Origin of the sequence: uncultured Cyclobacterium sp., from assembly GCF_963977555.1 — a bacterium.
Lineage (GTDB): Bacteria > Bacteroidota > Bacteroidia > Cytophagales > Cyclobacteriaceae > Cyclobacterium.
Genome location: NZ_CAXBPD010000004.1, coordinates 115,344 through 173,014 on the forward strand (window position 1 = coordinate 115,344; position 57,671 = coordinate 173,014).

At 39.4% G+C, this 57,671-nt stretch carries 43 protein-coding genes and 1 tRNA gene (1 of these 44 only partly in view); 13 read left to right on the forward strand and 31 right to left on the reverse strand.

What is annotated here, in order from left to right; genetic code table 11:
• On the reverse strand, window positions 1-47 hold the 5' portion of the coding sequence (locus AAC073_RS06185) for a hypothetical protein (protein ID WP_339922979.1). The gene continues 1,537 nt to the left of window position 1, outside the view; only the first 47 of its 1,584 coding nucleotides appear in the window; it begins with the start codon at window positions 45-47; its stop codon lies off the left edge, out of view.
• A gap of 139 nt (window positions 48-186) precedes the next feature.
• Between AAC073_RS06185 and AAC073_RS06190 the strand changes: the two genes are divergently transcribed.
• The 4 genes from AAC073_RS06190 (at window position 187) to AAC073_RS06205 (ending at window position 4,000) form a co-directional block, all read left to right on the forward strand.
• A complete protein-coding gene (locus AAC073_RS06190) occupies window positions 187-1,338 on the forward strand; it encodes a 2-isopropylmalate synthase (RefSeq protein WP_339922980.1) in 1,152 nt (383 codons plus the stop codon).
• Window positions 1,339-1,486: 148 nt separating this feature from the next.
• A complete protein-coding gene (locus AAC073_RS06195) occupies window positions 1,487-2,761 on the forward strand; it encodes an amidohydrolase/deacetylase family metallohydrolase (protein ID WP_339922981.1) in 1,275 nt (424 codons plus the stop codon).
• 14 nt (window positions 2,762-2,775) lie between these two features.
• Window positions 2,776-3,804 (forward strand): metallophosphoesterase, encoded by a 1,029-nt coding sequence (locus tag AAC073_RS06200; protein WP_339922982.1) that lies wholly within the window; start codon window positions 2,776-2,778, stop codon window positions 3,802-3,804.
• Between the two features lie 37 nt (window positions 3,805-3,841).
• Window positions 3,842-4,000 (forward strand): hypothetical protein, encoded by a 159-nt coding sequence (locus AAC073_RS06205; protein WP_339922983.1) that lies wholly within the window; start codon window positions 3,842-3,844, stop codon window positions 3,998-4,000.
• A 23-nt stretch (window positions 4,001-4,023) separates the two neighbouring features.
• Here the strand turns inward: AAC073_RS06205 and AAC073_RS06210 are convergent, their stop codons facing one another.
• Window positions 4,024-4,374, reverse strand: a complete 351-nt coding sequence (locus AAC073_RS06210) for a Spx/MgsR family RNA polymerase-binding regulatory protein (RefSeq protein ID WP_339922984.1) — start codon at window positions 4,372-4,374, stop codon at window positions 4,024-4,026.
• A 702-nt stretch (window positions 4,375-5,076) separates the two neighbouring features.
• Between AAC073_RS06210 and AAC073_RS06215 the strand changes: the two genes are divergently transcribed.
• Complete coding sequence (locus AAC073_RS06215) at window positions 5,077-8,196, forward strand: DUF5107 domain-containing protein (protein WP_339922985.1); 3,120 nt, start codon at window positions 5,077-5,079, stop codon at window positions 8,194-8,196.
• A 61-nt stretch (window positions 8,197-8,257) separates the two neighbouring features.
• On the opposite strand, the gene hemL is transcribed toward AAC073_RS06215, so the two are convergent.
• The 9 genes from hemL to AAC073_RS06260 form a co-directional block, all read right to left on the reverse strand.
• Window positions 8,258-9,544 carry a glutamate-1-semialdehyde 2,1-aminomutase gene (hemL, locus tag AAC073_RS06220; RefSeq protein ID WP_339922986.1) on the reverse strand — a complete coding sequence of 429 codons (1,287 nt, stop codon included), beginning with the start codon at window positions 9,542-9,544 and terminating at the stop codon, window positions 8,258-8,260.
• Between the two features lie 4 nt (window positions 9,545-9,548).
• Window positions 9,549-11,213: an ABC transporter substrate-binding protein gene (locus tag AAC073_RS06225; RefSeq protein WP_339922987.1), complete on the reverse strand. Its 1,665-nt coding sequence runs from the start codon at window positions 11,211-11,213 to the stop codon at window positions 9,549-9,551.
• 151 nt (window positions 11,214-11,364) lie between these two features.
• Window positions 11,365-12,894: a glutamine-hydrolyzing GMP synthase gene (gene guaA, locus AAC073_RS06230; RefSeq protein WP_339922988.1), complete on the reverse strand. Its 1,530-nt coding sequence runs from the start codon at window positions 12,892-12,894 to the stop codon at window positions 11,365-11,367.
• An 842-nt stretch (window positions 12,895-13,736) separates the two neighbouring features.
• Entirely contained in the window at window positions 13,737-14,141 is a 405-nt protein-coding gene (locus AAC073_RS06235) for an HIT family protein (protein ID WP_339922989.1), read from the reverse strand.
• Window positions 14,142-14,204: 63 nt separating this feature from the next.
• On the reverse strand, window positions 14,205-14,678 hold the full coding sequence (gene greA / locus AAC073_RS06240; RefSeq protein WP_020893299.1) for a transcription elongation factor GreA: 474 nt from the start codon (window positions 14,676-14,678) through the stop codon (window positions 14,205-14,207).
• 141 nt (window positions 14,679-14,819) lie between these two features.
• Window positions 14,820-15,752 (reverse strand): NAD(P)-dependent oxidoreductase, encoded by a 933-nt coding sequence (locus AAC073_RS06245; RefSeq protein ID WP_339922990.1) that lies wholly within the window; start codon window positions 15,750-15,752, stop codon window positions 14,820-14,822.
• Window positions 15,753-15,759: 7 nt separating this feature from the next.
• Window positions 15,760-17,127, reverse strand: a complete 1,368-nt coding sequence (mgtE, locus tag AAC073_RS06250; RefSeq protein ID WP_339922991.1) for a magnesium transporter — start codon at window positions 17,125-17,127, stop codon at window positions 15,760-15,762.
• Window positions 17,115-17,897 carry a 16S rRNA (adenine(1518)-N(6)/adenine(1519)-N(6))-dimethyltransferase RsmA gene (gene rsmA, locus AAC073_RS06255; protein WP_339922992.1) on the reverse strand — a complete coding sequence of 261 codons (783 nt, stop codon included), beginning with the start codon at window positions 17,895-17,897 and terminating at the stop codon, window positions 17,115-17,117. The genes mgtE and rsmA overlap by 13 nt, the downstream gene beginning before the upstream one ends.
• Window positions 17,898-18,273: 376 nt before the next feature.
• Window positions 18,274-18,792, reverse strand: coding sequence for a septal ring lytic transglycosylase RlpA family protein (locus AAC073_RS06260; protein WP_339922993.1), 519 nt, complete (start codon window positions 18,790-18,792; stop codon window positions 18,274-18,276).
• A gap of 506 nt (window positions 18,793-19,298) precedes the next feature.
• On the opposite strand from AAC073_RS06260, the gene sbcD reads away from it, so the two are divergent.
• Window positions 19,299-20,531 (forward strand): exonuclease subunit SbcD, encoded by a 1,233-nt coding sequence (sbcD, locus tag AAC073_RS06265; protein WP_339922994.1) that lies wholly within the window; start codon window positions 19,299-19,301, stop codon window positions 20,529-20,531.
• A complete protein-coding gene (locus AAC073_RS06270; protein ID WP_339922995.1) occupies window positions 20,528-23,566 on the forward strand; it encodes an SMC family ATPase in 3,039 nt (1,012 codons plus the stop codon). Before sbcD ends, AAC073_RS06270 begins: the two co-directional genes overlap by 4 nt.
• Window positions 23,567-23,626: 60 nt before the next feature.
• On the opposite strand, the gene AAC073_RS06275 is transcribed toward AAC073_RS06270, so the two are convergent.
• From AAC073_RS06275 to AAC073_RS06295, 5 genes are all read right to left on the reverse strand, one after another.
• On the reverse strand, window positions 23,627-24,829 hold the full coding sequence (locus tag AAC073_RS06275; protein WP_339922996.1) for a glycoside hydrolase family 57 protein: 1,203 nt from the start codon (window positions 24,827-24,829) through the stop codon (window positions 23,627-23,629).
• Window positions 24,830-24,832: 3 nt separating this feature from the next.
• A complete protein-coding gene (locus AAC073_RS06280; RefSeq protein ID WP_339922997.1) occupies window positions 24,833-26,113 on the reverse strand; it encodes a glycosyltransferase family 4 protein in 1,281 nt (426 codons plus the stop codon).
• A gap of 10 nt (window positions 26,114-26,123) precedes the next feature.
• The gene (locus AAC073_RS06285) at window positions 26,124-28,040 is read right to left on the reverse strand and encodes an amylo-alpha-1,6-glucosidase (RefSeq protein WP_339922998.1); all 1,917 of its coding nucleotides are present in this window, start codon (window positions 28,038-28,040) and stop codon (window positions 26,124-26,126) included.
• A gap of 568 nt (window positions 28,041-28,608) precedes the next feature.
• Window positions 28,609-28,684 (reverse strand) — tRNA-His (locus tag AAC073_RS06290).
• A gap of 78 nt (window positions 28,685-28,762) precedes the next feature.
• Window positions 28,763-30,106, reverse strand: a complete 1,344-nt coding sequence (locus tag AAC073_RS06295; RefSeq protein WP_339922999.1) for a dihydroorotase — start codon at window positions 30,104-30,106, stop codon at window positions 28,763-28,765.
• A 70-nt stretch (window positions 30,107-30,176) separates the two neighbouring features.
• Between AAC073_RS06295 and AAC073_RS06300 the strand changes: the two genes are divergently transcribed.
• On the forward strand, window positions 30,177-31,532 hold the full coding sequence (locus tag AAC073_RS06300; RefSeq protein ID WP_339923000.1) for a DEAD/DEAH box helicase: 1,356 nt from the start codon (window positions 30,177-30,179) through the stop codon (window positions 31,530-31,532).
• Window positions 31,533-31,603: 71 nt separating this feature from the next.
• Here the strand turns inward: AAC073_RS06300 and AAC073_RS06305 are convergent, their stop codons facing one another.
• Window positions 31,604-32,467 (reverse strand): alpha/beta hydrolase-fold protein, encoded by an 864-nt coding sequence (locus AAC073_RS06305; protein WP_339923001.1) that lies wholly within the window; start codon window positions 32,465-32,467, stop codon window positions 31,604-31,606.
• Between the two features lie 183 nt (window positions 32,468-32,650).
• Between AAC073_RS06305 and AAC073_RS06310 the strand changes: the two genes are divergently transcribed.
• Window positions 32,651-33,607 (forward strand): sugar phosphate isomerase/epimerase family protein, encoded by a 957-nt coding sequence (locus AAC073_RS06310; protein WP_339923002.1) that lies wholly within the window; start codon window positions 32,651-32,653, stop codon window positions 33,605-33,607.
• Window positions 33,608-33,645: 38 nt separating this feature from the next.
• Here the strand turns inward: AAC073_RS06310 and AAC073_RS06315 are convergent, their stop codons facing one another.
• The 3 genes from AAC073_RS06315 to AAC073_RS06325 form a co-directional block, all read right to left on the reverse strand.
• On the reverse strand, window positions 33,646-34,101 hold the full coding sequence (locus tag AAC073_RS06315) for a DinB family protein (RefSeq protein ID WP_339923003.1): 456 nt from the start codon (window positions 34,099-34,101) through the stop codon (window positions 33,646-33,648).
• A gap of 142 nt (window positions 34,102-34,243) precedes the next feature.
• On the reverse strand, window positions 34,244-34,831 hold the full coding sequence (locus AAC073_RS06320; protein WP_339923004.1) for a hypothetical protein: 588 nt from the start codon (window positions 34,829-34,831) through the stop codon (window positions 34,244-34,246).
• Between the two features lie 533 nt (window positions 34,832-35,364).
• Window positions 35,365-36,864 carry a M28 family peptidase gene (locus AAC073_RS06325; protein ID WP_339923005.1) on the reverse strand — a complete coding sequence of 500 codons (1,500 nt, stop codon included), beginning with the start codon at window positions 36,862-36,864 and terminating at the stop codon, window positions 35,365-35,367.
• A gap of 176 nt (window positions 36,865-37,040) precedes the next feature.
• On the opposite strand from AAC073_RS06325, the gene gcvP reads away from it, so the two are divergent.
• Window positions 37,041-39,929 carry an aminomethyl-transferring glycine dehydrogenase gene (gene gcvP, locus AAC073_RS06330; protein ID WP_339923006.1) on the forward strand — a complete coding sequence of 963 codons (2,889 nt, stop codon included), beginning with the start codon at window positions 37,041-37,043 and terminating at the stop codon, window positions 39,927-39,929.
• Between the two features lie 58 nt (window positions 39,930-39,987).
• Here gcvP and fumC read toward each other — a convergent pair whose 3' ends face one another.
• From fumC to AAC073_RS06355, 5 genes are all read right to left on the reverse strand, one after another.
• Entirely contained in the window at window positions 39,988-41,388 is a 1,401-nt protein-coding gene (fumC, locus tag AAC073_RS06335) for a class II fumarate hydratase (protein ID WP_339923007.1), read from the reverse strand.
• A 214-nt stretch (window positions 41,389-41,602) separates the two neighbouring features.
• Window positions 41,603-42,085: a hypothetical protein gene (locus AAC073_RS06340; RefSeq protein ID WP_339923008.1), complete on the reverse strand. Its 483-nt coding sequence runs from the start codon at window positions 42,083-42,085 to the stop codon at window positions 41,603-41,605.
• A 27-nt stretch (window positions 42,086-42,112) separates the two neighbouring features.
• A complete protein-coding gene (locus AAC073_RS06345; protein WP_339923009.1) occupies window positions 42,113-42,493 on the reverse strand; it encodes a RidA family protein in 381 nt (126 codons plus the stop codon).
• Window positions 42,494-42,569: 76 nt separating this feature from the next.
• The gene (locus AAC073_RS06350; RefSeq protein WP_339923010.1) at window positions 42,570-43,259 is read right to left on the reverse strand and encodes a response regulator transcription factor; all 690 of its coding nucleotides are present in this window, start codon (window positions 43,257-43,259) and stop codon (window positions 42,570-42,572) included.
• Window positions 43,256-44,971 (reverse strand): HAMP domain-containing sensor histidine kinase, encoded by a 1,716-nt coding sequence (locus tag AAC073_RS06355; RefSeq protein WP_339923011.1) that lies wholly within the window; start codon window positions 44,969-44,971, stop codon window positions 43,256-43,258. Before AAC073_RS06355 ends, AAC073_RS06350 begins: the two co-directional genes overlap by 4 nt.
• 196 nt (window positions 44,972-45,167) lie before the next feature.
• Between AAC073_RS06355 and lysA the strand changes: the two genes are divergently transcribed.
• Both lysA and AAC073_RS06365 read left to right on the forward strand, forming a co-directional pair.
• Complete coding sequence (gene lysA / locus AAC073_RS06360) at window positions 45,168-46,400, forward strand: diaminopimelate decarboxylase (protein WP_339923012.1); 1,233 nt, start codon at window positions 45,168-45,170, stop codon at window positions 46,398-46,400.
• A gap of 378 nt (window positions 46,401-46,778) precedes the next feature.
• Window positions 46,779-47,018, forward strand: coding sequence for a hypothetical protein (locus AAC073_RS06365; protein WP_339923013.1), 240 nt, complete (start codon window positions 46,779-46,781; stop codon window positions 47,016-47,018).
• 827 nt (window positions 47,019-47,845) lie between these two features.
• On the opposite strand, the gene AAC073_RS06370 is transcribed toward AAC073_RS06365, so the two are convergent.
• The 6 genes from AAC073_RS06370 to htpG form a co-directional block, all read right to left on the reverse strand.
• Complete coding sequence (locus AAC073_RS06370; protein WP_339923014.1) at window positions 47,846-48,427, reverse strand: bifunctional precorrin-2 dehydrogenase/sirohydrochlorin ferrochelatase; 582 nt, start codon at window positions 48,425-48,427, stop codon at window positions 47,846-47,848.
• A 7-nt stretch (window positions 48,428-48,434) separates the two neighbouring features.
• Entirely contained in the window at window positions 48,435-49,211 is a 777-nt protein-coding gene (cobA, locus tag AAC073_RS06375; RefSeq protein ID WP_339923015.1) for a uroporphyrinogen-III C-methyltransferase, read from the reverse strand.
• Window positions 49,208-51,310 carry a nitrite reductase gene (locus AAC073_RS06380; RefSeq protein ID WP_339923016.1) on the reverse strand — a complete coding sequence of 701 codons (2,103 nt, stop codon included), beginning with the start codon at window positions 51,308-51,310 and terminating at the stop codon, window positions 49,208-49,210. Before AAC073_RS06380 ends, cobA begins: the two co-directional genes overlap by 4 nt.
• A gap of 36 nt (window positions 51,311-51,346) precedes the next feature.
• Window positions 51,347-52,072 carry a phosphoadenylyl-sulfate reductase gene (locus tag AAC073_RS06385; RefSeq protein ID WP_339923017.1) on the reverse strand — a complete coding sequence of 242 codons (726 nt, stop codon included), beginning with the start codon at window positions 52,070-52,072 and terminating at the stop codon, window positions 51,347-51,349.
• A gap of 129 nt (window positions 52,073-52,201) precedes the next feature.
• Window positions 52,202-52,618 carry an Rrf2 family transcriptional regulator gene (locus AAC073_RS06390; RefSeq protein ID WP_339923018.1) on the reverse strand — a complete coding sequence of 139 codons (417 nt, stop codon included), beginning with the start codon at window positions 52,616-52,618 and terminating at the stop codon, window positions 52,202-52,204.
• 170 nt (window positions 52,619-52,788) lie between these two features.
• Window positions 52,789-54,672: a molecular chaperone HtpG gene (htpG, locus tag AAC073_RS06395; RefSeq protein ID WP_339923019.1), complete on the reverse strand. Its 1,884-nt coding sequence runs from the start codon at window positions 54,670-54,672 to the stop codon at window positions 52,789-52,791.
• 224 nt (window positions 54,673-54,896) lie between these two features.
• Between htpG and AAC073_RS06400 the strand changes: the two genes are divergently transcribed.
• Window positions 54,897-57,290, forward strand: a complete 2,394-nt coding sequence (locus tag AAC073_RS06400) for a glycoside hydrolase family 95 protein (RefSeq protein WP_339923020.1) — start codon at window positions 54,897-54,899, stop codon at window positions 57,288-57,290.
• Window positions 57,291-57,671: the final 381 nt, after the last annotated feature.

The following is a 57,671-nucleotide window of genomic DNA, read 5'->3' on the forward strand; positions in this document are numbered from 1 at the left end:
CTATTTATCAGGTCAAACAAAAAATCTTTCTTACTATTGGGTATCATAATATAATTACTTTTAAACATCTTATTTACAGCTATTTATTTCACATAAACTACTGTCAGGTGTCGGACATATAAAGTTAATCGAATTTATTGGCTAATTGGAAGGTTCTAATTTAGATTTTATTAAAATATTAAAATTATGGATAAGAATCACGTATTGATCTTTGACACAACCCTACGAGATGGGGAACAAGTGCCCGGATGTAAATTAAACACCCCTCAAAAAATAGAAATAGCACAACAACTAGAGGCTTTAGGTGTAGATGTGATCGAAGCAGGTTTTCCTATTTCTAGTCCCGGAGATTTTAATTCCGTCATCGAAATATCAAAAAACATCACGGAGCCTATTATTTGCGGGCTATCTAGGGGTGTAAAAAAAGACATAGATGTGGCCGCCGAAGCGCTTAGATTTGCACGGCGTGCCAGAATACATACTGGAATAGGCACATCTGACTACCATATCAAACACAAGTTCAACAGCAACAGAGAAAGCATTTTAGAAAGGGCTTCTGATGCGGTGAAGTATGCAAAAAGCTTTGTAGAGGATGTAGAGTTTTACGCTGAAGATGCTGGTAGAACAGACAATGAATACTTGGCAAGGGTTTGTGAAGCAGTCATCAAAGCTGGAGCCACTGTTCTAAACATACCCGACACCACCGGTTATTGTTTACCAGATGAATATGGGGCCAAAATAAAATACTTGGCCGACAATGTAAGGGGAATTGAGAATGTAATCATTTCTGCTCATTGCCATAATGACCTTGGTCTTGCAACTGCCAATTCTATATCTGCCATAATGAATGGTGCCCGCCAAATTGAGTGTACCATCAATGGAATAGGAGAAAGGGCTGGAAACACTTCTTTGGAAGAGGTAACCATGATAATGAAACAACACCCAAGGCTTGATGTCACCAATAATATTAACTCCCGGTTACTTAATCCCATTAGTCGCTTGGTAGCTGATAGAATGGGCATGATGGTACAGCCCAATAAAGCCATTGTTGGCTCCAATGCTTTTGCCCATTCTTCTGGCATCCATCAAGATGGAGTGATTAAAAATAGAGAAACGTATGAGATCATTGATCCGCTAGAAGTAGGAGTGGATGAATCCATGATCGTACTTACCGCAAGATCTGGCAGAGCTGCACTTGCTTATCGGGCGCATAAGGTAGGCCACTCCCTTTCCAAAGTGGAATTGGACAAAGTCTATAATGTTTTCCTAAAACATGCTGATATGAAAAAAGAAATATTGGATGAAGACATTCATCAAATTATTCTAGAAGCTGTATAAAATTAAAAAACTTGATAAAAAAAACGGAGGACTAATATCCTCCGTTTTTTTTTTAATCTCCCCCAAAAGCCGATTAGCAAAATTCGCTTGCTACTACGAAGCTTATGCGCTAAATTATCCCAAGAAATTAAAAAATAATAAATACCGCATGAACAGCATTAAAAAACTTGCTTCTAATTGGCTGAAATTAGCCTTCACATTTATGCTACTAGGGACAGTGTCCCTACAAGGCATTGCTCAACAATATGATCTTTTGATCAAAGGTGGCCATTTGATGGATGCCAAAAACAATATTGATGAGCCTATGGATATTGCCATAATAGGGGATAAAATAGCATTGGTCCAAAAAACAATTGCTGCAGATTTGGCTTCAGAGGTAATCGATGCCTCTGGATTATACGTGAGCCCAGGTTTGGTAGATATTCATACACATAACTTCTACGGTCTTGATCCAAGGGGGCAATACAGTAGCGGCTATAGCGCCATCCATCCTGATGGATACACTTTACCTTTTGGGGTAACCACTGTAGTGGACACAGGCGGATCGGGCTGGAGAAACTTCGTCCAGTTTAAAGAACAAGTTATCGATAGGGTTAGGACAAGGGTTTTGGTAATGCTTAATATCGTAGGTCACGGAATGAAAGGCTCTCTATATGAACAAAACCTAGAAGACATGGATCCTAAAATGACTGCATTGATTGCCAAGCAATTCCCTGATTACATTGTAGGCGTCAAAGTTGCGCATTTTTCAGGTCATCAATGGCAACAAATAGACCGACTGGTAAAAGCTGGTGAAATGGCAGATATCCCAGTGATGGTCGATTTTGGAGGCGCAAACCCTGCCTTGTCTTTGGAGACTCTCTTTATGGAAAAACTTAGACCTGGCGATATCTACACACATATTTTTGGTGGCGGTGGCCCAGGCAGAGAGGCCTTGGTAGATGCAACAGGAGAATTACGCCCCTTTATAAAAGCGGCCCAAGAAAGAGGTATTATTTACGATGTGGGACATGGCGGATCGAGTTTTCAATTCAAACATGCCATTCCTTCGATTCAGCAAGGTATCAAACCAAACACGATTAGTACAGATAGCCATTTGAGTAGTATCATGAGTGGCATGAAAAACATGAACAATGTTATGTCTAAATTCCTTAACATAGGCATGAACTTACAAGAAGTAATTACAGCTTCCACTTGGACACCTGCTCAAGTAATTAAGCGACCAGAATTGGGTCATTTAAGTGAGGGAGCAACTGCTGACATTGCCATCTTTAATGTTCTCGAAGGGGAATTTGGCTTCACTGAGAAAACTGGTATTGGTAAAATGACCGGCAAATACAAAATAGAAAACGAATTGACTGTCCTTTCAGGTAAAGTGGTCTGGGACTTAAATGGCCTAACTGCTCCTATGTGGGATGAATAAAAATTAACCTATTTATGAAAAGACGACATTTCTTCCAAAATGCCGGCGCATTGTCTGCTGGATTGGCCCTGGGCGTGAGCGATGGCCTATTGGCCGCACAACCTAAAGCAGACTTTAAAAAACATCCTTTTATTGTAGGTGTAAATGGTCATAAAATCACCTATAATGTACCCAATCTAAGCCAAAAGGTGAAAATCATGCATGTCACCGACACGCATTTATGGATGGATGACGAAAGGGGTGTTAAGTTCCGAGAGTTTAGCGGAAGAATGGCTAAAGCTTACAATGAGACCAAACATTTTCTCAGTGGTGAACTCACCCATCCGGAGGAAGCATTTGAAGCTACACTAGAAATTGCGAAGCAGGAAAAAGCAGATGCGATCACATTGACTGGCGATTTATTTAGTTTCCCTTCGGAAGCAGCCATAGAATGGGCTTTTGATAAATTGGAAAAAACGGGTATCCCCTACTTCTACTCCAGTGGCAACCACGATTGGCATTATGAGGGAATGAAAGGGAGCCTGCACGAATTGAGGGAAACCTGGATAAACGAACGGTTACTCCCACTGTACAAGGGCAAAAATCCACTCATGTACGCAGTGGATGTGAAGGGTATTAATGTGGTCAATATAGACAACAGTTATTATGAGATCCTTCCTGAGCAACTGGCCTTTTATAAAGCAGAAGCAAAAAAAGGAAAACCCATGCTCTTAATGATGCACATTCCACTTTATGCCCCAGGAAGAACCTTGGGCTATGGCTGTGGTCATCCTGAATACAATGCTCAAACTGACAGGAATTTTGAAATTGAACGAAGGGAGCGTTGGCCAGAAAACGGCCATAATAGCACAACCATGGAATTTCACAAAGTCGTTTTCAACACCGAGAACCTTCTGGGCGTATTTGCAGGACATATTCATCAGCAAACCATTGATTGGGCCAAAGGTATCCCTCAGTTTCTGACCAGTCCAAATGCCTCTGGCGGATATCTGGAAGTAGACTTTTTACCCATGGAGAAATCTGACAAAACGAAATTCTCTTAATACAAAATTAGACAATCTTATTTCGACCTATTAAGCAGTGTCCGAAATAAGATTGTCTTTTATCACCATAGATCATCAAGGCAAACACGCTGCTGGAATTAATGAGGTAAAAGGGCTTTCAGCCTCCCTTGCTCTTACCAGCCTACCTTTCTCCACTCCATGTGTTTCCAAAACCTCAGAAGGACAAATAATATAGTGAATTTATTCTAAATCTGCTTATTAGGCTTTCTCCCGGATCAACTCTTCGTCAAATCCAGCCTGCATGCTTCCATCATCAAACACCAAAATTGGACGTTTTATCATGCTGCTTTTTTCCTGTAATACGGGGATTGCTGTTTCCTTACGCTCCAATTTTGCTTTGGTATCGTCCTCCAGCTTCCTGAAAGTGGTACCTTTTCGATTAACAACCGTATCTAAGCCAAGTACTTCAATAAAGCTTTCTAATAGCTTCGTGTCTGGTTGTTGCTTTTTATAATCAATAAATTCATACTCCTTGCCCAAGTTGTCATACAGGGTAAAGGTTTTCTTCATCGTATTACAATTTTTTATGCCATAAATCTTTACACTCATGCTATTTTTCTATTGGTTCTATTAATTGTTTTTTCGCCATGTTCTTTACAAAACCTGAAGTAATAGGATTGTAAAAAACTCAAATAAAGGTAGCAATAAAGGCTTAATTTGTACCGGAATTAGTCGGAATGTTTACTTTTCTGACCCTAATCATCCGAGTTCAAATATAGAAAATAAGGGTTGTTAGTGTTTATGCGTTGCTAAGCACATGGGCAATTATTCGATTAAGCAAACCATCCCATAATCAACCCAAACCTCATTTTCAGCAAGCCCAAACCTTAAATTAATGGGAGGCAGGGTGATTTAAACGGGATAAATATCGCTCCTATGAAATTGATTAAATTGAAAAGACACCCAAAACCAGGGTATCAACTTTAGCCATCCTCTAAAAAATTGAACCCAAACGAATCACCAGGCAAGGTCTATTGTTAAACTATTTAGAAAGGCTTTTCTTCTTCCACTTTACTCCAAAAGAAACCCTTTGTCAAAAATTGATTGCTTATTAAATTCTATTAAAGAAATTTTACTCAGGAATAAGTAAATGAACTTCACACAAATAGATTAAAAACGTTGAAAATCAACTGAGTACTATATCACACCTAAATACTGCGAAAACCTTTTACACCCGCACACCCCAAAATAGCTATTGTATATCCCCAAAATCAAACAAGATTCTCCTCTTAAAAAAAAGACCTATTTAATATGAAATTAAAGATAGTAGCTCTCCTCACTTTGATGTTGGCCTTCGTGAATTTTGGAAAAGCTCAGGAAGCACATATTTCCCAACAGCAAACCGTTTTTGAGACGTACCCTTTCTCAGATCCTAACCCAATTCCTTCACTTGCGCACAAGCCGGGCATTTATCCTTATTTTAATTTTGACGGCTTCAGTGTAAAGTCTGAAAAGAAGGAATGGAATGTTGTCACCCTTGAAAATGAATACCTCGAAATCACTGTAATGCCAGAAATCGGTGGAAGGATTTGGGGAGCCTTAGAAAAATCAACCGGTGAGGATTTCATTTATGAAAATGAAGTAGTGAAATTTAGAAATATTGCCATGAGGGGGCCCTGGACATCCGGTGGCATTGAGTTTAACTTTGGTATTATTGGCCACTCACCTGCTACAGCCAGCCCAGTGGACTACATGTATTATGAAAATGAAGATGGAAGTATTACCTGCGTAGTGGGTACTATAGATCTTCCCTCAAGAACACAATGGAGGGTCAAAATCAACTTACCAAAAGACAAAGCTTACTTTGAAACAGAGGCCCTTTGGTACAATCCAGAACCCCTGAGACAGCCTTACTACAACTGGATGACAGCAGCCGCCCATGTTGCTAATGATCAGGAATTCTTTTACCCTGGTCACATTGCCTTGCAGCACAGTGGAGAAGTAAAGGACTGGCCAGAGCAAGATGGCATTGCCATAAACCATTACAAGAACAATAATTTTGGAGGTGCCAAATCCCAACATATCGCTGGTTCATTTTTAAATCACTTTGGTGGCTATTTTCATGATCAAGGAATAGGATTTGGGCATTTCTCCACCTACGATGACAGCCCTGGTAAAAAACTATGGTTATGGGCATTGTCTAGAAACGGTGGAATTTGGGAAGACCTATTGACCGATAAAAATGGTCAATACATGGAATTCCAAGCTGGAAGGATGTTGAACCAATTCTCTCCATCAAAAAGTGTGGATACTCCACTCACAAAGGCAGGTTTTGCCCCCTATACAGTCGATCAATGGTCGAACTTTTGGTTTCCAGCCAAACAGATAGGAGGTATAAGTGACGTTTCTAAAATTGGCGTCATCCACATGAAACGAGCCAACAATCTGGTAAAATTGGGCTTCAATCCTTTCCAAAAAGTGGACGGGACATTGGAGGTTAGTGTCAATGGGAAACTTGCTCAAACCTTACCCATTCAGGCAAATCCAATGGACGTAATCACGCATGAGTTTCAATTGGAAGTACCCTTAAAAGAAATGATTGTTTCCTATAAAGGAGAGCAACTGTATAAATGGTCTGATACGGACGACATGAAACTCAGCCGCCCTTTTGATCAAGTGAATGCCCCAGAACTTTCAGAGAATCAAAAATTGTATCTGGAGGCCAGACAACAATACTACAGTAGAGATTATAAAAAGGCAAAAGCCAGCTATGAAACGCTGCTTGAAAATGACCCTGGAAATCAAAAGGGAAGGATAGATTATGCGGAACTGCTATTGCGTTTTACGCAATACGACGAGGCTTTGGAGCACATTTATAAAGCCCTTGCTACCGATTATTTTGACCACCAGGCTAATTTTGTTGCGGGAAGCATTTACCTGGCCAAAGGACAGACAACACAAGCGCTTGAAGCCTTCGGCTGGGCTGCCAGATCTATGGAGTTCAGGTCTTCAGCTTATGCCATCATGTCTGAAATATACCTGTCAGAGGGACTGCTTGGCCAAGCGGAAGATTTTGCTCAAAAAGCACTTCGTAACAATACAAGTAACGTAATGGCACTACAGCCATTGGCTGTAATCCAAAGGCTTAAAGGAAAAAAAGAATCCGCCAAAGCGACATTGGAAAAACTTTGGGAGATTGATCCACTTAATCATTTCATTCGATTTGAGCGCTACCTTATTGAAAAATCTCCGGCTTCATTGACTAAATTTAAGGAAACGATAAACAATGAGTTTCCTTATCAAACTTATTTGGAGTTAGCAGCTGTGTATAAAAAATACAATCAGACAGAAGCTGCCCTTGAGGTTTTGGAAAATAGCCCTTCTCATGCTTTGGTGAATTTATGGCTAGCCTTTCTGGATCCTGCACAAAAAGATGCTCAACTAAAAGAAATGTTGAATCATTCCACAGCATTTGTGCTGCCTTTCAGAAAAGAAACGCTTCCGATGCTAAAATGGGCCCAATCAGAAGTATCTTCCTGGAAGGTCGATTATTATCTTGCGCTCAACCTTTTGGCCATGGAACAGGAGGCTGAAGCCCACCGATTATTAGAAAAAATTGGGCAATCTGCGGATGAAGCCACTTTCTATTTGAGTAGGGCAATGCTTCTGGACACTCAAATGGGAGTAAGTCCCTTGAAAGACTTGGAAAAGTCGCTAGCATTAGACAAAACAGAATGGAGAACTTATTTTCAACTCATAAAGCATCATGTGGCGGCTGGTGACGATCAAAAGGCCATGAAAATTGCCAGAGAGGCTACAAAAGCTTTCTCCGGAAATTATGTCCTTGAGATGGAATTCATCAAACTTCTCAATAAAAATGGTGATTATAAAACTGCCATAAACCTATTGGATAAAATTGAGGTGCTACCACATGAAGGTGCCGGAGGCGGAAGAACACTGTATGAAAATGTGTATCTAAATGCTACACTTCAAGACATTCAGAATAAAAAATGGACTGCGGCAACTAGTAAAATTGAAAAATCAAGAATCTGGCCTGAAAACCTGGGAGTAGGCAAGCCTTATAACCCAAGAGAAATTCTTCAGGATTATTTGGCTGCTATGGTAAATAAAGCGAGAAATAACCAACAGCAATTTTCAAAATACATGGAAGCCGTTATTTCGCAGGCTGACAAGCTAAACATTAATAGCCAGGAGCAGGCACTTGTAATACTGGCCTTGAAAAACACTGGTCATGAAGCTGCTGCAAATGATTTGACAGAAAAAATCAAAAAGGAGGGGTCCCCTTCTGCAGTAACAAAACTTGAGAAGCTACTAGATTACGCTTCAAATAATGGAAAAGTCATATCGGATACCGAGAATGACAATGGAATCGTTCAAAAAATTATTGGAGCTACCCAACCCATCTATTAATAACAAAAAAAGGGGAGCCTTTCGAATATCGAAAGGCTCCCCTTTTTTTTCTTTATTTAATCTATAAACTATTTAAAGTTTGCTCGTTGGCATCTAAGATTTTATCCAGATGTGTTTGCTCCAAAGCAGTGGAAAGGAACAAACTTTCATATTGAGAAGGAGCAAGATAAATACCTTTATCCAACATTCCCCTAAAGTATTTACCGAAAATTTCTATATCACAGGTTTGGGCATCTACAAAATTCTTTACTTTTTGATCGGTAAAGAAAAGGGTGTACATGCTACCCAAATTGTTTATGGTATAAGGAAGTCCCAATCGGTTAAGTATCTCCTTTAATCCATCAACAAGCGTATCACCTGTTTTACTCAACTGGGTATAAACCGATGGGTTTTCATCAAGATATTTCAACATCGTTAGGCCAGCGGCCATGGCTATGGGATTTCCTGAAAGTGTGCCTGCTTGGTAAACAGGTCCTGATGGGGAAACAAAATCCATGATTTCAGCCTTGCCTCCATAAGCACCTACAGGCATGCCTCCACCGATGATCTTACCCATAGTGGTAAGGTCTGGGTTAACATCCATAAGTTGTTGTGCTCCTCCAGAAGAAAGCCTGAAGCCAGTCATCACCTCATCAAATATCAATACGATGCTTTCTTCATCACAAATTTTTCTCAATCCTTGTAGAAAGCCTGATTCAGGTGGCACACAGCCCATATTCCCAGCAACAGGTTCTAGTATAATCGCTGCAATTTCATCTTTATTAGCCGCTACCACTTCTTTGACTTTTTCCAAGTCATTAAAAGGAGCCAGCAAAGTGTCTTTGGCTGTACCTTTGGTAACGCCTGGAGAATTTGGATTACCCATCGTAATGGCGCCAGATCCTGCAGCTATTAAAAAGCTATCACCATGACCATGATAATTTCCTTCAAATTTTAAAAACTTTTCTCTTCCTGTATATCCTCTAGCCAAGCGAACTGCTGACATGGTAGCTTCGGTGCCACTGTTGACCATTCTCACCTTTTCTACCGAAGGGACCATTTTTGTGATCAATTCGGCAATTTCTACTTCCAGGCCTGTCGGTGCGCCAAAGGAGGTACCATTTTCCATGGCTTTAATTACCGCTTCACGCACCAGTGGGTGATTGTGGCCCAGCACCATTGGCCCCCAACTGTTTATGGCTTCTATATATTGGTTCCCATCAACATCATAGATATAAGCACCGTCGGCTTTGGCGATGAATATAGGATCACCTCCAACAGCCTTAAATGCCCTAACAGGTGAATTTACTCCACCAGGTATAAATTTCTTAGCCTTTTCAAAAAGTTGCTTGCTTTTAATTGTCGTCATTTAATTATTCTTCAATAGTCAATACACCCTCTTCCAAACTTAATATTGGAACATAGTTATTAGATTTCACACGAGAGAAATTATATCCAAAGGTCAAATTCCCTTTGATAAAACTTCTTCTGTCAAGATTTTTCTGAAAGTCAAACCCATTTTCTTCATTGATAACCTTTGTTACAAAATCTGCTAATTCATAGCCCATATAGGCGAAGGATGAAGGATAAGCTTTATAAATATCCAAGTAATTACCTCTGAATTCATCGAGTACTTCGCTATTAAAGTCTACCGTATTATTTCCAACGAAATGGAAGTTCTGTGCCTCCATCATGTCGTAATTGGCAAAATCGAAATACAACCAGCTTTCCATCACCACTACTGGCATACCCGCTCCTAAGGACTCTACTAGGCCGAAAGTAGGTGAAGCAATATTAGGATCATCAGAAAAAATAACCATAATATCAGCTGTCGGTCTGCCACCTCCACTTAGTTCAAGGCTTTCGAAAAAGCCATGCATGTCTCTGGTAGTTACTTTCTGATTCTTCACTATTTGAAGCCCGCTATTTCTCGCCATTTCTACAAAAGTAGCGGCTAATAATTCGTCTCTGCTTGTTCCTGAATATGCCAATGCCACTCTTCTCCCTTCAAACTTGCGACAATAGTCCATTACTTTCTGGCTTATTGCCTGAATGGAAGGTCGGAACAAATAGGAATATTGAAACTCCTTCACATTGTCATCCAAATTTGACAAGGGATTAATCTGAGGAATATGCTTTTTTTGTGCGAAGTTTGCAACTATTGCCGTTTCTTCAGGGTAAAGTGGCCCAATAATTATATCTGCTTTATGCAAGAAGGGGTCTTCAAGAATCCCCCTTACTTTGGCATCATTTCTCTCTGTATCAAAAGTTTTAAAATTCAATTTTAAACCCTTGGCTCTTGCTTGTTCAAGTGCAAGTATTAATCCTTGATGCAGCTGCAAAACAAAGTTATTTGAAGTGAGAGACTGTACACCCGATCTCCCTTCATAATTGAAAGGCAGTACTACAGCTATATCCAAAACCTTGTCTTTAACTTCAGAAACGTTATCTCCATCATCATCCCCCATTGAAAAGGTCCTGGTTTTTATCGTCTCATACAGTTGCTTTTCGGTTGATGACATTGCGCTTTGGATCTCCAATCTTTCTTTTAGAGCCATGGCCAGCCCATCGTTATCCGGATAAAGCCCATACTGTACAGCTAGAGAACTTGATGCACTTACCTTCAAAAAATCATAACTTGCCCGATAGCCCTCTTTTTTCAAGGTATCGTCAGTAATTTCATTAATTAACCGAAGGCCATCATTTGGGGCAGACTGTTGAAAATGACACAGTGCTAACAAATAACGCACATCATCTTTTTTATCAAAACCTCTTGTTTCTAGAAGAACATTGAGTGCTTCTTTGGCTAGTTCAAATTGTCTGTTGCCATAAGCTGCTCTTGCAAAATGAAATCTCGCATAATCAGACAATGAACTGTATTTCTCTTTGTCAAGATAGGGCCTTAGCAATTCCATTGCTTCTGGTTGGTTGCCCTGCTCTATTTGCTTTTTAGCTTGCTCAAATTGATCAAAACCCTCTTGCGAAAACAGAGAAGATATTGGAAGAATAAGCAATAGAAAGTATAGTATTATTTTCATGTGGTGAAGAATTCTTTAATGGTGTAATTTCAAACTTCGTACCTTTTTTCACAAAAAACCGTCATCCTACCAAAATTACGAAATTAAATTTTCCTTGAGCATATTTACATAAAAAAGCCTGATAGTTACATCAGGTTTTTCTGTTATTTTTTTATTCCCACTCTATGGTTGCCGGTGGTTTAGAACTGATGTCATACACCACCCGATTGACACCTTTCACTTTATTGATAATGTCATTGGATACCTTTCCTAAGAAATCGTAAGGTAAATGAACCCAATCCGCAGTCATTCCATCTACAGAGGACACTGCTCTTAGCGCCACCACTCTTTCATAAGTTCTTTCATCACCCATCACCCCTACAGATTGCACTGGCAATAACATGGATCCAGCCTGCCATACTTCATCGTATAGGCCTGCATCTTTCAATCCCTGAATGAATATATAATCTACTTCCTGAAGCGTTCGCACCTTTTCTGGAGTAACATCTCCCAAAATTCTAATCCCAAGTCCCGGACCAGGGAAAGGGTGTCTGCCAATGATGGCATCTGAGATCCCTAAGGCTTTACCAACTTCCCTTACACCATCCTTAAAAAGCGTATTTAGTGGCTCCACTACTTTAAGTTTCATGAAATCTGGAAGCCCTCCCACATTGTGGTGGGATTTTATGGTTGCAGATGGACCGTTCACGGATACCGATTCTATCACATCAGGATAAATGGTGCCTTGTCCTAGCCATTTGACGTCTTTGATTTTATGTGCTTCCTCATCAAAAACCTCAATAAATGTTTTACCTATGGCTTTTCTTTTTCCTTCAGGATCAGAGATTCCTGCAAGGGCATCGTAAAATTTTTGCTTGGAATCTACACCAATGACGTTTAGCCCCATTCCTTTGTAAGACTCCAGTACCTCTTCATACTCGTTCTTTCGTAAAAGACCGTTGTCCACAAAGACACAAGTCAATTGATCACCAATTGCTCTGTGGATTAAGGTAGCTGCTACTGATGAATCCACTCCACCAGACAAACCCATTACTACACGGTCTTTGCCTATGCTTTCTTTTAGCGAATCGATGGTGGCATCTATGAATACATCTGAAGTCCAATCCTGTGCACAGTCACAAATCTGAACCACAAAATTTCTCAAGAGATTCTTTCCCTCTGTAGAATGGGTCACTTCCGGATGGAACTGAATACCGTAGGTTTCTTCACCTTGTACTTTATAAGCGGCTATTTTAACCGAGTGCGTACTGGCGATGACATCAAACCCTTCAGGCAATTCCTTGATGGTATCTCCATGAGACATCCACACTTGGGAATCATGTGTCAATTCCCTAAAAAGCTTGGAATGGGTGTCCAAATGGGAAATTTTGGCCCTTCCATATTCTCTAATTTCTGAAGGGGTTACATTTCCACCGTACTTCTGTGCCATTAGCTGTGCGCCATAGCATACGCCTAAAATTGGTAATTTACCGCGAAGTGCATCAATATCCAGATCAGGCGAATCATTGTCTCTAACAGAGCATGGACTGCCTGAAAGTATGATTCCTTTTATGTCTGGGGTGATAGGGGGGATTTTATTGAAGGGGTGAATTTCACAATATACATCCAGTTCCCTAACACGTCTGGCGATTAGCTGCGTGTATTGAGAACCAAAGTCTAGGATTAAAATCTGTTCTGCCATGCGCAAAGTTAATCAGCCCTTGCCAATTCCCGAAATAAAAAGATGAATTTCCAAAATAATATTTGGGGTTAATACTTTAAGAATGATTTCTGAACTTAATCAAACTCACTCTAAAATTCCAGATAAAGGGTTGGAAACCAATTTAAACCGAATGATTTAATAAACATTGATGTGTTGTATGGGACAATAGTATTTTGTTAAACTTTGTTTTTTCCCGAAACCATACCGATTATCACGGATATGCGCATTATTAGAAACTAATTACGGGACCTGTTCAACCCCATACGGGGTTGGAAAGATGATGGTTGATCGGCTGTCCACGGGTTTTCACCCGTGGTTATTGTTGTTGAAGCCCTGTAGGCTTCTTAGGATTCCCAAGGGAAATAAAGCAATAAAAACCCAGCTCCACTCTTCACTTTTCACTAAAGCTAAGCATATTGGTTTAAATAACCGGACCCTGAGCGGATTCGAAAGGGGTAGGTTTGAAGTTCACATTTCCAATTACTTCGACTACGCTCAGCCGCCAGGAGGTTGTTGACCTTTTTTGACCGAATGGATTCCCAATGACGATCCGATTGGAATGACTATAGTAATAAAATGATCAACTTTTCTTAAAAAAACAGACCTGAAGGGTCTGAACTATAATAGCCGTGGGTGGCAACCCACGGGATAGACAAACACACCTACACTCAACACTGAAGGTGTTGAACAGCTTCAAGAGATTCCCTGAGAAGATAAAAAGTGAAAGAACTACAGGGTCGAAGGGGTAGATCTGACGTTCGCATTACCCTAAGGCTTCGGCTCCGCTCAGCCGCCGGATGGGAAGCAAAGGAAAACCCCTGTCAATCAGCTCGATCGAAAGCTTGCTTAATTTTTGAGGCTATATCTTCCATTTCCTCTTTTTCCAATTTAAGTTTCGGCCTGCTAAAATTAATATCATCCATGCTCCTAAGAGGCACCAAATGGATATGCACATGAGGCACCTCCAAGCCTATTACGGCGACACCTATTCGGGTACATTTGATGACCGATTCCTGGGCTTTGGCTACTTTTTTGGCAAAAAGATGGAGGCTGGCGTACAACTCATCTTCCAAATCGTAAATATAATCGACCTCTTGTTTTGGCACCACGAGCAAGTGGCCTTTTACCAAAGGCATGATGTCTAAAAAAGCAATATGATGTTCATCCTCAGCAACGATATTTGCTGGAATTTCTCTGTTGATTATCTTTGTGAAAATAGAAGGCATAATTGGGGAAGTTAATTATTGATCACAAAAAAATCCCGATGCATCGCAACCGGGATTAAAAAATTATAAGCTGATTTCCAAAACTTCAAATTCAACCAAACCTGCAGGGGCTTGAATTTGAGCAATTTCACCAACCTTCTTACCTAAAAGGCCTTTTCCAAAAGGAGATGCCGATGAGATTTTATTGGCTTTCAAGTCTGCCTCTTCTTCAGAAACAAGCATGTAAGAAACAGTCATGCCATTTTTTACATTTTTTATCTTCACTGTGCAAAGAATTCCTACTTTAGAGTTGTCCATTTTGGAGTTGTCCAATACCCTAGCATTACCAACGACATTCTCCAATTTGGCAATCTTCAATTCCAAATGACCCTGTGCATCTTTGGCTGCATCATATTCAGCATTCTCACTTAGGTCACCTTTATCTCTGGCTTCAGCGATTTGCTTGGCAATGTCTGTTCTGCCTTTGGTTTTCAGGAACTGAAGCTCTTCTTTGAGCTTCCGTAACCCTTCTTCGGTATAATATTGTATGCTTCCCATATCAATTAATTGTTAACCTCGTATATAAATAAAATAACGGCCACAACATTGAGACCGTTTCCTTATGCTTCCATTATTTTGTACTGGCAAAGATAAAATAAGAATTCATATTTTACAATTTAACTATCTTTTATTAAGCCTTTAACCATGCCATTGACCCGCTATTTTAGCCACCAACACTTCATTTATTTTGTAGTAAGACTCTTTGGACCACCCTGCTACATGCGGTGAAAAAAGCACCTGTTTAAAGCCAGTTAGTTGCTCAAACGACTTTTTCTCAGCAACAGTTAAGTTCTGGAGTTTTTCTTTTTCCAGCACATCTAAAGCAGCCCCTTTTAGTTTCCCATTCTGGAGTCCTTCATTCAAGGTTTCAAAACTAATGACCTCTCCACGTGCTGTATTGATCAGGTATAATGGTTTGTTAAACCCGTTGATAATTTCGGTAGTGAAAAACCCTTTCGTTTCTTCCGTCAGTGGCACATGAATACTTAAAACATCTGCTTTTTCCTGAATGGTTTCAAAGCTACATTCCTCAACAAATTCATTGCCAAAACCCTTCTTGTATTTGTCATAGGCCAGTACTTTCACACCAAAACCTTTAAGCCGCTGTGCAAAAGCAGCCCCCATGTTCCCAAAACCAAAAACACCTACCGTTTTACCAAAAAGCTCTTCGCCTCTATTCCCTTCTCTGTCCCAAACACCACGCCTTACCTGACTATCAGACTGTACATAATGATTGAACAGAGCCAAAAGCATCCCTAAAGCATGTTCTCCAACTGCATCTCTATTACCTTCCGGGGCAGCATAAAGTGCAATATCATTTTGCTCCAGGTAATCCAAATCAATATTGTCCAGGCCTGCACCCGCTCGTGCAACAAACTTTAAATTAATTCCTTTTACCAGTAAATCCCTATCAATGGGTGTTTTGGAACGAATAACAAGCCCTTGATAATCGGATAATATTTGAAGAATACCCTCTCTATCTATATCTGGCCTATAATGTGCCTCGTACCCCTTTTCTTCCAAGAGCGGGACGATGCTTTCATGCATCTGGTCAATGATTAATATTTTCATGCGTTTATTAAAGATTCAATAACAATGTGGCTACCATAAAATACACGCCTAATCCCAATAGATCATTGGCGGTAGTGATAAAAGGTCCTGAAGCCATCGCCGGATTGATCCCCAATTTATCTAAAACAATAGGGGTAATTGTCCCCATAAAGGAAGCCAACAAAACCACGCTAAATAAGGCGATACTTACAACCAAACCGAACTTGACATCCTTGTCATATAGAAAAACAACTGTCGCCATTACAAACAAAGCCAAAACCAGGCCATTTAAAACCGCAACTAGAAACACTTTGAGCAACCTTTTGGTCAAACTATCTTCAAATACGGATCTATTGGCCAGACTCTGTACGACTAAAGTAGAAGACTGAATGCCTACATTTCCACCAGTTGCGGTGATCAATGGAATAAAAAAAGCCAGCGCCGTTACGGCATTTAGTCCCTCTTCAAAGAAACCTATAAATCCTGCCCCCAACAGTCCTCCTACCATCCCTATTAAAAGCCAAGGCAATCGGGCCCTGGAAAGTCTATAAACGGAATCAGATTCTTCTACATCATCCGAGAAACCAGTCATTGCCTGGATATCTTCCTCCGCCTGTTCTCTTATCAAGTCCAGGATATCATCCACGGTAATTCTTCCAACGAGTTTATTTTTTACGTTCACTACAGGCACAGCTTCCAAGTCATATTTACGCATTATTTCTGCGACTTCTTCTCCCTCCATATAGGTAGGCACTGATATAAGGTTGTCTTCGTAGAGGTCTGCCACTTTCGTATCCGAAGAGGCAAGAATTAACTTTTTCAGGGCTACCCGACCCAGCAATTGTTCCTTATTATCAACGACGTAAATGCTGAAGATCTTTTCTACATTTTCAGCCTGCCTTCTTATTTCATCTATCGTTTGGACCACTGTCCAGTTCAGGTTGGCTTTGATGATCTCTTTGGCCATCAACCCCCCAGCACTGTCTTCATCATAACGAAGAAGCTCAATAATATGGAGGGACTTTTCTTTGGTAGCAAGATGACTAATAACGGCCTCACGATCATTTACGACCAACTGATTCAATACATCTACCGCATCATCGGAATCCATATGATCTATAAGCGTGGCCAGTTCTTCTGGCGGCATCGCCTTGATGACTTTGTACTGGGGATCTTCATCCAGCTCAATCAATATATCCGCGGAAAAATCCGGATCGAGGGCCCTTAATACAAAAAGCGCCTCCATCATGTCCAGCTCATCCAATAAGGCCGCTACATCTGCTTTATTGGCATCTTGCATAGATTCCTGAATGGATACTATGTGCTCGCCGGTAATATTCTCTTTTAGTGCCTCCAGGTATTCCCTGGACAGCTCAAATGCTTTTATTCTTTCCAATCTTCTTCAAGTTTTTGGGTCAATAAAACAAATTCAGGTACCCCAAGCTGTTCGGCTCTCAAGTCTAAAACCGGATCTGCTTTGAATTCCTCAGAGAGTCCCATAGGTTTTAGCGCATTTCTTAGCGTTTTTCTTCTTGTACTAAAGGCTTGTTTAACAAGTCTAAAAAACAGCTTTTCATTACAATCCAACTTTTCCACTCCATTTCGCTTTATGCGTATTACTCCACTGTTGACCTTGGGTGGGGGATCAAAAACTTCAGGTGGCACCGTAAACAAGTATTCCACATCATAATAAGCCTGAAGCAATACACTTAAAATACCATAGGTTTTATTGCCTTTCTTTGAAGTCATCCTTTCCGCTACTTCCTTTTGCAACATACCAACTACTTCAGTTACCAGATGTCTTTTTTCCAACACTTTAAAGAAAATCTGGCTGGATATATTGTAAGGGAAATTCCCTATGATCGCATGGGTACCGGTTAACTTTTCCCTAAAATCAAAATTCAGGAAATCACCTTCCATGATATTAAGCTTGTCTGAACTGTATTTATTATTGAGGAAGGTAATCGACTCTTTGTCTATCTCAATAAGGTTTAAATCCCAGTTTTTTTCAATTAGGAAATCAGTGAGCACACCCATTCCCGGCCCAATCTCCAACACAACATTGTTGTCCATATGGCCAGTAAGCGACACTGCTATCTTCTCTGCTATATCTAAGTCTTTCAGAAAATGCTGACCCAAATGTTTTTTAGCTCTCACTTTGCTCATAATATTGATTTATTTAGGGGGAATTTAAGTCATCAAAAGTAAGCAATATAATGTAATGACATAACATAAAACAAAGGCCTATTTAAATTAAAAAGGGCTATTTTAATGGCTGTTTTAGTATAAAAAAATTAAAATTTCGTTTATAAAACTACTGACTTGAAACAGGTTATCAAGACAACAGATTCAATTCACTATTTCAATAAAAAAGGATAGGGTGAATCTAATTCCGACAATAAAGAATGTGGCAAACGAAAAATCACCTACTGAATTCTCCTGCATAAAAATATTAATCCTGAATTCCCGGGTAATAAGAAAGCATTAAACCTATAGGAATCAAATAGGAAAATATCCTAAAGCCACTTGAGCTAGCATTGAGTCAGAAGGCCTTATTTTCGAGCTTCATCAATTCCTCCTCATCCCTCTGAAAGGCAATTGCAGGCTGGAAACTTCTTAGACGAATGTCTTTCGGAACTTTCTTGTATTGGCCTCGCACCCATTCGACAGCCTGCTCACTCAAAAGTGAAAGCTTGACCTGAACAATGCCATCACTTACCATTTCTAGTTGTTCTGCAACTCCTTTTGAAAGGTCTATTATACGTCTTGAACTCTTGGGCAAACGATCATTGACACGGACGATTGCCTCTAATCCATTTTGTTGGTTTGTTACTTTTAACAAAGTGCCGAAAGGCAGGTGCTTGTGTGCTGCAGTGTATTCCCACATGTCATACACTTCACCATTGGCTGTTTTGCGTTTATGAAACCGTGTTCCATAAAAACTTGCCACTCCTTCTTGAATAATCAATAGTGAATCTGGGGAAGAGAAAGGCGATTGCGCCAATGTAGCACTTTCAAAACCTAAGGTAAGCAATAGGCATATAGCCAAAATTCTTTTCATAATAATTTTACTACATACAATAATTATTCCAATTGGTCCATAGCGTCTGACTTTCAATGTATTCAATGGAATTGTTCATCAAAATCGTAAATTAATATGAAATCCAAACTAAATAAAACCACCTATCAAAGAATTAAACCAATAGGAATACAAGACATGCTAGAGGACCTTCAGACATTGTTGGCAAATCTTGAACAGCAAATTTGAATCCCTTGTACGAACACTACAATTGAACGCAATCCTTTATTTCCTTATAGAATTTACCTCAAAAATAAAGAAATGCGCTTGTCCCCGTCTGTCTTTACCGTAAATTTAACCATGTTTAACTCGGGTTATACAAGGACGGTGATACTAATGGTGGAAGCACCAGAGAATCAGTGGAATTGGCTCCGCCAAGGCTTTGGAGATAAGGAACGGGCGAAAATTTACTGTTATTGACCTGATACCAGCACAAAATTAGATATTTTGGCCTTAATTATCAATATTCATAATAGCTTTTCAAAATAATGCAAATCAAAATATTACATACTGCAGACTGGCATTTAGGAAAAAGGCTTCAAGAAGCCTCAAGATTGGAAGAGCAAAAACTTGTGCTAGAGGAAATCACAGCCATTGCAGATACAGAAGCGGTCGATTTAATTTTGATTGCCGGGGATATTTTCGATGGGTTTAATCCAGGCCATGAAGCCATCGAATTACTTTACAGAACCCTTCGAAAGCTATCTAAAAATGGGCAAAGACCCATTGTCGCCATATCAGGCAACCATGACAGCACCCAGTTTATAGAAGCGCCAGATCCACTGGCAAGAGAAATGGGTATATTTTTTTACAGTAGATACGACACCATTATCCCAACAGGGAAACTTGACAGTGGAATTGAAGTGGTCGCTTCCGACAAGGGATTCGTTTCGCTGAAATTACCACAGTGGGATTTCCCTGTTCGCATCCTATTGGCACCCTATGCCAATGAAGTATCCTTACGCACCTACCTTGGTGAAGGCGATAGAGAAAATGAATTGAGAAATGTATTGCAAGATAAATGGACCGCTCTTGCTGACCAATATTGTGACACCTTAGGTGTAAACTTATTCATAGGTCATTTTTTCTTTGTAAAAGAAGGGGCAAAACCAGAACCGGAACCGGAAAGTGAGCGCCCCATACTGCATGTAGGAGGCACTCAAGCCTTGTATACGTCTAATATACCTCATCAAATCCAATATGCTGCATTGGGCCATTTGCACCGCTACCACGCCACAACCAAAAACCCATTTCCTGTGGTATATTCCAGTTCTCCACTAGCCTATTCATTTAGCGAAGCAGGACAAGAAAAACAAGTGGTGCTTATACAAGGTGAGCCGGGAAAAACAGTAAGTTATAGACCTATCTCACTGAAGCAGGGCAGAAAATTGGAGCGCAAAAAATTCAGCGAACTAACGACAGCTGTGCAATGGCTGAAGGAAAACCCCTATTGCTTTGTGGAGTTGACCTACGAAACAGAGAATTCCATAGATGCGGCCACCAGAAAAAGTATACTCCAAGCGCATGATGGGATCATCAACCTTATTCCTCAAATCAAAAACCTCGATGAGGCGGCAAATAACCAATTGCAGGTAGAAGATTTAGAGAAAGACATGACCAGTTTGTTTAACATGTATTACGAAAGTGAAAAAGGTCAGAAACCTAACGAGGAATTAATGTCCGTTTTTAAAGAGATTCTTAGTCAAGACAAAAATATATGATTCCGTTAAAGCTTACAATACGAGGATTATACTCCTACAAAGAAGAGCAAACCATAGATTTTGAAAAACTTACTGCTGCGGGCATGTTTGGTATTTTTGGTGCAGTTGGCAGTGGTAAATCTTCCATTTTAGAAGCCATTTTGCTGGCTTTGTACGGCAGTACAGAAAGGCTTTCCGACAGAGGAGAAAAGAACAGTATGGTCAACCTTCAGAGCAATCAATTATTGATCAGCTTTGAATTTAGGGCTGGGAAAAATAATAGCCATCATTATTTGGCGAGGTATTCGGTGAAAAGGAATGCCAAAAACTTTGAAGAGATCAAACCTGCTGAACACACTTTTTACATCAAGGAGGGAGAAGAAATTACACCTGTTCATCAAAATGCCGAAGCGATCATCGGCATGAAAAAGGAGCATTTTAAACAAACAGTAATTATCCCCCAAGGTAAATTCAGGGAATTTATAGACCTAACACCTGGCCCAAGAGCAGAAATGATGAAGGAGCTCTTTGGCTTGGAGCGGTTTGACTTGTCTGCTAAAACAGGGAGTCTATTGAAAACGGCGAAAAACGAACTGATTCGATTGGAAACCCAATTGGAAGGATTAGGAGATTCTTCTGAGGAAGTTTTAAAAGAGAAGGCTCAAAAAAGAAAAGACCTCTTAGAAACTGTCAAAAATGCTGAAGAAAGTTTAGAAAAAGCCTACATAAAACTACAGTCACTTGAAGCTATAAAAAAGAAGCACACACAACTACTTGATTTCAAATCACAATGGGCACAACTTCAAACCCGTGAAACTGAGATTGAAGACAAAAAGAAAGAACTGAAAGCCTTCATCCAAGCAAATAGCCACCTACGTCCTATCTGGAATCAGATAAAAGATTGGAAAATGGAATTGGAAAAGGCCACTACTGGACTGGTCAATTGCAATAGGTTTAAGGAGACCTATTCTGAGGATATCCACAAACTAGAAGATCAGGAAAGAGAGCTAAGAAAAAAAGCTGAAAAAAGACCTTTGCGAGAGGCTAAAATCCGGGATCTTAAAATGGTATTGGAGATTCAAGTCATTAAAAAAAGACTTATTGAAGCCCAGAATAAGGTAGCTTCTCTTCAACCAAGAATAAATGAAGACTTGGAAAAGCAAAAGATGCTGGAGAAACAACTTTCTATTCTTGATCATGAATTGGACAATAGTAGGAGTCAAGCAACTAGCACCCAACTGGCAAAGCTTACCGGCGACATCAAGGATTGGAATACTTTCACGGAAAATAAAAGCAACCTAGAGCATGCTTTAGACCAGATCAAATCGGAGATTGAGATCATAAAAGGCAGGGAGGAAAAAATCACCGCTACTGTCCCAGACAAATTCAATGACTTGGAAGGTTGGGCCAGTTGGGAAAACAATAACCTTAAAACAATAGCGACAGCCAAAGAAAAGTTAATCGAAAATAAAGCCTTACAAGCCCATGTTAAAAATTTAAAAGAAGGTGAGCCTTGCCCCCTATGTGGCTCGGTACACCATCCCATACCCCTTTCAACCGATCAGACAGAGAAGCAAGTAGCCGCATACAACCAGCAGCTAAATGATTCCCAGCAGACATTGGAGAAGATCCAGCAACTTTCCCGTCAACTTTATGATCAAAACCTTCAACGGACCAATCAATCAAAGCTTTGCACTGATAAAGAGCATGATTTAAAAACATTAAACCTTCAGTTTTCAAAATTGAAAACCAGCCTGGTAGATGAAGGTGTGAACAATCTTGAAGATTTAAAATTAAAACTTAATAACCTTACTGATCAAATACAAAAAGAAGAGTCCCTTCGTAAAACGGCCAAAGAACATAGAATGCAGCTGGAAAATCTCCGAACACAAATTGAAAATGGTCAGCAGCAATTGAGAGCGGAAGAGCAAAAAACAATAGAACAGAAAAGCACACTTAAAGCAAAGGAAGAAGAAGTAAATGACCCAAATTTCAGCAATGGCTACATGGAATCTTCTACTGAAACCATCCGACAAACAATTAATTCTGTACAAAAAGACATTGAAGATACTGCCAATTTATTGGATGGAAAACAGAAAGTGTTGAAGGAAAAACGCAATGATGCAGCGACCAACTTGGCCAACCTGGAAAATTTCAAAAAGGACAAAGAAGAGGCAGGGCTTAAATTAGAGGGGTTAACCAAAGAATATGGTGAATTAAAAATCAAGTTGGGTCAAACGGATCAAGTTCTGTTGGAAAAACTTTTTAGTAGTAACCTCGACGAAGAAAAATTTGACCGTGAGATTAGAGATTATGAAAAAGAGTGTTCTATTGTAAAGTCTCATTTGGCCGCATTAGAAGCCGAGGAGGGCATTTCAAACTTTGACCAAACTCATTTTGATTCCCTTAAGGAAGACTGTGACACCAAAAAAACCGAACTCGAAAGTGTTAAGAAGGGAAAAATCAATCTGGACCGGGACATTTCAGACCTGCAGGAAAAATTAGAGACAAAAAAAGGCTTGATGAAAGTACTTGATGCCATGGAAAACAGGGCATCCAATTTAAAAGAATTAGAGCAACTCTTTAAAGGCAGTGGGTTTGTGAAATATGTCAGTAGTATTTACCTCAAAGAATTGTGTAACACGGCAAATAAAAGATTTACTCAACTTACCAAAAATAGCCTACGACTAGAGATTGATGCCAACAATACTTTTTGGGTGGTGGACTATTTGAATGAAGGCAAAAAGAGATTATTAAAGACTTTGTCTGGTGGCCAAACTTTTCAGGCATCCTTATGTCTGGCATTGGCATTGGCGGAAAAAGTCAAATCACTTAATCAAGCGGACCAAAGTTTCTTTTTTCTTGATGAAGGCTTTGGTGCATTGGACAAGAAATCACTCCGAATTGTTTTTGAGACTTTAAAAGCACTTCGTCATGAAAATAGAATAGTGGGCATCATAAGCCACGTAGAAGAATTGCAGCAAGAAATAGAAGTTTTCGCCAATATAGTATTGGATCCTGAAAAGGGTAGCCAGGTCTTGTACAGTTTCCAATAAAAGCAAAAAGCATCCCTAAATCCAGGGATGCTTGCAATTGTATTGAAAGGTAAAAATAGCTTATGCCTTGGCTTTTTCTGCTAATTTCAGTCTTAGGATAAAATCACTAAGTACATTCATATAATTTATAAATGCTTCATAGGGACTTTCATAAGGGCTAAAGTAAGCGTGAATGTCTCCGTCGGAGAAAAACTTGGTACACATATAATAGAAGTGGTCACTTGTCTGCAAGTAGCGCCAATCTTTATTAATGTCCTGATCATCCAATCTTTTGACCTGTTTTTCCAACTCAAAAAGCCTATCAAACGCTTCATCCTGAAGGTCATTCCCTAACCATGCGGTAAGGTCGCGCTCTTCATCTGCCCAAGAAATGGGAGTGGGAACATTTATTTGTCCCACAGGAGACGCATTCGCAATCACTTCTGAAGGCGTGGAGAAATTGAAATTTGTTTGGTGTAATATGGCATCAGGAAGTTTTTTCATGAACTCAAAAATTCCTGTTTCCTTCCATTGGTGTTCACCAAAGGTTTCGTAATCCATAAACAGGTTGATGACTTCGTCGTCTTTGGGCACCTGGTTCAGCCAGCCTATAAATTTGTCAGTGGTTAGCGGGTATTCGTTCCATGCTTTTTCTCCAAATCTAAAAGCAATGTCATCACTTAACCTAAAGTTTTTGAGTAACACCTTAAGTTTAGGTTCTTTAGCATTAACATAAACGAAATTAGGACTTTTCCATCCCAGAACATGCTTGGCTCCTTCGGATAATATGCCTTCAAAACCCATTTTTGCCACCATTTCTCCGATATTATCTGAATAAATCAGCTCGGTATTCCTGAAAACTTTAGGTTTGTAACCATTGAAGTGATGCTGAATTTTTTCCTGGTGTAAGCTTACCATGTCCTTAAATTCAGTTTCACTTTTGAGGGCACACAGAGAGTGTCCGTAGGTTTCGTTTAGTAATTCAACATGCCCTGTGGCCACCAATTCCTGGAAGCTATGTAATACTTCCGGCGCATAAGCCTCCATCTGGTCGAGAACAGTCCCAGACAGGGAAAAGCATACCTTAAACTTTCCATCATGTTTCCTGATTAATTCCAACAAAAGTTGGTTCATAGGCAGGTAGCACTTTTTGGCTACCTTATTCATGATGTTTCTGTTCGAGTAGTCATCCCAATAATCATGATCATCCCCTATCTCAAAAAAGCGATAAGGTTTTAATCTAAAGGGTTGGTGTACTTGAAAATAAAAACAAATGGTTCTCATATTCTATTGGTTAACGGTTTGCTTATAAATCCCAATTACCTTTTCGGCAACGTGCTCCCATTTGAGCCTTTTTAGTTCTTCTCTTCCCATTTCTTGAAACATTTTGGAAATTCCATTATAATGCAATAGCGCAAAAATAGCATCCGCCATGGCATCAATGTCCCAAAAATCAACTTTTACAGCATTTTGCAGCACCTCTGCTACTCCCGACTGTTTGGAAATGATCACAGGTGTGCCATGTCTAACGGCTTCCAAGGGTGAAATCCCAAAGGGTTCCGATACTGACGGCATGACGTATACATCGCTTAAGGCAAACATTTTGTCCACATCATCTCCCTTGAGGAATCCAGTAAAATGAAATTTTGTCCCTATCCTCAATTCAGCAACTCTTTGAATCATTCGGTTCAGAAGATCACCTGATCCTGCCATCACAAACCTGACATTTTCATCCTTTTCAATTACTTTTGCTGCGGCCTCCACAAAATACTCAGGTCCTTTCTGGAAGGTTATCCTGCCTAAAAAGGTGACAATTTTTTCAGGCACTTGCTTTACAAAATTTGACTTTATTATACTGGCATCTAAAACGGCATTGTGCACTACAGTCACCTTTTCTTCTGGTATACCATATTTGGTAACAATAGTGTTTTTTGTAAGTTGGCTTACAGCTATAACTTTATCGGCTGCTTCCATTCCCGCCTTTTCAATATCATACACTCTTTGGTTCACGGTTTGGCCTGAGCGATCAAACTCAGTGGCGTGAACGTGGGCTATCATCGGTTTTCCGCTTATCTTCTTGGCCGCAATTCCGGCAGGAAAAGAAAGCCAATCATGGGCGTGTATGAGGTCGAATTTCTTATCCTTGGCAATCTGTGCAGCGACCAAGGCATAACGGGACACTTCCAAAATAAGGTCTTTACCATATTTCCCACTAAAGTTAAATTTGTTAGCCAGCACACCAGATTCAAGTTCATCCTGATCTTTTAACAAACGTTCGGTATGGTTATGATATTCCTCAGGGCTTAAGTAAGGCACCAAAAAAGAGCTTACTTCAAGATAGGTGAGGCTTTTCCAAATGTCCCGAAAGCGGCGTTCGCGATAATCTATTTCAATTTCACTCGCGTTTACAAACTCCGCCAATGGATCTTCATCCCCCCACAACTTTGGAACAACAAAAATCAGGTCTTGTTTGTGGTGTTCCATTCCCTTTACTAGTCCGTAGCAGGCCGTACCTAAGCCACCGGAAATATGAGGAGGAAATTCCCAACCAAACATTAATACTTTCATAGATGGTTCTTTACAAGTTGTTGATTAAATATTTCATCCTTAACAATTCGCCTACACTCCATGCCTGCGATATGGCCCCTTTTGGTCTATGGGGGGGATCTCCTTCATAAATCTCAGCAATAGTTCCTACCCCGTACTGGGTCATCACACCATCAAAGCTACTGATCATATTTTCTACCAGTTTTTTACCCTGCTTGCCATGTAATTTCAGGTACCCTTCAGCAAAATGTCCCAATAACCAAGGCCAGGCAGTGCCTTGATGATAGGCATTGTCTCTTTCATTTTGGTCTCCTTTATAATAGCCCTTGTATCTTGGATCACTAGGTGCTAAAGTTCTAAGACCACGATTGGTAAATAAGTTGGCCTTAACCATCTCCAAAACCTTGTCTTTTTGCTCATTGGACAATGGGCTATAAGGCAATGAAGTAGCAAAAACCATATTTGGCCTTATAGACCAGTCTTTTCCTTCCTCGTCTATTACATCCGCCAGATAGCCTTTCTTTTCAGACCAAAATCCATCCACAAAGGATAAAGCAACTTTATCTGCCAGTTCGAGCACTTCCTCATCCCCTGTCAATTCATGGTAAAAACACAAAGCATTGTACCACAAAGCATTGATTTCCACTGGAGAACCAATCCTAGGAGTGACAGGTCCTTCTTTTGTGACAGCGTCCATCCAAGTTAATCCAACTCCTTCTACTCCTCCACTAATTAGGCCATTTTCCTTTACATGTATTTTAAATACAGTACCCCTCTTAAAGCCGTCTATAATCCCTTTACATTTTTCTATGTATTTGGATTTGATGGTTTCTTTGTCTCCAGTAAAAATAATATATTGTTGTAATGTCCAAAAAAACCACAATGGAGCATCTATGGAATTCATATTGGTCAATACCCCACTGCCTACATTTGGAAACATCGCTCCCTGCAAATCTTTGGACATCGAATCCATTACATCTAGAAATGTTTGTGTATCGCCCATGGTCAAAGTTAAACCAGGCAATGCAATAAAGGTGTCTCTTCCCCACCAACCAAACCAAGGGTACCCTGCCACTACGCGTGTTTCACCGTCACGTCGGCTAATAAACTGCCCGGCAGAATTTTTTAAACAGTTCTCGAAATTATCTCTAGGAATACGTCGATTGATTTCTTCGTTAAATTTGGAATGAAGTTCATCTGTTTCCGCTACTTTCAGTCCTGCAGCAAAAACAATGCTCTCTCCTTTCTCCATCTCAAACTCAAAGTATCCAGGAACATATAAATCTTCCTGATAATCATATCCACGCTCAATCTCTCTTATGTATTCAATATTATAAAACCAATCTGGTACTGGAACGAAGTCATTGGCTTTTGAAATCTGTATGGATAGCGGATCATAGGCATCATAGAGCTTGACCTGTACACCATTCTTTATTTTTTTAGTTTTTTTATTTACGTAAGTATTTGCTTTGGAAAGACCATGGTACCCCCTAAAAGCAAGAAATGGGTTAATCCTTAATATCGTTGGTACAACTGCATCCACCAAAGTATACCTAATCATGACCCTATCCTCAGTGGAGTCTAGAATAATTTCCTTTTCTAAAATCACTCCTCCAACCCTATAAGTTAGCTTAGGGATTGGCTCGGAATCAAAATCTTCAAGGTATTTGTGGCCTCTGGGAGAATAATTACCTGGGTATTTATTGATGCCCAAATTAAAGACAGCATCTTTTTGAACAATCGTTTCGTGCACGTTGGATAGTAACACATGAAGCTGTCCGTCTATTTGAGGTTGTGGGGCAACCAAGAGTCCATGATATTTCCTGGTATTGCAGCCGATAATCGTTGTACTCGTATAGCAACCCAATGGGTTGGATCTTATGATCTCCTTATCCAAAGAGTAATTAAGGTTGATGAGTTGAGTCTTATCGAAGTGTATATAGCTCATTTAAACAAAAGTTTGAGGTTTTTATAAAAATACTTTAATACTTCGTAAAGAAAAATATTTAATATAAAAACTACAGCAAATAAGTAAAATGATAGCGGCAAACTCAATTTTTGAGCAAAAAAAAAGGAACTCAACAAGAGTCCCTTTGGAATTAAATATTTTATATACCTATCAAGCGCTTTCCTTTTGAATTTTTTCAAAATTTCTGATTGATTCCTCAAACTTAATCATATACATCTGAACCTGATTTAGGTTAATGTATCTTATTTTGGGGCTTTTTTTTGAAGGCTGAAGTAACTTAAACATGATCTACTTAATTAAATGAATTCTACAACGGACGCTAATCAAATAACATGCCACTTACTGAAGATAGCATAACCTATGGGCATAGCCAGTTATCAAGCTTATTGAGCACACCCTAACTCACTGCTTTTCAATCATTCAACAAGCAAAAGAGTGGAAACGCAACTCCTTGACATGAATTCACCTTATAGGTTCAAGGCTTTGGACAGTTAAATGTAAAAGCAGTTATAAAAAAAACAACCCTCCCTATTAATAGGGAGGGTTTGGGTGAAAGACCGGGTTCGAACCGGCGACCTCTGGATCCACAAACCAGCGCTCTAACCAGCTGAGCTACAATCACCATTTTTAATCCTTTACTGATTCTTTTATCAGATGGGAATGCAAAGGTAATATGCTTTTTTCAGTCACGCAATACCTAGCTACACATTTCTTGAGAATTTAAGCCTTTCGCCCTTTTTTTCTTCATTAAAGACACCATTCTCATAGGCTAAATGTCCAGACACAATGGTATGCGTTATTTTAGAACGAAACTTTTGACCTTCAAAAGGTGACCACCCACATTTTGAAATTACATTTTCTCTCTTGACCTCCCAAGGATCATCCAAATTTACCAAAACTAGATCAGCAAAATAACCTGCCCTTAAATATCCACGCTTTTCGATTTCAAACAATATGGCAACGTTATGACTCGTTTTCTCCACAATTTGCTCTAAACTAATCTTACCATCATGGTACATTTCAAGTAAGGTTGCTAAGCCATGTTGCAATAGTGGCCCTCCCGAAGGTGCTTTAAGATAGGATTGCTCTTTTTCTTCTATCGTATGTGGAGCATGGTCTGTGGCGATCACATCGATATTCCCTTCCAAGACTCCTTTCAATATGCTCTCTCTATCTTCCACCGTTTTGATCGCTGGGTTCCATTTGATAAAATTCCCTTTTGTGGCATAGTCTTCTTCAGAAAACCACAGGTGGTGAATGCAGGCTTCCGCCGTAATCCTTTTTTCTGACAAGGGTAGGTTTTTATCAAACAAACCAACCTCTTTTCCAGTACTGATGTGCAACACATGTAACTTAGTACCATACATTCGCGCCATATCTACTACAATCTTGGAAGCGTCGTAACAGGCCTCTTCCGAACGGATCTTTGGATGAAGCTTTACAGGAATATTTTCCCCATATTCTTTCTTATAACGCTCTAAGTTTTCCTTGATGATATTGTCATTCTCACTGTGCGTAGCGATCAAAATAGGGCAATCTCTGAATATCGCTTCCAGACTCTTGGGATTGTCTACCAGCATATTGCCTGTAGAGGAGCCTTGAAAGACTTTCACCCCACAGACATTGTTAACATCCACACTTTTTATGGTCTCAATATTTTCATTTGTAGCCCCTAGATAAAAAGAATAATTCGCCAGTGACTTTTGAGCAGCATTGGCATACTTTTCCTCCAGTAGCTCATGGGTGGTGCTTTGAGGAATCGTATTGGGCATTTCCATAAAACTCGTAACACCTCCTGAAACCGCCGTTTTACTTTCAGTGTAGATCTCTGCTTTGTGGGTTAATCCTGGCTCTCTAAAGTGAACTTGGTCATCAATTAAACCTGGTAATAAGTACTTTCCACTGGCATCTATGTCTATATCCGCTTCGTATCCTGACAAATCACCACCAACTGAAAAGATCAACCCCTCCTTTATATATACATCTCCTCTTATAATCTTACCTTCATTTACTATATTTGCATTACGGATTAGTATTCTTTTCATAGCATTTGTTTTTAATGGGTAGGTGCATGGGTCGAAACACCTCTTAATATTTTCCTAAATTTATAAAATCATGTCCGATCAGCTACCATCTTTTGATAATTTTAAGCTCAATAACCAACTTTTAAATGCTGTGAAGGAAATGGGGTATGAAAAACCTTCACCAATTCAGGAAAAAGCAATACCATTGGCGCTGGCTGGTCATGATATTTTGGGAATTGCACAGACAGGCACTGGTAAAACTGCTGCCTATGTTTTGCCCCTACTTTTTAAAGTAAAGTATGCGCAAGGACACCACCCCAGGGCATTGATTATGGCTCCCACCAGGGAGTTGGTTATGCAGATTGAAGAAGCCATTAAGGAGTTTGGTAAATACACTGATCTAAGGTACGTATGCCTTTATGGGGGTCTTGGCCCAAAACCACAGATAGAAAAGCTTCAGGAAGGTGTTGACATAATAATTGCCACCCCAGGCAGGTTCAATGACCTTTACCAAAAAGGAGAAATTTACACCAGGGACATCAAAACGATGGTTTTGGACGAAGCTGATAAAATGCTTGACATGGGCTTTCTTCCACAAATTAAAGCCATCCTTGAAGTCATTCCCGTTAAGCGGCAAAACCTACTTTTCTCTGCCACCTTTAGCCAACGGGTAGAAAACCTATCTTATGATTTTCTGGAATTCCCTGAAAGAGTGGAAGTCGCTCCGCAAGCAACCACTGCGGAAACCATCGCACAATTAAAATATTATGTCCCAAATATTAAAACAAAGTTAAGCCTGCTTGAAAAACTTGTGATGGAGGAGGGTTTTGAAAGAGGAATCATCTTTACCAAATCTCGTATCAATGCTGACACGGTCTATAAATACCTCCAGAATCATCATTCAGGAAGTATCAGGGTGATTCACGCCAACAAAGGTCAGAATACAAGGATCAACAGCATGGATGACTTCAAAAAAGGAGAGGTAAAAATACTGGTAGCTACGGATGTGGCTGCTAGAGGACTCGATGTGAGTATGGTTAGTCATGTAATCAATTTTGATGTGCCATTAATTTACGAAGATTACGTCCATCGAATTGGTCGAACAGGAAGAGCAGAAAATGAGGGCAAAGCAGCAACCTTTATAAATCCTGCTGAAGCGTTTCACTTCGAAAAAATTGAAACAATCATACGAATGATTGTAAATGAGCAGCCAATTCCGGGTGACATCACCCTACATGAAACTCCTTTTGAAGAAAAACAGGCATACGAAAGGGAAATAGATAAACAAAAAAGAGGACACGACCCTGATTTTAAAGGGGCCTTTCATGAAAAGAAGGGGCCTCCAAATGCTTATAAAGAAAAAGAAGAAAAGCGAGGGAATAAAAACAGCAAGGCCAAAAGGAACAGGAATCAAATGAAGAAAAAAAGTAAGCATAAAAACAAATAGGGCGTATAAGTCCTATTTGTTTTTATGCTTACCTCATTATGATAATTCTTTATTCCCTAAGTTCATATCTACTATTGGTGGAATGTTTGGGAAATAAAGCCAAGAACCACTGGAAGTGAATCTCTCCAATAGGTCCAATTATGAGCCCCGTCACGTATTCTAAATTCATGTGGTATCTCCATTTTTTTCATCGCAATATGTACTAGGCTATTTCCTTCATAAAGGAAATCATCATCCCCACAATCAAAAAACCATTTAACTGATTTTATCTCCTCAGGGTCATTTAACTCAAGCTGTCTTAAGGCCTGGTGTTTATCAAAATAGGCCTGTAGCGAAGCCTTATCCTTCACTGAAACCTTATCTTTCGCCATTCTTTCCTTAAAATCCTCAAAACTTGAATTTCTCAAAGAAGCACTCAAAGGACAGGCAGAAGAGAATAAATCTGGTCTATGCATAGCATAGAAATAAGTGCCGCCACCACCCATAGAAAGCCCTGATATAGCCCTGTATTTTTTTTCGCTTTTGATACGGTATTGAGACTCTACGTATGGCATTAATTCTTCGAAGAAAAAATCTTCGTAACGCCAATCATTGGTTAAATCATTAAAATAACCTCTTTTTCCCGTATTTGCATCTGGCATCACGATAATCATGGGAGTAGCTGTACCATCTGCAAATGCCTCATCTGCGATGCGTTGCACTTCCCCAAACTGAACCCATCCAGTTTGATCATCCCCTGCCCCATGCAGCAAATAGAGCACCGGGTAGGACCGTTGCGAATACTCATAACCTGGCGGTAAATAGACAGCAAACTTTCTTTCCATGTTAAGAATTTTACTGTCCATGGTCAAGGCATCAAACACCCTGCTTTGCTGGGCCATCAAGCCTGAAAGGGTCAAGAAAAATAAAGGCAAAAGAATACGGATAATTATCATTGTTCTTATGGTTTATGTTTGGGTAGGGAAAGTAAAGAAATATTCTTAGTTATCCCTTTTTTCAGCACTTATTATCCTATATGTTCGTGAAAATTGCTTTTATTTTTATTAATTATTCAATTACCCACTACCTATTTTTTACTATTTTGTCATAAGAATCCAAACTTACATATACCTTCAGCTATGAAAAGAAGAAAGTTTTTATCCAAAAGCTCACTTGCCCTATTGAGCGCTGGCTTTTTAGGGGCTACTGATTTACCCTTTAGAATAAAACAAGACCGAAAGTTTAAAATAGCCCTAAACCCAGGGATTATAGGAGTCAAAGCAAATCTGCAGCAAACCCTAGATTATGCCATCACTTATGGCTACGAATCCATTAGCCCTTTCGTGGAAGAAGTAATGCAACATTACTCCGAACAAGAATTAGCGGCACTAACAGCAAAAATGGCAACCCATAATATTGGATATGGCTCCACTAATATCCCAGTAGAATATAGAAATGACAAACGCAGGTTTCTGGAGGATTTTAAAATGTTAGAGGGATTTTGCAAGTCTATGGAAATACAAGGCGCAACCCGAATCAATACATGGATCATCTCTTCCCATAAAGACCTCCCGTATAGGGAAAACATGAAACAACATGCTTTTCGACTAGGAGAATGCGCCAAAGTAATGGAAGATCATGGCATCCGCCTCGGTCTGGAATACCTGGGAACGAGACCACTACTCAACCAAAATCGATATCCGTTTGTAGCCAATATGAAAGAAGGTCAGGAGCTGATTAACGCAACTGGCCAAAACAATGTAGGCTTTGTTTTGGACTCTTTTCACTGGTATACTGCCAATGACAGCAAAGAAGACATCCTCCAACTAAAACCTGAGGACATTGTGGTAGTAGACATCAATGATGCTAGAAGTGGATTTACCAGAGAAACCCAAAGGGATGGTAAACGTGAATTACCATTAGCGACAGGTGTAATCGACCTTAAGTCCTTTCTGGAAGGTTTGGTAGAAATTGGTTATGATGGACCTGTCAGAACCGAGCCCTTTAATCAGGCACTCGATGAAATGGAAAATGAGGCTGCATTGAAAAAAAACAAGGCTGCAATCATTAAAGCACTTGCATTAGTGGGCATGTGATAGGCATTTTCAATTCACCTATCAAAAGCCTATTGGATTCAGACAAATTTACGAATACTCATCATATAGCCCAAATGAAGGCCTTCATGGAAATTATTAAAGACAATGGCATCCTCCACAGTGCTTAAGTGAAAGCCGGTTTTTGTAGTTTTTTCATGGAAAGTAATAAATTTACCACTATCGTAATCAGACTCCGTTTGTTCTATTAATCCGATTAACAACGATTTTAATTCTTCCTGTTCTAAAGCTGATACAGGCTCATTGGGCTTGGTCCCTATCCCATACTTTCCAAACATCTCATCTGACACATGTCCCTGCAAACCTGCACCTTTATAAACAAGTCCTTGCTGGGCCACAATTACATGTCCAATATTCCATATAAGGTTGTTATTAAACCCTTGAGGTATTTTATTTAACTGGTCAAGTTTATAGTTTTCCAGAAAATTGAGGTAAATGCCCCTACTGGTCTTCCAGGTTTTAAATGTAGCTTCCATTAGTAATACTAGCGTGTTTAAAAGACCTTATAATTATACGATTAATCAGGCCTTTGTATTCAATAATTATATTTTGACCGGACGAATACAACTATCAGGGTTCAATAGAGAGAATCAAAACTTCTCAAATGCTTCGGATGGATTATTTTTTTGGAGGACTAATCATGATATGGGCACGATGAGTACCAGGATCCATTATCCATGGCATTCCTGGCACGTCAGGTTTTAAAGCCAAACCTGTACTTTCTTCAGTGGCCCAAGGGATATAGACTACGTATCGAAGATAGGTATTGTCAACCTTTCCTTTGGAGCCATCAAAGTCAGCTTTATCAGCTGTCAAAACATAAAGGGCTGCAGGAGCATCAGGCATTTTAAAACGACCACTTTTGGCTTCCTCCTCACGTGTATCAAATATCTGCTTGAAATTTTTACCATCTTTTTTAAGCACTCTGCCTCGTTCCATAAAAGGCTCAAGATCTTCGTGGTAACAAGAAACGCTGAATCCATCTGCCTTGGGATCGTCAGCAATGCATATCATTTCATTACTACCTTCCCTTAAAACCGCCCATTGCCCATTGCTATCATAGCCATAAACTTTGGCCTCTTTCCTAAAATCTTCTGGAGCAGCCAAGACCGCCGTCTTTATTTGAACAGTTTTATCAGGAACTTGCTGAGCATCAACTCGGCCTATCAAAAATAGAATGAAAAGACTAAACAATAATTTTTTCATGGCTAGGACTACTGTAAGGTTAAAGTAATTTTTAATCAATATACTCAATCTTTTGATTTCATTGAAAAATTATCCAGAAAACCTTTCACCCCGAAATAGGCAATAGACAATCTATTGCCTGTTGATCCGCCGCTGCGGAGAAAATCAGCCATTTCGTTGCTGTTTTCAATTTCACCATAGCGATGCTAAGCTAAAATCTGCCTACAGCCTGATGTCATTGCGATTACAACACTTCCCGTAAATACAGGTCAGGGTTTAGCCCTGACTATTGTCAGAGCGGAGAAATCCCGATACTTAATCAAGGTTCATCAGAAGCAATTGATTACCACTATATTAAGGTTCTTTAGCATTTATATTTCGACCCTTTCAATCAATGGGCCATCCAATGAACTGAGAAAAAAATGAATAAGCAAAACCCAGTATAGAAAATTCTACCCCTATTGAATAGACAAGGCTTGAAGGAAATTCAATTATAAAAAAAGGGTTGGAACTATGGTCCAACCCTCTTTTAATTCATATATGTGATTTCTATATTACCTTTCACTTCGGTTATTGATGCGATCCACAGGTGTTCTATTTGCTCTATTGGCCAAATCCCATGCAGTATGAAATATTAACTTGGCCCTCTTTTCCATCAACTCAAATTCAATCTTGTCAACGGTATCTGTTGGCTGGTGGTAATCATCATGTACCCCATTAAAAAAGAAAATCACAGGAATATTATGTTTCGCAAAATTATAATGATCGGAACGGTAGTAAAACCTGTTGGGATCATCCTCAGCGTCATACCTGTAATCCAAAATCAAATCGGTATAAGTGATATTGTTGTATTCATTGACAATTTTGAGTTGAGAAGACAACATTTCAGAACCAATCACATAAATATAATCCTGATTATCTGCATCCTCATATTCGTAATCAATCCTACCGACCATGTCAATATTGATATTATTAACCGTGTTTTCCAAAGGGAAAATGGGGTTTTCCGAATAATACTCAGACCCTAGTAAGCCTTTCTCTTCCCCTGTAACATTTAAAAACAGTACGCTTCTTCTTGGCTTATATCCATCACTTGCTGCTTGAGAAAAAGCTTCCGCTATCTCCATCACCGACACGGTACCAGATCCATCATCATCTGCCCCATTGTTTATTTCACCAGTACTACTCACCCCAACATGATCATAATGAGAGGAAATCACAAGTACCTCTTCTTTTTTATCTGTACCTTCCAGGAAGGCCATTACATTTTCAGTATTTACAATATCTTTCTGTTTTACCACCTGATACACCACTTTTTGAACAGGGATAACTGAAGGATCATTTTTTGCTGCTTCTTTTAATATCTCTACTGCTGTATCGAAGAGCTCTCCCATTTTTATGGAGCTAACCATAAACACTGGCTTTTGCTCGGTAGGCTTATCAAAACCCATTCTACCCTTACCAGACATGCTTTTGTATCTATTAGCCATCCGGTCAAAGTTTGCTTGTCCTTCCATGGTTACGATGATGGCTCCGGCAGCACCTGCTTCCATTACTTTATCTACCGCTTCACCCAGACTTTCGCCAATTGCCCATAAGCCTACTAATTTTCCTTCAATCGCTACCTTTGAAAGGTTTTCCTCAGTCGCCAAGCCTAAAAACACCAATTCTGACTTCCTTTTTTTCTTCATGTCGGCATCACCAACAAAAACAAAGTCCTCGTTCAAGGTTAATTTATTCCTGCCCACCTTAAGAGATATTTCTTTCCAACTAACACTCGACAATTGAAAAGGTTGTAGGTAATTTCCATCAACAGGACCTTTTAAGTCTTTGTCTTTATAAAAATTAACTAGGTATTCAGCTGCTGTTTTTTGCCCCTCTGAACCTGTATCTCTTCCCTTCAATTCATCCGAAGCTAAATAAGTCAAGTGCTTTTTCAAATCCGCACTTTGTATTGTTGAAGCATATTTTAAAGAGAGGTCTTCCTGTCCAAAAGTTGGACAGGAAATAGAGACAATAAGTAAAACTGCAACAAAAGTTAATTTATTTTTCATTTTATATATTTAATTGATTACAAAACAGCATTATTTGCTAAGTCCAAAAAATTCAAAAGGTTAATAAGAAGATATTTAAGCATCAATTCAACACCTAAATCAGCTATTATTTTTACCTTTGCGAATCCTTATAAGGTTTATTGGTCTGGCCAAAATTAATCATATTTTATCTTTTTATGAAAATCAATCTCTCTTCATCCGAAAAATTCAGAAATAGGCATATCTCACCTTCTGAAAATGATCTTCAAGAGATGCTAAAAACCATTGGAGTTGACTCTTTGGAAACACTAATTGATGAGACAATCCCAAAAAACATTCGATTAAAACAGCCCCTACAATTACCCCCTCCACAGTCAGAGAATTTATTCCTTAAAACTTTTAAAGCTACAGTAAGTAAAAACCAAATATTTAAATCCTATATAGGTTTAGGGTATTATGATACTTTAGTACCAGCCGTCATCCAGCGAAACATACTAGAAAATCCAGGATGGTACACTGCCTATACACCTTATCAGGCCGAAATAGCACAGGGTAGGCTAGAAGCTTTGATCAATTTCCAGACCATGGTCAGTGAACTTACTGGAATGGAGTTGGCCAATGCATCGCTACTGGACGAAGGAACTGCCGCAGCGGAAGCCATGGCCATGTTGGCCGCAAGCAAGGGAAGAAGCAAAAAGAAAGCCACTACTTTCTATATAGACGAAAAAGTTTTTGAACAAACAAAAGAGGTGCTAAAGACCCGAGCGGCTCCTATAGGTATCTCCCTAAAAATCGGATCATTGTCTGACCTGGACCTGACCGATCCTGATATATTCGGCGTACTAATACAGTATCCAAATTCCGATGGCGAGGTTATCGATTACAGCGCATTAGTAGCTTCTGCTATTGAAAATGAAATAACCACGGCATTTAGTACAGACCTATTAAGCCTCACCCTGCTCAAGCCTCCAGGGGAGATGGGCGCAGATGTGGTCATAGGAAGCACCCAGCGTTTTGGTGTCCCCATGGGTTTTGGGGGACCTCATGCAGCATTTTTTGCTACCAAGGAGTCCTTCAAAAGACAAATCCCAGGCAGAATAATAGGCGTATCAGTTGACAACTCGGGACGTAACGCGTACAGAATGGCTTTGCAGACGAGGGAACAACATATAAAAAGAGAAAGAGCCACCTCAAACATTTGTACTGCTCAGGTTTTATTGGCCGTGATGGCTGGTATGTACGCAGTGTATCATGGCCCCAAAGGACTAAAAGCCATCGCTTCACGCACGCATGGCTTGGCTGTCATGACAGCTGAATGGCTTAGCAAGCTTGGCTTTGAGCAAATAAACGAAGCCTATTTTGACACCATACGTTTCAAGGTAGACGAAGTGCAGAAAGAAAAAATTCGTGCTTTTGCCCTGTCCAAAAAACTAAATTTCAGATACGAGGAATCCAACATTTTACTAAGCTTTGACCAGGCAAAAACAAGGCAAGATGTTGTTGACATTTTTGAAGTATTTGCGAAATCTACAAATAAACTTCAACCAGAGATTCCTGAAATTCCTAGTCAAATAGCGTCTACCATACCTTCTACTTTAGAACGAGAATCCACTTTTCTTGAACATGAGGTATTCCAAAAATACCATTCAGAGCATGAGATGCTCCGTTATTTAAAAAGGTTGGAGAACAAGGACCTTTCCTTGGTGCATTCCATGATATCATTAGGCTCCTGTACAATGAAGCTTAATGCAACTACAGAGATGATCCCCGTCACTTGGCCAGAAATTGGCCAGTTGCATCCATTTGCGCCTCAAAATCAGGCAGCGGGTTATTATGAGATGTTTCAAGATTTAAGAAATTGGTTAAGCGAAATCACTGGATTTGCGGACACTTCCCTACAACCCAACTCAGGAGCACAAGGTGAATATGCAGGACTAATGGTCATAAGAGCTTACCATCAAAGCAGAGAAGAGGATTTTAGAAACGTAGTATTAATTCCTTCCTCAGCCCACGGTACTAACCCTGCATCAGCAGTGATGGCAGGGATGAAGGTGGTGATCATTCCTTGTGATGAAAAAGGTAATATAGACGTAGACGCGTTTAAAGAAAAGGCAGCCGCCCATAAGGATCAACTTTCGGCCTTAATGGTTACTTACCCTTCTACTCATGGCGTTTTTGAAGAAGCCATACAAGAAATCTGTGAACTTATTCACGAATATGGCGGTCAGGTATACATGGACGGAGCAAACATGAATGCTCAAGTGGGGCTTACAAGTCCAGGAATGATTGGCGCTGATGTCTGTCACTTAAACCTCCATAAGACCTTTTGCATCCCTCATGGGGGAGGTGGACCGGGCATGGGACCTATTTGTGTGGCCAAGCATTTGGTTCCTTTCTTACCTGGAAATCCTCACGTCAAAACTGGAGGAGTAGCAGCCATCACTCCTATTTCATCTGCTCCTTATGGTAGTGCAAGTATATTGCCCATTCCTTACGCCTATATTGCCATGATGGGCGAGGAAGGCTTGGCCAAAGCCACGAGAATCGCCATTCTGAATACCAATTATATTAAATCGCGTTTAGAAGCTGATTATCCTATCTTGTATACGGGCACCAATGGACGGGCAGCTCATGAAATGATCCTAGACTGTAGGGCTTTTAAAGAAGCGAGCATAGAGGTAGTAGACATAGCGAAACGATTAATGGATTATGGCTTTCATGCGCCTACAGTTTCTTTCCCAGTACCGGGAACGCTAATGGTGGAGCCTACTGAATCAGAATCTAAAGAGGAACTGGATAGGTTTTGCGATGCAATGATCTCCATTCGTCAAGAAATCAGAGAAGTTGAAGAAGGTAAAGCAGACAAAGTTTCCAACGTATTAAAAAATGCACCTCACACAGCAGCTGTTGTCATCTCAGACACTTGGGAACTACCTTATAGCAGAGAAAAGGCTGCTTACCCATTGCCTTTTGTCAGGGAGCGTAAGTTTTGGCCATCTGTTGGTAGAATTGATGCTGCCTATGGAGACCGTAACCTGATGTGTAGTTGCATTCCCACATCAGAATTTGCTACTGAAGAAGCATAATCACCAGTGGGATAAAACAAAAAACCCCAATTTGCTGTTGCGAATTGGGGTTTTTCTATCATTTTAAACTTCCTGTCATGTTTTCAGGTCGTACCCATTCGTCAAATTGTTCATTTGTCAACAATTCAAGGTCAAGGGCAGCCTCTCTAAGACTTGTTCCCTCCTTGTGAGCTTTTTTAGCAATTTTAGCAGCATTTTCATAACCGATATGCGGGTTAAGTGCTGTAACGAGCATCAGGCTATTTTCAAGATGTCTTTTTATAAAGGGTATATTAGGTTCAATGCCTACCACGCAATTGTCATTAAATGACACACAGGCATCACCTAAAAGTCTGGCGGAAGTTAGCAAGTTATTCACCATCATTGGCTTGAACACATTGAGTTCAAACTGTCCACTCATGCCACCTACAGAAATGGCTACATCATTCCCTATGACTTGAGCACACACCATGGTCATCGCTTCCACTTGGGTAGGGTTCACTTTTCCCGGCATAATAGAAGAACCTGGTTCATTTTCTGGAATAAGGATTTCACCTATTCCAGACCTAGGACCTGAGGATAACATACGGATATCATTCGCAATTTTCATCAGGCTTACGGCCAGCTGCTTCAAAGCCCCGTGGGTTTCTACAATCGCATCATGTGCCGCCAAAGATTCAAATTTATTAGGGGCAGTTACGAAAGGATTGCCGGAGAAATGAGCAATTTTCTCTGCTACTAACGCTGCATAACCGTTGGGGGTATTCAGCCCTGTACCTACTGCCGTTCCACCAAGTGCCAACTCTGACAAATGCGGAAGGGTATTATCAATCGCCTTCATGGCATGGTCCAACTGTGCCACATAACCTGAAAACTCTTGCCCCAATGTCAATGGGGTTGCATCCATAAAGTGTGTTCTTCCTATTTTAACCACAGTCTTGAATTCATCAGACTTGGCTTTAAGCACATCTCTGAGTTTTTTCACCCCTGTGAGCGTAGTATCTATCACCATTTTATAGGCGGCAATGTGCATTGCAGTAGGAAAAGTATCATTAGAGGACTGAGATTTGTTCACATCGTCATTGGGATGAATTTTCTTTTTTTCATCCTGCAAACTTCCACCCAATAGTACATGTGCACGATAGGCCACTACTTCATTTACGTTCATATTTGACTGTGTGCCTGAACCTGTTTGCCATACCACCAATGGGAATTGGTCATCAAGTTTACCCTCAAGGATTTCATCACATGCTTGACTAATAATGTCCGCTTTGGCTTGATCCAATACGCCCAAATCCGCATTGGTTTGAGCAGCAGATTTTTTCAGAATTGCAAAAGCATGGATGATCTCTAAAGGCATCTGGTGTTTTAACCCACCAATTTTGAAATTATTAACAGATCGTTGGGTTTGGGCACCCCAATATTTATCAGCAGGAACCTCTACCGGCCCCATGGTATCTTTTTCTATCCTGTATTCCATTATGTTGTGTATTGATAATTTATAAATTGACTAATTATTCTGCTAAAATACGACAGGTCAGGCATAATCCATAAAGCAGAAGGAAATTCTTGTTTGATTAGGGCTGATTTAAAGGTCAAGTCTTAAAATTGAATTGCGCAATAAGATTTGAAGTTTAATGTGAGCTTTTAAATTAAGTGATTCTACTAATAATAGTGCTCTTATTTTACCCCAATCAGATTTTCATTAGTTCATGGAAAAGCGTTTTACTTTCCCGTACTTTTCGCTTAAAATGTGTACAGGCAAATCCATAATTCGCAAGCCCCACCGAAAAGCACAAAAGCGCCAATTTCCAATCCTGGACTACTGCAAGAAACAAAACCGTCAACCCAAATGAAACGATGGCCCAAAAACCGAGAAAAAATGACGCTCCAGGAAAAAACGAATAATTCAATGACACTAGGCAGCCTTTAGAAAGCGGTGATATCTCCCCTTTGATTAATGGCAAAAAACTATCTGCCTTGTCAATTTTTTTTGAGATACTGAAGCTATTCTCGCCTATTTTACCATTAAAAAAAACTGATTTATTACTGTTCAAGAATCTTGTTTCATCAAGGAAGTCTACGCTTTTAGTGATCAATTTAAGCCTATACATCACCTCTTTACTTCTAAGGGTACTTACAAATGTCTCGCTATAGTCGGGAACCAGTTTCACCATACTGCAACAAATTAAATAGCTGAGATTTTACAAAACGGCAATACAGGAGATTTCTACCGCTACATCTTTTGGCAAACGGCTTACCTCCACGGTCTCTCTTGCAGGAGGGTTTTCTTTAAAATATTGTCCATAAGCCTCATTAATTGTCGCAAAGTCTCCCATATTTTTAACAAAAATACTGCATTTGACGACATTGGAAAAAGTAAGTCCTGAAGCCCTTAGTATCGCTTCAAGGTTTTTCATAACGGCATGCGTTTCCTCAGTAATATTAGAGGTAAGTAATTCTCCTGAATCTGCATCAAGGGCGATTTGTCCTGAAACAAACAGCATACCGTTGGCTTTTACTGCCTGGCTATAAGGACCAATCGGTGCCGGAGCCTCTAGAGAATTGATTATTTCTTTGGCCATAATATTTTTAGAAATTTAATTGACTACAAATTAAACTTTATTCATTTAAATAATCAATTAACTAAAGAAAAAGCAACTAGTTGGCGACTAATTTGAATCCCTCCCCATGGAGGGTAATGATCTGCACACTGTCATCCGTCTTAAGCAATTTCCTGATTTTACTCAAATAAACGTCCATACTACGGGCATTAAAATAGCTATCATCTCCCCAAATTTGCTTTAAAGCAAAAGAACGGCTCACATTTTCATTCAATGAAGCTGCCAATAAACGAAGTAACTCATTTTCTTTTGAAGTTAGTTTATTGGTCCCCTGTGGTCCTTCCAGAGTTTGTTTGTCATAATGTAGCGTAAAATTTCCAAAAGTGTAAGATTTCAGAACTGTCTTTTCCCCTTTGTTATTCGTTCTCCTTAATATGGCATTAATTCTCAGCAATAACTCCTCCATACTAAAAGGCTTTGTAATATAATCATCTGCTCCAATCCGGAAGCCCTGAATAACATCTTCCTTCATATTTTTAGCTGTAAGGTAAATGATGGGTATATGCTCTTCTACCTTTCTTATCTCCTTACCCAAGGTAAAGCCATCTTTTATAGGCATCATCACGTCCAGCAAACACAACTGATAATAGTTCTTTTTGTATTTGTTCCATCCCTCTTCACCATCCCTACATAAAATGACCTCATAGCCTTTCACGCCTAAGTACTCTTTTAATATATCCCCTAAGTTTGGGTCATCTTCTACCAATAAAATCTTGATCTTGCTCATTTATTTTTGGGTAAGTTTATAGTAAACACGCTTCCTTGACCAGGCTCGCTGTCTAATTTTATAGTTCCTTTGTGCGCTTCCACCATGGTTTTGACATAGGATAGCCCTAAACCAAAACCTTTGACATCATGTAAATTGCCCGTAGGCACCCTATAGAATTTATCAAATATTTTCCTCTGGGCCTCTTTGTTAATACCAATGCCCTCATCTCTTATGGCAATGGTAAAATCAGTCTCGGATTCATTGACACTGATTTTTATTTGAGGAGCACTTTTTGAATACTTGGTTGCATTGTCGAGTAAATTATTAACAATATTATTTAAATGAAAGACATCGGCATCAAGTTGACCCGAAATGAGTGAATACTCACTACTTATGGTTCCACCTCTATTTTCTACTATTAATTCAAAATGATTTTTGGCAGCATCAATAAGTGCCTTTAGGTCCACTCTTTCTAATTTAAGGTTGAAATCCTTCTTTTCTAACGCAGCAGCATGTAGGACTTGCTCAACCTGCTTTCCAAGTCTAATGTTTTCATCCTTGATAATATTCAAATACCGTTTCCGCAGTGATTCTTCCCCAAATAAATCAGGGTCTTGCAGGGCTTCTACCGCCAAACTTACAGTAGAAATTGGCGTTTTAAACTCATGCGTCATATTGTTAATAAAGTCATTCTTTATGTCAGACACCTTTTTCTGACGAATGATAACTTTAATGGCATAAACAAAACAAATAATAATAATGCACATAAATACCAATGAGCTACTCAATGGTAGAAACACCTGTCGTAGTAGATAATTTTGCTTTTTAGGGAAGTAGATCACCAAAAAATTCTCCACTCCAAGTAAATCACTGGGGAAAAGTTCCGCTTTTATTCCATTCTCCTTTAGGAAGTTTAAATCCGATACATTCCCGATCCCTACAATATTATTTCTATTATCAACAATGCCAAGTTCGAATGGTTGGTCAATTTTTCTATTGATCAATTGATCCCTCACTTCATTTTTAACCACTGTTGTATCAAGTCTATTAAGGACATGTTGATTGCCCTGAGCCAGCAATTGATGGATCACCACTTCTACCAATTCGATTTTCATATTGGCCTTAACGATGCTTTCTGCCACATTCCGTGACACATTAAGCTCCTCTATGATATAATTTTGTCTTCTATTGGCATATTGACGCTTGCTTAATCTTTGATCCTGCTCACTTAAAAATTCTAAATGCCGCTCTTTTTCAGCAAGCAGTATGGCCAATTCGTCTGGAGTAAAAAGACTAGAAGCCACTTTTGGAGACATGTTAAAATATTTCTCTATCTGACTAAAACTTTTAAGGTCCCCCTCTCTACTAGCAATTAATTTCCGGAAAGTTGGCGAAATCTGTGGTATAGGTTGATCAAACAGTGAATCCAACACTGAGGGTCTATTAACGGCTACTTTCCTCCTTCTGACTTGGACTTGGATGGGCTCAATGGGTTCCAATAATGCTTTTTGAAAAATGGTATCCCTAGCGAGGGAACTTAAAAGAATATCACTTGCTTCACCTTTCTCTATCCGCTCGGAAGTACTGGACAGTGCTTGAAATACATTTTGCTCAAAACGTTCCTCATTGATTTTAAGCACATTGCGGACCCAATAGAACTGAAAGCTTATCAAGCCTAAACTAGCCAGGGACATTAAAAAGACAATTATCTTTATACTCGTTTTTGACATATTACAAATCTAAAAGATATCACCCTCTAAATCATATCCTTAACTTTATTTAACAAAAACCATACAAAATAAATTTACCTGCTAGCGCTTTAATAACCGCGATAACCTCAGCAAAATTCCTTTTCCTAATGACTTATCTCATTTGAATTTTAACTTTAACATGCTTTATATATCTTTGCCTGCTAAATCAAAAGCGATGGAAATCAAAAATCAACAATATTGCATAGGGGAAATCCCTCTATTGGATATCGCCCAAAAGTACGGAAGTCCTGTATATGTATATGATGGAGCCAAAATTCTTCATCAGGTAGATGCTATAAAACAAGCTTTCTCTGAGGTGAAGCTTAAAATAAAATATGCTACGAAGGCGCTTTCAAACATCAATATCTTAAAATTGATGAAAAAGGCTGGCACGGGTGTGGATGCAGTTTCCGTTGAAGAGATAAACCTTTGTCTGCATGTTGGATTTTCACCAGATGAAATCATGTACACACCTAATTGTGTGGATTTTGATGAAATCAAGCAGGCAGTCGCATTAGGTGTAATGGTCAATATCGACAGTATTCCTATGCTGGAGCATTTTGGAACCGAATATGGGGGAACTGTCCCTATCTGTATTCGATTAAACCCACATATTCTAGCTGGAGGAAATGCTAAAATTTCGGTAGGCCATATCGACAGTAAATTTGGAATTTCAATACTACAATTAAAGCATGTACTCAAAGTCGTTCAGGCTTATGGGCTTAATGTTATTGGTCTTCATGTGCATACTGGATCCGACATATTGGATGCGGACGTTTTCCTTAAGGGAGCTGAGATACTATTTGATGCCGCCAGAGAATTTAAGGATTTATCCTTTCTGGATTTCGGTGGAGGATTTAAAGTAGGGTATAAGGAAGGAGATATCACCACAGACATTCAAGATGTCGGGAAGAAAGTCTCTGTCGCTTTTAAAGAATTTTGTAAGGAATATGGACGGGAGCTAGAAATATGGTTTGAGCCTGGGAAATTCCTGGTAAGCGAATGTGGTTACTTACTCACTAAAGCCAATGTGGTAAAACCTACGCCTGCAACAACCTTTGTGGGAGTGAATTCCGGACTCAATCATTTATTAAGGCCAATGATGTATGACGCTTATCACAGCGTTATAAACATCTCTAAACTTGACGGGCCAGAAAGGGTTTATACCATTGTAGGATATATATGCGAAACAGATACCATAGCAGCTGATCGCAAAATAAAAGAAGTAAAAGAAGGCGATATCATCGCAATAAAAAATGCTGGCGCTTACGGTTACAGCATGTCATCCAATTACAACTCAAGGTTTAGGCCTGCAGAAGTATTAATTATAAATGGCAAAGACCACCTAATTCGAAAGAGGGAAACCATGGACGATATACTTAGGAATCAGGTTTCTATAGATTTTTAAAAAATGGGGCAAAATAATTTTGCCCCATTTTTTTTTTACTTTTTCGTGATTTTTTCCAAAATACTTGATAGTAAATTCATTTTTAAATCCACCAAATAATACTTGGGAAATTCTCAGAATTCCTCCAAATAATTATTCTTTAACACAATTTGCATATACGGAATTTATTCTATTATTTATTAAAATATAACAGATAATAAGGATTTCATTTAACTGTATTCTAATTACATAAAATAATATTCCAAAAATTGAATTGCATTAAATGGCTTCCATAAAACAAAATACACTATTTGAAATAGGTTTTTTGGCAAATTATAGATTACCTGGTATTTTAATAAAAATGAAAATTAAACTTAACTAACTTTTAAATTTTATTTAATGATGGCATCCAAAACAAAGGCAATTATGCAGGTCCATCTGGATCAGCAAAACAATGGGGGAATCGGAGAGGACCTGTTGGAATACGCGGAAACGATGAGCGAAGCATTGGGTATGGATACTAAAAACATCCACAAGGAAATGCAAAATGGAGATTTGAACCATTTAATAGCAACCTTCAATAGGTATTTTGGCGAATACATAGAATTACTGGATTCTGATCATTCCGTTGGATTATAACCTGGTCTAATCTAAGGCATCTCGTCAAAATTACAATAGCAGAAATAATATCACCTTTTGATTTTTTTTTAAAAATCTATACTATAAGTAACAGCAATCACATTGAAATAAATCATTCTTTTAACTGGCCAAATGGCAAAAAAAATCTGTAAACAGCAAAAACATTTTTTTTTAAAATTATTAGTAACAAAAGTCATAAAGTGATTCTATGAAAATTAAATTTCATAAAAGAATTATTTTATGACTTACTTTTTTACTCCCTTTTAAAACCGAATTAGGCAAATCTGAGTTGGAAAAGGATAGACACCTTCTTGCTTAATTCAAAAGATACCGAATTATCCGGAAAGGTTAATATTAGAAATGACTTAGGACTTAAGCAGGGCTATTGATTAAAATTGGTAGATGCTGGGCTTCATTCTGTATAATTAGGTCAATGCTTAAAAGGAAAAGTAAGCCTTACTTCAACTTTTTCACCAGATATCATTCCAGGGTCGCAGTCGAGCAACCGGCTATCCTGAGAACTTTGGAAAATCATTAGATACCAGATTTCGGGTTTCTTTGGTTTTTAGGGCGAAAACAGAATAAAGATGCACCACTGTGTTTTAGAAGATATTGTGGACATAAAAAATTCATATGATTATGGTATAGTAATTAAAAAATATATTATATTTAATTCTACAATTAACCAACAAACCAATGTATAGGAATAACAACAGGCTCTTACAGTCTGACTTAAGACTGAGCGAAGATGAAAAATTAAAATTATTAAAATACTACATCAACGATCTCAAAAACGAACAAATAAAAAGGGGCTAACCGCCCCTTTTTTATTTGTCACTTTTTTTCATCAGCCCGACTGTCAACTTATTTAAAGCATCTACTTTTTCCTCAAAATCACCTTTTAAAGTATCCCGGTATTTGTTAATATTCTCTACCATTTCATTGATATCATCAGGGATTATCTCTTCAAAAAGCTGCCGTAATCTTTTGGCGGTGGTAGGGCTTTTCCCATTGGTGCTTATGCCAATTTTAATATTTCCTTTCGTCACAATGCCTCCTAAATAAAAATCGCAATATTCAGGTGTATCTGCTACATTTACCAACAGATAACGTTCTTTTGCATCGTGGTAAACCTTTTTATTTACTTCTTTGTCATCTGTAGCTGCGATCACCAAGTGTTTTTCATTCAGATAGGATTCATTGTAAGCATTCTGCACCAAATTGATATTGAGATTGGCTTCTGCTATGGTAGAAATATCATCCAAAAACTCCTTGGAAACCACCGTTACTTTAGCATTGGGACTTGATTTCAATAGAAAAGTCAATTTTTCCAACCCAACATTTCCAGCGCCTACCAACAAAGTTTCTAACTGATGTACTTTTAGAAAAACCGGGTACAGTTCATTCATTATCTATTCAATTCAGTTTATTTTCAAAGACTACAGCTTCATAAACGGCTTTCAACTTGGGACTTTCTCGAACCACATCACCTATGATGATAATAGCCGGTGCACCCACTTGGTCCTTTTGGGCTTTCTCCTCTATGTCTGCAATGGTTCCAGCGACGATTTTCTCATCACGCGTAGTTCCACGTTCTATAATGGCTATGGCTTTATCAGAAAAACCTTGCGCTTCATAAATCCTAACAATCTCTTCTAGTTTCCTGGTACCCATAAGCAACACTACTGTAGCTTTGGATTGACTGGCTAATAAAAGATCTCTAGACAATTCACCATTAGAAGTTGTTCCTGTTATCACCCAATAACTTTCAGAGACACCCCTTTTTGTCACAGGAATACCTGCAGCAGCTGGAACGGCCACGGTGGAGGATATACCAGGGACCACCTCTGCCTTTATTCCAAACTGTTGAATATAATCAAGTTCTTCTGCTCCTCTACCAAACACAAATGGATCGCCTCCCTTAAGCCTTACTACATGCCCAAACTTTTTGGCATAGTATACACACATCCTGTTGGTTTCTTCCTGAGGATTTTGACGGCTACCATTTCGTTTACCGACAAATATCTTCAAGGCTTTATCAGGGGCATGATTAAGCAGGGAAGCATCTATTAACGCATCATAAAGGACAACATCTGCCTTATTCAATGCCAAGACGCCTTTTAAGGTTATTAATTCCGGATCACCGGGACCAGCACCTACCAGGGTTACTCTTGGTCTAGTTTCATTCATCATGCATTTACTTCTTTTGCTCTGTATTCGCTGATTGCTTCAAACACCTGTTCGGCAATTTTAAAATAGGCCAAAGCAAATTCTTTTGACGGTTGATTCTCTTTAAGTTGGTAAACCAATTCCGAAAAAGAAGCAGGAAGATTAACTTTATTCGTTTCTGTCAGGTGCTTGTCAAACTCAATTACAAGGTTGGCAAAGCTATTGGTATTGACACCTTCAGCAGTAAGGATTGCTTTCCCAGCATTCATCATACTGGTATAGGTTTGATAAATCCCATCAGACCACTTTTCCGCATTCAAACTGTCCTCTGCATCAGCCAACTTCTCTCTGGCCTCCAATAATAAAGTAGACACCAAATCAATAACCACACCAGCACATTCACCAACGCCTATTGCTTTGACATACGCTTCGTCATTGCCCCAATCTACAAAATCGCTTTCTGTAATATTGTCTGTTCCAGCAAATGGTTTTAATATTTCATAGAAATACATTTGACCCTTGCGCTCATAATAGGCAGCATAGTTTTCTTCTTTTTCTGCCCCAGATTTGAAATCATCAAGAAGGGCTCGTAAAGTCTGTGGCCCTCTTTTACTTGGTACCTTGATTACCTTATCCGCAAATTTTCCTTTTCCATCTCCAAAAGTGGCTCCGCCTAGCAATACCTGTAATGCAGGTAAAACAGCCTTACCCACTTTCATTGACATCCCCTGGAAGCCAATAGAAGCCATATTGTGCTGACCACATGCATTCATACATCCGGAGATCTTAATGTTTAGGTCCTTATTGAGTAAAAATTCAGGATATTCATCTATAATCACTTTCTCCATCACTACTGCTGCGCCAGTACTACTGGCAATACCCAAATTACATGTATCAGTACCTGGGCAAGCGGTAATGTCACCTACGGAATTGTATCCGTAATCTACCATTCCCAACTTTTTAAGTTCTTGGTAAAAGAAAGGAATCAATTCTTCTTTTACATCTCTAATCAAAAGGTTTTGACGGAGCGTGAAACGGATCTCATCACTAGCATATTTTTTAACCAAAGCGGCCAATTGACGGGCTTCTTTTAGATAAAAGTCTCCGAGATGCACTTTGACACCAATAGAAAAATAACCAGCTTGCTTTTGATCCAAAACATTGGTCAATTTCCAACGCCTGTAATCCTCATCTGTAGGAACTGTAAACTCAGGCACCACAGGATCAGGCAATGCATTGGCTGCATCACTGGCTGTTGTATCGATTGGGTAACTTTGAAATGGAAGGGCAAGTTTCTCCTCGTCTACCAACCTCAAGAACTCCTCCACACCAAGATTATTGATGAGGAATTTCATTCTTGCTTTCATCCTTTTGGCCCTCTCCCCATGCCTATCAAAAACCCTTACGACTCCTTCTACAAATGGAATGATTTGATCAGTAGCCAAAAATTCATGAACCACATCAGCATGTCTTGGTTGCGAACCTAATCCGCCTCCTAGAAGCACTTTAAATCCTCTTACTTCTTTGCCATCCACTTGCCTAACCTTAGGGATAAATCCAAGATCATGAAGGTAGGAAAGCGCCGTGTCTTCGTCGCTTGAAGAAAAACTAATTTTAAATTTTCGACCCATTTCCTGACTGATAGGATTCCTCAGCATGTACCTGAAGGTGGCGTCAGCATATGGGGTAACATCAAAAGGTTCCTTGGGGTCAATTCCAGCTGTCTCTGAAGCAGTGACATTCCTTACAGTATTGCCACAGGCCTCTCTAAGGGTGACATCATCCTTGTCCAATTCTGCCCATAATTCCGGGGTGTCGTCAAGACTTACATAGTGGATTTGAATATCCTGCCTTGTGGTAATGTGCAACCTGCCAGTAGAATATTTTTCTGACACATCACAAATCCTGTTCAGTTTCCCAGAAGTCACCCTTCCATAAGGCAACTTAATTCGGATCATCTGAACACCTTCTTGACGCTGTCCGTAAACACCTCTTGCTAAACGAAGACTTCTGAATTTTTCTTCGTCAATTTTCCCGTTGCGAAACAAGGTTATCTTTTTTTCCAGTTCTAGAATTTCTTTTTCTACTACTGGATTTTCTATTTCAGTTCTGAAACTTTGCATCTTAAATATTTTTCAATTTTAGCTGTTACTATTTTGTTAGGATTTGTTGGCTATCACGCCCTGCTCATGCAGTCCACATTCTTTTTGGGAAGATTCCCACCACCACCTTCCAGCACGGGCATCTTCGCCCGGCGTTATGGCGCGTGTACACGGAGCACATCCAATACTAATAAAACCCTTATCATGAAGCGTATTATAAGGTATGCTTTTCTCCTTAATATAAGCCAACATTTCCTCCATTGTCCAATGCAATAAAGGATTGTATTTCAAAATCTGGTTTCCCTCATCCCATTCCAAAATTTGCATATTTTGACGGTTTGAGCTTTGCTCTGATCTAAGACCGGTAATCCAAACCTTTTTGCCGCTCAAGGCACGCTTTAAAGGCTCTACCTTCCTAACGTAGCAACAGGATTTTCTATTCTCTACGGATTGATAAAACCCATTGATTCCATTCTTACTTACAAGCTCTTCTACAGAAGCTGTTTGTGGATAATAAGGCTTAATAGACAAGCCGTATTTTACTATTGTTCTAGACCAAAGGTCATAAGTCTCATAGAATAGCCTTCCGGTATCTAGTGTAAAAACTTCAACAGGCAGCTTACTTGCAGCTATCTTCTGAGTGATTACTTGATCTTCTTGCCCAAAAGAAGTTGAGAAAATAATTTCTCCAGGAAATAGATCAACCAAAAGGCTCATAGCATCCTCCATAGATAGCTTTTCTATCCTTTGGGTAAGCTCTTTAATTTCATTTTCTTGACTCATAATGCTTCATTTTTCTGGGAGTAGCAGTGGGTTAGAAAGCTACCTTTAATCCTGGACTGTAAAGTACAGCCAACAGGAACTACAAAAGTACACAAAACCTACAAATATTATAGAGTAAATGGAAAAAAATTATTCCCTCTCCAAAATATCCTGCAAGGTTTTCATTTCCAGTATTTTAAGAGTCTCGTCTCTCACTTCTGCCATTACCATATTAAGGCCACACTTCTCCTGGCTGGCACATTCCTCACAGGGCTCATAATAATTCAAACTTACACATGGTAATAGGGCAATTGGCCCATCAAGTAAGCGGATAATTTTTGACAATCTAATTTCATTGGGCAATTTGATTAAGTAATAGCCTCCACCTTTACCTTTTTTACTGCCAAGAAAACCTGCTTTTTTCAATTCTAGCAGTATGTTTTCTAAAAATTTATGCGAAATACTATGGTGAGCTGAAATCTCTTGAATAGGCACGGCTCCCTGATCTTTATATTTACCTAAATAGGTCAAAGCATGAAAGGCATATTTTGTTTTTTTAGATAGCATGGGCAATTGTAAAAGTTTTCTTCGAATTAAAGATAATCACTTTCCAACAAAAATTTAATTCCTATAGCAGTTTATGTCCATTCAGGACAAAGTCGGCAACAAATAAAAAAACAAGAGCCTGATTTTCATCAAACTCTTGCTTCATCAATGTATATCTTAATAATCTAAATTTAGATCAAATCAACACTCCTCTTAACAAAGGCTGTTAAGGCTTTTCCTTTTAAAAGTCCCTGAGAAACCAAGGCCAGGTCAAATGCCTGCTTCGCTAGTTTCATTTGAACTTCTTCCTCTTCCGTTTTAAGGATTTTATCAATCAGTGGATGATTGCCATTGATTCCTACTTTATAGTTATCCGGCATCGCTCCGTAGAAGCTCATGCCTCCACCATTTTGCGCCATGTCTTTCATCCTACGCATGAATTCATCCATAGTAATAGTTACTGGCAACTCTTCAGGGCTTGCTCCTTCTATCTCTACAGTATAAGCTTTATTGGCGATTGACTTTTCAAAAACCTCTTTCACCTTATTGGACTGGTCTTCGGACAGTAAGTTTTCATATCCCCCCTCTTTATCAATCAGCTTATCCACTACATCAGCATCTACCCTCTTCATGCTGGCATTTTCCAATTTGCTTTCAAGGTTTTGGATGAAATGACTGTCGATGGGAGAATCCATCAACAATACATCATAGTCCTTTTTATTGGCAGACTGAATGAATGTATCCTGGCTATCAGCATCTGTGGCATATAGATACACTACTTTATCGTCTTTCCCAGTTTGAAATGGTTTTACCTTTTCCTGGTATTCGTCAATAGTAAAATATTCTCCATTGGTATTGGTAAGCAAGACAAAATCCTTGGCTTTTTCATAGAATTTATCTTCAGAGATCATTCCATATTTCACGAATAGGCCAATGTCTTTCCATTTTGATTCATAAACTTTTCTGTCCTTTTTGTAAAGCTCTCCCAGTTTATCCGCCACCTTTTTGGTGATGTAGTTGTTGATTTTCTTAACATTGCTGTCTGCCTGTAAGAAACTTCTTGACACATTAAGCGGTATATCTGGTGAATCAATCACACCATGAAGCAGCATTAAAAATTCAGGAACAATGTCTTTTACTTCATCCGTAATAAATACCTGACGGCTAAAGAGTTTGATTTTGTTTTTTTGAAGTTCAAAATCATTTTTAACCTTTGGGAAGTAAAGCACTCCTGTGAGGTTAAATGGGTAATCCACATTTAGATGAATCCAGAAAAGAGGATCTTCACTCATCGGATAAAGCTCCTTATAGAACTTTAGGTAATCTTCATCTGTAAGTTCACTTGGTGAAAGTGTCCAAATTGGGTTGGTTTCATTTATGAAATTGTCAACCTCAACAGATTTCCATTTCTTTTCACCCTTATCATCTACACCATCTTCAACACTTTCCGTTTTGGTGCCAAATCTAATTGGAACAGGTAAAAACTTGGCATATTTATCAAGTATTCCTTGAAGCTTAAATTTATCAAGAAACTCTTCAGATTCACTGTTAATATTAAGCGTAATCTCAGTACCTCTCTCGGTTCTTTCTCCAGGACCGATTTCAAATTCTGTACTTCCATCACAAGTCCACTTGGCAGGCTCCGCACCTTCTTGGTAAGACAAAGAGTCTATCACAACAGTATCCGCTACCATAAAGGCAGAATAAAAACCTAAACCAAATTTCCCAATAATCTCATTGGCATCCTTGGCATCTTTAAATTTTTCAACAAATTCGGAAGCACCAGAAAAAGCAATCTGATTGATGTACTTTTTGATTTCCTCCGAAGTCATCCCTAGTCCACGGTCCGTAATTTTTATCCATTTGTTGTCTTTATCAAAGCTAACGTCAATGGTTAGGTCCCCCAGTTCTCCTTTATACTGGCCTAAAGTAGCCAGCCTTTTGATTTTTTGGGTAGCATCCACTCCATTGGACACTAATTCTCTTAAAAAGATTTCATTATCAGAATACAAGAATTTCTTGATAATGGGGAAGATATTTTCGGTATGAATCGAAATTGTACCTTTTTCCTGCATGGTATTTTTTATTTTTATTTAAACAAAGTCAATTATTATCATTTTGCTTAAATCAAGTCTTGTTCCAAACTCTTTTTAGTGTCAAATTGTCAGTATCGCCTTAAAACAAAGGTGGGAAATCAATAAATTTCCCACCTGCTTATTTAAAGGCACCGTTTACAGTGTTTTTCAAAAAGGAATAAAAATATTTTAGTATTATGCCTGTCCACCAAATCCACCATAGTATGCGTCCCCTTATCCTACCTTTTATTGCATTATTGATATTGTTTCTTGGAAGCTGTCAAAGCAAAGCCCAGAAAAAAGACGATTCAAATAAAATGCAGCTTTGGTACACTTCTCCTGCCAATGAATGGCTAGAAGCATTGCCCATTGGAAATGGTCGATTAGGCGCCATGATTTTTGGCGGAATAAAGGAAGATCAAATTCAGCTAAATGAGGAAAGCCTTTGGGCAGGGATGCCAGAAGATCCCTACCCGGAAAATGTGGGGAAGCATTATGCAACCTTCCAGCAATTAAACTTGGAAGGGAATTACGAAGAAGCTTTGAATTATGGTATGGAACATTTGGCCGTATCACCTACTTCTATCCGATCTTATGAACCGTTGGGTGAATTGCATATTTCCTTTGACCATCAAAAATCTCCTGAAAATTACCGAAGAACATTAGACATGGAAACCGGAGTGATAACTTCCACCTACACCATCAATGGAAAAAGATACCTTCGGGAAGCATTCTCTTCCGCCAAGTATAACGTGATTTTTTATCATTTTGAGAGTTTAGATGGGGAGCCGGTAAGCAGCACCATTCGTTTTGACCGAGAAAAAGACATCGTTCAAAGCATAGGTGAAGGGAAAACACTTTATGTAGATGGACAGGTGTTTGACGATCCTGACGGCTATGATGACAATGTCGACGGCTCAGGTAAAACCGGTTTACACATGAAATTCGCTTCCCAAATAACAGCTACTTTGGACGATGGCAGCATCAGCGGAAACGAGAATACCCTCAACATAGAAAACAGCACCGGATATACCGTTATTGTTAGTGCAGCAACGGATTATAATTTAGCCAAGCTGAACTTTGACAGAAACATTGACGCAAAAGAAAAGGCTTTAGAATCATTAAAAGGGGCACTTGAAACAGCTTATAACACAGCTAAAGAAACGCATATTGCAGCACACAGCGAAATGTTTAACCGGGTAACGCTCTCTCTAGGAAGCCCTCTTGAGGACACTATACCTACCGACAAACGACTAGATCAGGTGCGAAAAGGCAGCAATGACAATCACATTACAGAATTGTTTTTTCAATATGGCAGGTATCTTTTGATGGGCAGCTCTGTCAACCGAGCCATCCTTCCTGCCAATTTGCAAGGCATCTGGAACAAGGAGATGTGGGCTCCCTGGGAATCAGATTTTCACCTGAACATTAACCTCCAAATGAACTATTGGCCGGCTGATCAGACCAACTTATCCGAGGCATTTGTTCCATTGTCCAATTTCATGGTAAAACTATCGAAAAATGGGGAAATAACTGCAGAAAAATTCATCGGCTCATCCGGATGGATGGCACACCATGTTAGCAATCCTTTTGGTAGGACGACTCCGTCAGGATCCACCAAAGACTCTCAAATGACCAATGGCTATTCCAACCCGCTTGCCGGGGCTTGGATGTCCCTCTCCTTATGGAGACATTATGAGTTCACACAAGACCAAAAGTATTTAAAGCAAACTGCTTATCCTGTCTTGGGTGGTGCCGCGCAATTTATTCTGGACTTCCTCAAGGAGAATAAAAAAGGTGAATTGGTCACTTCCCCTTCTTACTCTCCGGAAAATGCTTATATCGACCCAATTACAGGGAAAGTATCAAGAAATACCACAGCTGCCAGCATGGACATCCAAATCATCAATGACATCTTCAATGCTTGCTTAAAAGCAGAAGAAATCATTGGAGACAAGCAATTGACTACGGCCATAGAAAAAGCATCAAGCAAATTACCACCGATCAAAATTGGTGAAAATGGTACGCTTCAGGAATGGTACGAGGATTATGAAGAAGTGGAACCCGGTCATCGACACATGTCTCATTTGTATGCCTTGTATCCTTCCAATCAAATCACCAAGGCTACACCTGAATTATTTAAAGCAGCAGAGAAAACCATTGAAAGGCGATTGGCACATGGTGGCGCCGGACAGACGGGTTGGAGCAGGGCTTGGATCATCAATTTCTTTGCACGATTACACAAAGGAGAAGAAGGGCTTAAACATATCCATGAAATGATGGCCACTCAATTGTCTCCCAATATGTTTGACTTGCTAGGCAAAATTTTTCAGATTGAAGGCAACCTTGGGGCCACAGCAGGCATAGCCGAAATGCTAGTTCAGTCACACGAAGATGGAATCATCCGATTGCTACCGGCTCTTCCTGAAGCATGGAATACCGGTAAAGTAAAAGGACTTAAAGCCAGAGGGAATTTTGAAATAAGCATGGAATGGGAAGCCGGCAAACTCACAAAAGCAGAAATTCTGTCCATTTCCGGTGGCAAGACCAAGGTTGTGCATCAGGGCAAAGAATGGGAAATAGACCTGGAAAAAGGGGCTTCACAGGTTCTTTTATAAATTTTAATAAAATTATGAGATCTGGAGGGTAATAGTTTAACCCCATTGTCACTAGCCTATGAGACGTTTTGGAAGTATAAAAAGCCTCAAGCAACAATAATAACCCTGCGGTATCAACCCACGGAAACCAGAATATACCACCGAAATCATACCGTCAATTTCCTAAATAAAAACCAAATCCTAATCAATACGCAAAACTAAAACCCCGACAGGGGTGACATGATTATAACCGGTGGCTGAGGCCACCGGAATGGTCAATAAAACTCCAATTGATTTTGGCGGTATTGTTGCAGAAAAAAAGGAAACAATACTGACAAAATCTCTTCTAATAATCGTTTCTTCTCTGAATTAATTCACCTTAAACCCTTAATTTCAACTAAC

Bases quoted from the DNA above. Each gene is read 5' to 3' on its own strand.
- AAC073_RS06295 (WP_339922999.1), bottom strand. From the start codon at position 30,106: ATGAAAAGAATACTAATCCGTAATGCAAATATAGTAAATGAAGGTAAG.
- AAC073_RS06270 (WP_339922995.1), top strand. From the start codon at position 20,528: ATGATTCCGTTAAAGCTTACAATACGAGGATTATACTCCTACAAAGAA.
- sbcD (WP_339922994.1), top strand. From the start codon at position 19,299: ATGCAAATCAAAATATTACATACTGCAGACTGGCATTTAGGAAAAAGG.
- rsmA (WP_339922992.1), bottom strand. From the start codon at position 17,897: ATGAGCAAAGTGAGAGCTAAAAAACATTTGGGTCAGCATTTTCTGAAA.
- hemL (WP_339922986.1), bottom strand. From the start codon at position 9,544: ATGACGACAATTAAAAGCAAGCAACTTTTTGAAAAGGCTAAGAAATTT.
- AAC073_RS06340 (WP_339923008.1), bottom strand. From the start codon at position 42,085: ATGGTGAAACTGGTTCCCGACTATAGCGAGACATTTGTAAGTACCCTT.
- cobA (WP_339923015.1), bottom strand. From the start codon at position 49,211: ATGATGAATGAAACTAGACCAAGAGTAACCCTGGTAGGTGCTGGTCCC.
- AAC073_RS06320 (WP_339923004.1), bottom strand. From the start codon at position 34,831: ATGAAAAAATTATTGTTTAGTCTTTTCATTCTATTTTTGATAGGCCGA.
- AAC073_RS06380 (WP_339923016.1), bottom strand. From the start codon at position 51,310: ATGCAAAGTTTCAGAACTGAAATAGAAAATCCAGTAGTAGAAAAAGAA.
- AAC073_RS06400 (WP_339923020.1), top strand. From the start codon at position 54,897: ATGCGTCCCCTTATCCTACCTTTTATTGCATTATTGATATTGTTTCTT.
- AAC073_RS06285 (WP_339922998.1), bottom strand. From the start codon at position 28,040: ATGAGCTATATACACTTCGATAAGACTCAACTCATCAACCTTAATTAC.
- AAC073_RS06275 (WP_339922996.1), bottom strand. From the start codon at position 24,829: ATGAGAACCATTTGTTTTTATTTTCAAGTACACCAACCCTTTAGATTA.
- AAC073_RS06305 (WP_339923001.1), bottom strand. From the start codon at position 32,467: ATGATAATTATCCGTATTCTTTTGCCTTTATTTTTCTTGACCCTTTCA.
- AAC073_RS06260 (WP_339922993.1), bottom strand. From the start codon at position 18,792: ATGAAAAGAATTTTGGCTATATGCCTATTGCTTACCTTAGGTTTTGAA.
- guaA (WP_339922988.1), bottom strand. From the start codon at position 12,894: ATGGCAGAACAGATTTTAATCCTAGACTTTGGTTCTCAATACACGCAG.
- AAC073_RS06315 (WP_339923003.1), bottom strand. From the start codon at position 34,101: ATGGAAGCTACATTTAAAACCTGGAAGACCAGTAGGGGCATTTACCTC.
- AAC073_RS06365 (WP_339923013.1), top strand. From the start codon at position 46,779: ATGATGGCATCCAAAACAAAGGCAATTATGCAGGTCCATCTGGATCAG.
- AAC073_RS06345 (WP_339923009.1), bottom strand. From the start codon at position 42,493: ATGGCCAAAGAAATAATCAATTCTCTAGAGGCTCCGGCACCGATTGGT.
- AAC073_RS06370 (WP_339923014.1), bottom strand. From the start codon at position 48,427: ATGAATGAACTGTACCCGGTTTTTCTAAAAGTACATCAGTTAGAAACT.
- AAC073_RS06390 (WP_339923018.1), bottom strand. From the start codon at position 52,618: ATGCTATCTAAAAAAACAAAATATGCCTTTCATGCTTTGACCTATTTA.
- AAC073_RS06325 (WP_339923005.1), bottom strand. From the start codon at position 36,864: ATGAAAAATAAATTAACTTTTGTTGCAGTTTTACTTATTGTCTCTATT.
- AAC073_RS06385 (WP_339923017.1), bottom strand. From the start codon at position 52,072: ATGAGTCAAGAAAATGAAATTAAAGAGCTTACCCAAAGGATAGAAAAG.
- AAC073_RS06280 (WP_339922997.1), bottom strand. From the start codon at position 26,113: ATGAAAGTATTAATGTTTGGTTGGGAATTTCCTCCTCATATTTCCGGT.
- htpG (WP_339923019.1), bottom strand. From the start codon at position 54,672: ATGCAGGAAAAAGGTACAATTTCGATTCATACCGAAAATATCTTCCCC.
- AAC073_RS06195 (WP_339922981.1), top strand. From the start codon at position 1,487: ATGAACAGCATTAAAAAACTTGCTTCTAATTGGCTGAAATTAGCCTTC.
- AAC073_RS06190 (WP_339922980.1), top strand. From the start codon at position 187: ATGGATAAGAATCACGTATTGATCTTTGACACAACCCTACGAGATGGG.
- AAC073_RS06200 (WP_339922982.1), top strand. From the start codon at position 2,776: ATGAAAAGACGACATTTCTTCCAAAATGCCGGCGCATTGTCTGCTGGA.
- gcvP (WP_339923006.1), top strand. From the start codon at position 37,041: ATGAAAATCAATCTCTCTTCATCCGAAAAATTCAGAAATAGGCATATC.
- lysA (WP_339923012.1), top strand. From the start codon at position 45,168: ATGGAAATCAAAAATCAACAATATTGCATAGGGGAAATCCCTCTATTG.
- AAC073_RS06350 (WP_339923010.1), bottom strand. From the start codon at position 43,259: ATGAGCAAGATCAAGATTTTATTGGTAGAAGATGACCCAAACTTAGGG.
- AAC073_RS06215 (WP_339922985.1), top strand. From the start codon at position 5,077: ATGAAATTAAAGATAGTAGCTCTCCTCACTTTGATGTTGGCCTTCGTG.
- AAC073_RS06355 (WP_339923011.1), bottom strand. From the start codon at position 44,971: ATGTCAAAAACGAGTATAAAGATAATTGTCTTTTTAATGTCCCTGGCT.
- AAC073_RS06300 (WP_339923000.1), top strand. From the start codon at position 30,177: ATGTCCGATCAGCTACCATCTTTTGATAATTTTAAGCTCAATAACCAA.
- greA (WP_020893299.1), bottom strand. From the start codon at position 14,678: ATGGGAAGCATACAATATTATACCGAAGAAGGGTTACGGAAGCTCAAA.
- AAC073_RS06235 (WP_339922989.1), bottom strand. From the start codon at position 14,141: ATGCCTTCTATTTTCACAAAGATAATCAACAGAGAAATTCCAGCAAAT.
- AAC073_RS06310 (WP_339923002.1), top strand. From the start codon at position 32,651: ATGAAAAGAAGAAAGTTTTTATCCAAAAGCTCACTTGCCCTATTGAGC.
- AAC073_RS06245 (WP_339922990.1), bottom strand. From the start codon at position 15,752: ATGAAAATATTAATCATTGACCAGATGCATGAAAGCATCGTCCCGCTC.
- AAC073_RS06225 (WP_339922987.1), bottom strand. From the start codon at position 11,213: ATGAAAATAATACTATACTTTCTATTGCTTATTCTTCCAATATCTTCT.
- fumC (WP_339923007.1), bottom strand. From the start codon at position 41,388: ATGGAATACAGGATAGAAAAAGATACCATGGGGCCGGTAGAGGTTCCT.
- AAC073_RS06210 (WP_339922984.1), bottom strand. From the start codon at position 4,374: ATGAGTGTAAAGATTTATGGCATAAAAAATTGTAATACGATGAAGAAA.